49 protein-coding genes, 2 pseudogenes and 1 riboswitch (2 of these 52 running past the window's edge) are annotated in these 56702 nt (G+C 73.4%); of the genes and pseudogenes, 29 read left to right on the top strand and 22 right to left on the bottom strand.

Annotated elements, in window-relative coordinates:
- From SOY78_RS09920 to SOY78_RS09910, 3 genes and pseudogenes are all read left to right on the top strand, one after another.
- Positions 1-1095, top strand: a pseudogene (locus SOY78_RS09920) (IS3 family transposase) (it extends 132 nt beyond the left edge of the window).
- 63 nt (positions 1096-1158) lie between these two features.
- Positions 1159-2154 (top strand): dTDP-glucose 4,6-dehydratase, encoded by a 996-nt coding sequence (rfbB, locus tag SOY78_RS09915; RefSeq protein ID WP_324701506.1) that lies wholly within the window; start codon positions 1159-1161, stop codon positions 2152-2154.
- Positions 2155-2167: 13 nt separating this feature from the next.
- Positions 2168-3583: a bifunctional dTDP-4-dehydrorhamnose 3,5-epimerase family protein/NAD(P)-dependent oxidoreductase gene (locus SOY78_RS09910; RefSeq protein WP_324701505.1), complete on the top strand. Its 1416-nt coding sequence runs from the start codon at positions 2168-2170 to the stop codon at positions 3581-3583.
- Between the two features lie 60 nt (positions 3584-3643).
- On the opposite strand, the gene SOY78_RS09905 is transcribed toward SOY78_RS09910, so the two are convergent.
- The gene (locus SOY78_RS09905; protein ID WP_159227992.1) at positions 3644-5047 is read right to left on the bottom strand and encodes a polysaccharide biosynthesis tyrosine autokinase; all 1404 of its coding nucleotides are present in this window, start codon (positions 5045-5047) and stop codon (positions 3644-3646) included.
- 169 nt (positions 5048-5216) lie between these two features.
- Between SOY78_RS09905 and SOY78_RS09900 the strand changes: the two genes are divergently transcribed.
- The 3 genes from SOY78_RS09900 (at position 5217) to pth (ending at position 7919) form a co-directional block, all read left to right on the top strand.
- Entirely contained in the window at positions 5217-6527 is a 1311-nt protein-coding gene (locus tag SOY78_RS09900) for an O-antigen ligase family protein (protein WP_324701504.1), read from the top strand.
- Positions 6528-6712: 185 nt separating this feature from the next.
- Entirely contained in the window at positions 6713-7336 is a 624-nt protein-coding gene (locus SOY78_RS09895) for a 50S ribosomal protein L25/general stress protein Ctc (RefSeq protein WP_248073946.1), read from the top strand.
- A gap of 7 nt (positions 7337-7343) precedes the next feature.
- Complete coding sequence (gene pth, locus SOY78_RS09890; protein ID WP_069941663.1) at positions 7344-7919, top strand: aminoacyl-tRNA hydrolase; 576 nt, start codon at positions 7344-7346, stop codon at positions 7917-7919.
- Between the two features lie 47 nt (positions 7920-7966).
- Here the strand turns inward: pth and SOY78_RS09885 are convergent, their stop codons facing one another.
- Positions 7967-8542 carry a low molecular weight phosphatase family protein gene (locus tag SOY78_RS09885; protein ID WP_119217478.1) on the bottom strand — a complete coding sequence of 192 codons (576 nt, stop codon included), beginning with the start codon at positions 8540-8542 and terminating at the stop codon, positions 7967-7969.
- Positions 8543-8625: 83 nt separating this feature from the next.
- A complete protein-coding gene (locus SOY78_RS09880; protein ID WP_036317366.1) occupies positions 8626-9153 on the bottom strand; it encodes a DUF2505 domain-containing protein in 528 nt (175 codons plus the stop codon).
- Between the two features lie 183 nt (positions 9154-9336).
- On the opposite strand from SOY78_RS09880, the gene SOY78_RS09875 reads away from it, so the two are divergent.
- Both SOY78_RS09875 and mfd read left to right on the top strand, forming a co-directional pair.
- Positions 9337-10395 carry a MauE/DoxX family redox-associated membrane protein gene (locus SOY78_RS09875; RefSeq protein WP_324701503.1) on the top strand — a complete coding sequence of 353 codons (1059 nt, stop codon included), beginning with the start codon at positions 9337-9339 and terminating at the stop codon, positions 10393-10395.
- Positions 10392-14048 carry a transcription-repair coupling factor gene (mfd, locus tag SOY78_RS09870; protein ID WP_324701502.1) on the top strand — a complete coding sequence of 1219 codons (3657 nt, stop codon included), beginning with the start codon at positions 10392-10394 and terminating at the stop codon, positions 14046-14048. Before SOY78_RS09875 ends, mfd begins: the two co-directional genes overlap by 4 nt.
- A 6-nt stretch (positions 14049-14054) precedes the next feature.
- Here mfd and SOY78_RS09865 read toward each other — a convergent pair whose 3' ends face one another.
- Positions 14055-14387: a PqqD family protein gene (locus SOY78_RS09865; RefSeq protein ID WP_324701501.1), complete on the bottom strand. Its 333-nt coding sequence runs from the start codon at positions 14385-14387 to the stop codon at positions 14055-14057.
- Positions 14377-15264, bottom strand: a complete 888-nt coding sequence (locus tag SOY78_RS09860; RefSeq protein ID WP_127435218.1) for a nucleotidyltransferase family protein — start codon at positions 15262-15264, stop codon at positions 14377-14379. The genes SOY78_RS09865 and SOY78_RS09860 overlap by 11 nt, the downstream gene beginning before the upstream one ends.
- Positions 15265-15466: 202 nt before the next feature.
- On the opposite strand from SOY78_RS09860, the gene SOY78_RS09855 reads away from it, so the two are divergent.
- Positions 15467-16027 (top strand): hypothetical protein, encoded by a 561-nt coding sequence (locus tag SOY78_RS09855; protein WP_155933526.1) that lies wholly within the window; start codon positions 15467-15469, stop codon positions 16025-16027.
- 108 nt (positions 16028-16135) lie between these two features.
- On the opposite strand, the gene SOY78_RS09850 is transcribed toward SOY78_RS09855, so the two are convergent.
- Entirely contained in the window at positions 16136-17527 is a 1392-nt protein-coding gene (locus SOY78_RS09850) for a polysaccharide biosynthesis tyrosine autokinase (RefSeq protein WP_101965785.1), read from the bottom strand.
- Between the two features lie 126 nt (positions 17528-17653).
- On the opposite strand from SOY78_RS09850, the gene SOY78_RS09845 reads away from it, so the two are divergent.
- Positions 17654-18988 carry an O-antigen ligase family protein gene (locus SOY78_RS09845; protein ID WP_324701500.1) on the top strand — a complete coding sequence of 445 codons (1335 nt, stop codon included), beginning with the start codon at positions 17654-17656 and terminating at the stop codon, positions 18986-18988.
- Positions 18989-18998: 10 nt separating this feature from the next.
- On the opposite strand, the gene SOY78_RS09840 is transcribed toward SOY78_RS09845, so the two are convergent.
- From SOY78_RS09840 to SOY78_RS09815, 6 genes are all read right to left on the bottom strand, one after another.
- Positions 18999-19937, bottom strand: coding sequence for a low molecular weight phosphatase family protein (locus SOY78_RS09840; protein WP_324701499.1), 939 nt, complete (start codon positions 19935-19937; stop codon positions 18999-19001).
- Complete coding sequence (locus SOY78_RS09835; protein ID WP_324701498.1) at positions 19934-20965, bottom strand: acyltransferase; 1032 nt, start codon at positions 20963-20965, stop codon at positions 19934-19936. Before SOY78_RS09835 ends, SOY78_RS09840 begins: the two co-directional genes overlap by 4 nt.
- A gap of 114 nt (positions 20966-21079) precedes the next feature.
- Positions 21080-21385, bottom strand: a complete 306-nt coding sequence (locus SOY78_RS09830) for a hypothetical protein (protein ID WP_324701497.1) — start codon at positions 21383-21385, stop codon at positions 21080-21082.
- Positions 21386-21443: 58 nt separating this feature from the next.
- The gene (gene deoC, locus SOY78_RS09825) at positions 21444-22133 is read right to left on the bottom strand and encodes a deoxyribose-phosphate aldolase (RefSeq protein WP_036340586.1); all 690 of its coding nucleotides are present in this window, start codon (positions 22131-22133) and stop codon (positions 21444-21446) included.
- Between the two features lie 20 nt (positions 22134-22153).
- Positions 22154-23884, bottom strand: a complete 1731-nt coding sequence (locus SOY78_RS09820) for a phospho-sugar mutase (protein WP_324701496.1) — start codon at positions 23882-23884, stop codon at positions 22154-22156.
- Positions 23884-24729, bottom strand: coding sequence for a purine-nucleoside phosphorylase (locus tag SOY78_RS09815; protein ID WP_002854392.1), 846 nt, complete (start codon positions 24727-24729; stop codon positions 23884-23886). Before SOY78_RS09815 ends, SOY78_RS09820 begins: the two co-directional genes overlap by 1 nt.
- 73 nt (positions 24730-24802) lie before the next feature.
- Between SOY78_RS09815 and SOY78_RS09810 the strand changes: the two genes are divergently transcribed.
- Positions 24803-26233, top strand: coding sequence for an NAD(P)H-quinone dehydrogenase (locus SOY78_RS09810; protein ID WP_141843179.1), 1431 nt, complete (start codon positions 24803-24805; stop codon positions 26231-26233).
- A gap of 107 nt (positions 26234-26340) precedes the next feature.
- Here SOY78_RS09810 and SOY78_RS09805 read toward each other — a convergent pair whose 3' ends face one another.
- The 6 genes and pseudogenes from SOY78_RS09805 to SOY78_RS09780 all read right to left on the bottom strand — a co-directional run bounded on the left by SOY78_RS09805 (position 26341) and on the right by SOY78_RS09780 (position 34258).
- Positions 26341-27777 carry an MFS transporter gene (locus SOY78_RS09805; RefSeq protein ID WP_324701495.1) on the bottom strand — a complete coding sequence of 479 codons (1437 nt, stop codon included), beginning with the start codon at positions 27775-27777 and terminating at the stop codon, positions 26341-26343.
- Between the two features lie 171 nt (positions 27778-27948).
- Positions 27949-29804 (bottom strand): annotated as a pseudogene (locus SOY78_RS09800) (acetyl/propionyl/methylcrotonyl-CoA carboxylase subunit alpha).
- Positions 29805-29968: 164 nt separating this feature from the next.
- Positions 29969-30664 (bottom strand): Maf family protein, encoded by a 696-nt coding sequence (locus SOY78_RS09795; RefSeq protein WP_324701494.1) that lies wholly within the window; start codon positions 30662-30664, stop codon positions 29969-29971.
- Entirely contained in the window at positions 30661-32349 is a 1689-nt protein-coding gene (locus SOY78_RS09790) for a DUF885 domain-containing protein (protein WP_135039830.1), read from the bottom strand. Before SOY78_RS09790 ends, SOY78_RS09795 begins: the two co-directional genes overlap by 4 nt.
- 35 nt (positions 32350-32384) lie before the next feature.
- Positions 32385-32678, bottom strand: a complete 294-nt coding sequence (locus tag SOY78_RS09785) for a hypothetical protein (protein WP_235187762.1) — start codon at positions 32676-32678, stop codon at positions 32385-32387.
- Positions 32675-34258, bottom strand: a complete 1584-nt coding sequence (locus SOY78_RS09780; protein WP_041103546.1) for an acyl-CoA carboxylase subunit beta — start codon at positions 34256-34258, stop codon at positions 32675-32677. The genes SOY78_RS09785 and SOY78_RS09780 overlap by 4 nt, the downstream gene beginning before the upstream one ends.
- Positions 34259-34447: 189 nt before the next feature.
- On the opposite strand from SOY78_RS09780, the gene SOY78_RS09775 reads away from it, so the two are divergent.
- The 12 genes from SOY78_RS09775 (at position 34448) to SOY78_RS09720 (ending at position 47380) form a co-directional block, all read left to right on the top strand.
- Positions 34448-35284 (top strand): biotin--[acetyl-CoA-carboxylase] ligase, encoded by an 837-nt coding sequence (locus SOY78_RS09775; protein ID WP_216880108.1) that lies wholly within the window; start codon positions 34448-34450, stop codon positions 35282-35284.
- Positions 35285-35314: 30 nt separating this feature from the next.
- Complete coding sequence (locus tag SOY78_RS09770; protein ID WP_010079241.1) at positions 35315-35842, top strand: PH domain-containing protein; 528 nt, start codon at positions 35315-35317, stop codon at positions 35840-35842.
- Positions 35839-36978 carry an adenylate/guanylate cyclase domain-containing protein gene (locus tag SOY78_RS09765; RefSeq protein ID WP_095695457.1) on the top strand — a complete coding sequence of 380 codons (1140 nt, stop codon included), beginning with the start codon at positions 35839-35841 and terminating at the stop codon, positions 36976-36978. The genes SOY78_RS09770 and SOY78_RS09765 overlap by 4 nt, the downstream gene beginning before the upstream one ends.
- Before the next feature lie 11 nt (positions 36979-36989).
- The gene (locus SOY78_RS09760; RefSeq protein ID WP_095695458.1) at positions 36990-37748 is read left to right on the top strand and encodes a PP2C family protein-serine/threonine phosphatase; all 759 of its coding nucleotides are present in this window, start codon (positions 36990-36992) and stop codon (positions 37746-37748) included.
- A gap of 40 nt (positions 37749-37788) precedes the next feature.
- Positions 37789-40182, top strand: a complete 2394-nt coding sequence (gene ligA / locus SOY78_RS09755) for an NAD-dependent DNA ligase LigA (protein ID WP_324701493.1) — start codon at positions 37789-37791, stop codon at positions 40180-40182.
- Positions 40179-41096 (top strand): inositol monophosphatase family protein, encoded by a 918-nt coding sequence (locus SOY78_RS09750; protein ID WP_324701492.1) that lies wholly within the window; start codon positions 40179-40181, stop codon positions 41094-41096. The genes ligA and SOY78_RS09750 overlap by 4 nt, the downstream gene beginning before the upstream one ends.
- Positions 41093-41575 carry a hypothetical protein gene (locus SOY78_RS09745; RefSeq protein WP_101962508.1) on the top strand — a complete coding sequence of 161 codons (483 nt, stop codon included), beginning with the start codon at positions 41093-41095 and terminating at the stop codon, positions 41573-41575. The genes SOY78_RS09750 and SOY78_RS09745 overlap by 4 nt, the downstream gene beginning before the upstream one ends.
- Entirely contained in the window at positions 41572-42096 is a 525-nt protein-coding gene (locus tag SOY78_RS09740; protein WP_095695462.1) for a GNAT family N-acetyltransferase, read from the top strand. The genes SOY78_RS09745 and SOY78_RS09740 overlap by 4 nt, the downstream gene beginning before the upstream one ends.
- 204 nt (positions 42097-42300) lie before the next feature.
- Positions 42301-42597, top strand: coding sequence for an Asp-tRNA(Asn)/Glu-tRNA(Gln) amidotransferase subunit GatC (gene gatC / locus SOY78_RS09735; RefSeq protein WP_049146890.1), 297 nt, complete (start codon positions 42301-42303; stop codon positions 42595-42597).
- An 8-nt stretch (positions 42598-42605) separates the two neighbouring features.
- A complete protein-coding gene (gene gatA, locus SOY78_RS09730) occupies positions 42606-44222 on the top strand; it encodes an Asp-tRNA(Asn)/Glu-tRNA(Gln) amidotransferase subunit GatA (RefSeq protein ID WP_324701491.1) in 1617 nt (538 codons plus the stop codon).
- A complete protein-coding gene (gatB, locus tag SOY78_RS09725) occupies positions 44219-45724 on the top strand; it encodes an Asp-tRNA(Asn)/Glu-tRNA(Gln) amidotransferase subunit GatB (protein WP_324701490.1) in 1506 nt (501 codons plus the stop codon). The genes gatA and gatB overlap by 4 nt, the downstream gene beginning before the upstream one ends.
- 879 nt (positions 45725-46603) lie before the next feature.
- Positions 46604-47380: a hypothetical protein gene (locus SOY78_RS09720; RefSeq protein ID WP_144819143.1), complete on the top strand. Its 777-nt coding sequence runs from the start codon at positions 46604-46606 to the stop codon at positions 47378-47380.
- Between the two features lie 169 nt (positions 47381-47549).
- Here the strand turns inward: SOY78_RS09720 and SOY78_RS09715 are convergent, their stop codons facing one another.
- The gene (locus tag SOY78_RS09715; RefSeq protein ID WP_073115838.1) at positions 47550-48590 is read right to left on the bottom strand and encodes a phosphotransferase family protein; all 1041 of its coding nucleotides are present in this window, start codon (positions 48588-48590) and stop codon (positions 47550-47552) included.
- Between the two features lie 43 nt (positions 48591-48633).
- Between SOY78_RS09715 and SOY78_RS09710 the strand changes: the two genes are divergently transcribed.
- The gene (locus SOY78_RS09710) at positions 48634-49521 is read left to right on the top strand and encodes a type II CAAX prenyl endopeptidase Rce1 family protein (RefSeq protein ID WP_129042873.1); all 888 of its coding nucleotides are present in this window, start codon (positions 48634-48636) and stop codon (positions 49519-49521) included.
- A gap of 31 nt (positions 49522-49552) precedes the next feature.
- Here SOY78_RS09710 and SOY78_RS09705 read toward each other — a convergent pair whose 3' ends face one another.
- Positions 49553-50191 carry a VOC family protein gene (locus SOY78_RS09705; RefSeq protein ID WP_256598109.1) on the bottom strand — a complete coding sequence of 213 codons (639 nt, stop codon included), beginning with the start codon at positions 50189-50191 and terminating at the stop codon, positions 49553-49555.
- Between the two features lie 178 nt (positions 50192-50369).
- Positions 50370-50485: riboswitch (SAM riboswitch) on the top strand.
- 130 nt (positions 50486-50615) lie between these two features.
- Here SOY78_RS09705 and SOY78_RS09700 point away from each other — a divergent pair.
- Together SOY78_RS09700 and metX are read left to right on the top strand one after the other, a co-directional pair.
- Entirely contained in the window at positions 50616-51983 is a 1368-nt protein-coding gene (locus tag SOY78_RS09700) for a bifunctional o-acetylhomoserine/o-acetylserine sulfhydrylase (protein ID WP_324701489.1), read from the top strand.
- Positions 51980-53110 carry a homoserine O-acetyltransferase MetX gene (gene metX / locus SOY78_RS09695; protein WP_324701488.1) on the top strand — a complete coding sequence of 377 codons (1131 nt, stop codon included), beginning with the start codon at positions 51980-51982 and terminating at the stop codon, positions 53108-53110. The genes SOY78_RS09700 and metX overlap by 4 nt, the downstream gene beginning before the upstream one ends.
- 75 nt (positions 53111-53185) lie before the next feature.
- Here metX and SOY78_RS09690 read toward each other — a convergent pair whose 3' ends face one another.
- Entirely contained in the window at positions 53186-54079 is an 894-nt protein-coding gene (locus SOY78_RS09690; protein WP_324701487.1) for an SGNH/GDSL hydrolase family protein, read from the bottom strand.
- 80 nt (positions 54080-54159) lie between these two features.
- Between SOY78_RS09690 and SOY78_RS09685 the strand changes: the two genes are divergently transcribed.
- Complete coding sequence (locus SOY78_RS09685) at positions 54160-54852, top strand: alpha/beta hydrolase (RefSeq protein WP_036340883.1); 693 nt, start codon at positions 54160-54162, stop codon at positions 54850-54852.
- Between the two features lie 52 nt (positions 54853-54904).
- On the opposite strand, the gene SOY78_RS09680 is transcribed toward SOY78_RS09685, so the two are convergent.
- Positions 54905-55147 (bottom strand): RNA-binding S4 domain-containing protein, encoded by a 243-nt coding sequence (locus SOY78_RS09680; RefSeq protein ID WP_036317588.1) that lies wholly within the window; start codon positions 55145-55147, stop codon positions 54905-54907.
- Between the two features lie 141 nt (positions 55148-55288).
- On the opposite strand from SOY78_RS09680, the gene SOY78_RS09675 reads away from it, so the two are divergent.
- Together SOY78_RS09675 and SOY78_RS09670 are read left to right on the top strand one after the other, a co-directional pair.
- On the top strand, positions 55289-56668 hold the full coding sequence (locus tag SOY78_RS09675) for a glycine--tRNA ligase (RefSeq protein WP_324701486.1): 1380 nt from the start codon (positions 55289-55291) through the stop codon (positions 56666-56668).
- On the top strand, positions 56665-56702 hold the start of the coding sequence (locus SOY78_RS09670; RefSeq protein WP_324701485.1) for a GNAT family N-acetyltransferase. It continues 1099 nt past the right edge of the window; only the first 38 of its 1137 coding nucleotides appear in the window; it begins with the start codon at positions 56665-56667; its stop codon lies beyond the right edge, outside the window. The genes SOY78_RS09675 and SOY78_RS09670 overlap by 4 nt, the downstream gene beginning before the upstream one ends.

The raw sequence follows: 56702 nt of genomic DNA, 5'->3' as shown, positions 1-56702 counted from the left end.
ACCTTGCGGATGTGGTGCAACCGTCACGGTCACGAAGTAGCCCAGGCAACCGCCTTAGAGACCCCTGCGGAGGAGATCCGCTGGCTCAAACGTGAGCTTGCTGAAGCCAGGCGCGCGAATGAGATCCTCAAGGCCGCCTCAGTTTTTTCGCCAGGGAGACTCGATAAGCCCCACGACGAGATGATCGCGTTCGTCGACGAGCACCGCGATCGGTTCGGGGTCGAGGCTATCTGCCGCACGCTTGGTTCGACGGAATGTGAGTTTATCACCTCCCGCGGCTACCGCGCCGCCACGACACCGCCGCCTACTTCTCGGACCCTGAGAGACGAGACCCTCACCGAGGAACTCCGCCGGATATACGCGGAGAACTACGGGGTATACGGGGTCCGCAAGTTGCACCACGCCATGGCCCGGGCCGGCGGGCACGTCGTCTGGGACCAGATCGGGCGCGTCATGTGGGCCGTCGGCCTGCAGAGCGTCAGACGCGGCCGCAAGCCGATCACCACGTGTCCTGCCCGTCAGCCGGATCACCGCCACGATCTCGTGGAACGACGCTTCACCGCGCGGCGCCCGCATCAGCTGTGGGTCGCTGACATCACCGACGTGCGCACGATCGCCGGGTTCTGCTACGTCGCGTTCATCACCGACGTCTGCTCCCGGCGCATCGTGGGCTGGGCCGTCCCAGCCTCGCTGCACACTGCGGGGCTGCCGCTGCTGGCTCTCGAGCACGCGCTGTTGAGCACAGGAGTCAGCCGGGGCTGGCGGGGCTTGGTGCACCACAGCGACAGGGGCTTTCAGTACGTCTCTCTGACGTGCTCGGGCGCGCTCATCACGGCCGGGCTGAGCGCATCAGTGGGCACGGTGCGCGACAGCTTTGACAACGCCCTCGCCGAGACGGTGAACGGCCTCTACAAGGCCGAGCTCATCCACTCCGAGCGGATCTGAGAGTCCGTTGAGGCGGTCGAGCTGGCCACCATGGGGTGGGCGCACTGGTGGAACACCGCCCGCCTCCATGAGGCCCTCGGCTACCGCACTCCCGCAGAGGTGGAGACGGCCTACACTCACGACCAGGATGTAGCGCCCGTTGCGTTCTGACCTCTGAACGAAACCCAGGGCGCTTCAGGCCCCGCTGCTGGTATTCCTCGATACCCTGACCTCATGCACCTCCTCGTCACCGGCGGCGCCGGGTTCATCGGCTCGAACTTCGTACACCACGTCGTCCGCGAGACCGGGCACGACGTCGTCGTCCTGGACAAGCTGACCTACGCCGGCAACCGGGAGAACCTCGCCGGCCTGCCCGAGGACCGCGTCACTCTCGAGGTCGGGGACATCTGCGACGCGGCCCTGGTGGACCGCCTGGTCGCCGAGTCGGACGCCGTCGTGCACTACGCGGCGGAGTCCCACAACGACAATTCGCTGAACGATCCCTCCCCGTTCATCCAGACGAACATCGTCGGAACCTTCGTCCTCCTCGAAGCGGCCCGCAAGCACGGCAAGCGCTTCCACCACGTCTCCACGGACGAGGTCTACGGCGACCTCGAGCTCGACAACCCGGCGAAGTTCACCGAGACCACCCCGTACAACCCCTCCAGCCCCTACTCGGCCTCGAAGGCCGGCTCGGACCACCTGGTGCGCGCGTGGGTCCGCTCCTTCGGCGTGCAGGCCACGCTGAGCAACTGCTCCAACAACTACGGCCCGTACCAGCACATCGAGAAGTTCATCCCGCGCCAGATCACCAACCTGATCGACGGCGTCCGCCCCCGCCTCTACGGCCAGGGCGTCAACGTCCGGGACTGGATCCACACGGAGGACCACTCCTCGGCCGTGCTGCGCATCCTCGAACGCGGCCAGATCGGCCGCACGTACCTGATCGGCTCGGACGGGGAGAGGAACAACAGGGAGATCGTGGAGATCCTCCTCGAGCTCTTCGACCGCCCCGCAGACGGCTACGACCTCGTCGCCGACCGCCCCGGCCACGACCTGCGCTACGCGATCGACAACACCGCGCTGCGCACCGAGCTCGGCTGGGAGCCGCAGTTCACGGACATCCGCGCCGGTCTGGCGGACACCGTCCGCTGGTACCGCGAGAACGGGGCCTGGTGGCGCCCGGCCAAGGACGCCGTCGAGGCGAAGTACCGCGCCCAGGGCCAGTGAGGGGGCACCGCTGATGCGCATCACCGAGACCGCCATCCCCGGCCTGCTCGTCCTCGACCTCGACGTCCACGGGGACAACCGCGGCTGGTTCAAGGAGAACTGGCAGCGGGAGAAGATCCGCGCCCTCGCCGCCGAGCACCCCCGCCTGGCCTCGCTCGCCCCGGTGCAGAACAACATCTCCTTCAACGACGCCGTCGGCACCACCCGCGGCATCCACGCCGAACCCTGGGACAAGTACGTGGCCGTCGCCCACGGCCGGATCTTCGGCGCCTGGGTGGACCTGCGCGAAGGGCCGTCCTTCGGCGCCGTCGCCACCGTGGAGCTCGGCCCGGAGAAGGCCGTCTTCGTGCCGCGCGGGGTGGGCAACTCCTACCAGACGCTCGAGCCGGACACGGCCTACACCTACCTGGTGAACAACCACTGGTCCGCTGACGCGCAGGGCCAGTACACGTTCCTCAACCTCGCGGACCCGACGGCGGCCATCGCCTGGCCCATCCCGCTCGAGGACGCCGAGCTCTCGGCCAAGGACCGCGCCCATCCGATGCTCGCGGACGTCACCCCCATGCCGCCCGCCCCGATCCTCGTGCTCGGCGCCGGCGGCCAGCTCGGCCGTGCCCTCGTGGCTCGCGCCGAGGCCGCGGGGATCCCGGTGGAGGCCCACGGCCGGGATACGTGGGACATGACCGATCCGGCGTCCTGGCCGAGGGAGCACTTCCGCGGCCTGCGCGCCGTGGTCAACGCGTCCGCCATGACCGCGGTGGACGCCGCCGAGACGCCCGAGGGCCGGGCCCAGGCCTGGGCCGTCAACGCGACCGCCGTCGCCGAACTGGCGCGCCGCTGCACCGAGGCCGGCGTGCCCCTGGCCCATGTGTCCACCGACTACGTGTTCGACGGTGCCCTCCCCGTGGGGCAGGGGCACCCGGTGGACCACCCGCTCGCGCCGCTGGGTGTCTACGGCCAGTCGAAGGCCGCCGGCGAGGCCGCGGTGCGCACCGTGCCGCGGCACTGGATCGTGCGCACCTCCTGGGTGATCGGGGAGGGGAAGAACTTCGTGGCCACCATGGCTTCCCTCGCCGAGCGCGGGATCGACCCCGCCGTCGTCGCCGACCAGCACGGCCGCCTCACCTTCGCCGACGACCTCGCCGACGCCCTGCTGCACCTGGTCACCACGGACGCGCCCACGGGCACGTTCCACATGACCAACAGCGGCGACGTGGTCACCTGGCACGACGTCGCCCGGTGGGTCTTCGAGGACACCGGCCACGACGCCGCGCGCGTCTCCGCCACGACCACCGCCGCGTACCTGGCCGGCAAGGAGGGCGTGGCCCCGCGGCCGACGAACAGCGCCCTCGACCTCGGGCCCCTGGCCGCCGTCGGTTACACCGCCCCGGACCAGCGCGAACGCCTGCGCACGTACCTGAGGCGCTGACCCCGTCTCGCATGACGAAGCCCCCGCCGGCTTCGGCGGGGGCTTCGTGCGTGGGGGCGATCAGCTGCGCGTGCGGGCCTTGCGGCGTGAACGCCGCCCCTTCTTCGCGGACGAACCGACGCTCGAGAGGTACTTCTCGTAGGACTTGTGGTACGTGCTCTCGTACCCGTAGCCATAGGAGTAGCCGCCGCCGCGCTGGGAGCGTGCGACGCCGTTCATGACGACGCCCAGCAGATGCGCGTCCACCGCGGCGAGATTCTCCACAGCCGCCTCCAGGTGGTCCTTGCGGGTCCGCCCCTGACGCACCACGAGCACAGTCCCGTCCACGGCCGTGGCCAGGAGCGAGCCGTCCGTGACGGGCAGCAGGGGAGGGGAGTCGACGATGACGAAGAAGTCCTCCGACGCCAGCTTCAGCAGGGCCCGCATGCGCTTCGAGCCCAGCAGCTCCGACGGGTTCGGGGGCGTCCGGCCGGCGGGGAGCAGCGTGAGGTTCGGGATTCCGGTGGCCGCGAGGGCGTCGTCCGGCTGCACCTCACCGGCCAGCACCTCGGACAGGCCCACGTCGCCCGCCACCTGGAAGAGCTCGTGCTGCCGGGGGCGCCGCAGGTCGGCGTCCACCACGAGCACCCGTTCGCCTGCCAGGGCCAGGGCGCGGGCCAGATTCGAGGCGACGGTCGACTTGCCCTCGGAGGGGTCCGCGCTCGTGAACGAGACGACGCGGGGCGGCTCGTCGACGGAGACGAACTTGAGGTTGGTGCGCAGCGCCCGGATGGCCTCGCCGGCCCGGGGATCGAGGTCCACGGCCTCCTCGCCCGTGCGAGTCAGGGACGCGTTCTCTGGAACGGCGCCGATCACGCCGGCGCCGGTGATCTCCTTCACGTCGGCGCGGCTGCGCACCTTCACGTCCAGGAGACGACGGAGCACGGCGATGGCGAGTCCCGCACCCAGTCCGGCCACGACGCCCAAGAGGACGTTGCGCCGGGTGTCAGGGCTCACGGGGGCAGAGGGCACGCGGGCGTCGGACAGCGGCACGACCTCCAACGGGCTGTTCTTGTCCACGTCCGCCGCCACGTCCGCCGTCGCCTGCAGAGCACTGTTCGCGAGCTGCGCGGCGGTCTCGGGATCCGTCGAGGTGGCGGTCACCTTGATCATGCTGGACTCGGGGACGAGCACCGCGGAGAGCGAACCGTCGCCGTCCTGCCCCGTGTCCTGGGCCACGCGTTCACGCACGGCCTCGCTGTTGATCAGGGCGACGTAGGCCTGAGCCCGGCTCTCGGCGGGCAGGTTGCTGGTGATGAGGCTCTGATCTGCAGCCCGCGCGGCGAGGAACCCCTGAGATTCGGATGCGTAGATCCGGGGCTGCAGTGCGGAGTAGCCCCAACCCAACAGACCCCCCACGAGGGCTGCTGCCAGGAGCAGCAGGAGGTTGGCGCGCAGAAGGCGGAAGAAGTCGACGATCGTCACGGAGCACCTCGGGGGTCATGGACGGGGATGCGCGGGCCGTTGTGGCCAGGAAACGCACAGGTCCACGGTACCAACACCCACCGTGCGCTCTGAGGGCCCCGAGGACGACGCCCGCCACCGCGCTACGCTGAGCCGAGTATCGCCCGGCGTCCACGAAAGGTTCCGCACCATGCGCCCGAGCACGCCCCGTGACCGGACGGCTGCCCGCGCCATGGGGGCCGTCGCGCCACCCGAGGCCCGGCCTGCCAGGCGTCACGCCTCACTCGGCCTCGTCCCGGACGGTCAGGCCGCGTGGACCCGCTCCCCGTGGAACCCCTTGGTCACGCCGGCCTCACCGCGGCTGTTCGAGGCCGTGCTGGCCATCGGCCTGGTGATGGATGCGTTCACCGCTCCCGGCCTGCCGATCCCGTTCGCGGAGTTCTCCGCCATCCTTCTGCTGCTCCTCGCCTCATTCCGGCAGCCCCGCCGGGACCTCTCCCACTACGGCGTGCTGGCCCTCGTCGCACTGGCCCTGGTGGCGTATCTCGTCGCGGTGACCGTGCACAACGACCTCGACCCCACGCGTCGCGCCACGAGGATCACGCTCCTGATCCTGCTGATCTACGCCATCGCCAGCGAGAGGATCGACATCAAGGGCGTCCTCTACGGGATGACGGCCGGCGCACTGATCAACGTGCCCCTCTTCTACGCGGGCCTGGCCCCGGACACCTACGGCGGCTACCTCACCGGGTTCCTGGGGGACAAGAACGTCTCCGGCCTCTTCTACGCGCTCCTGCCCGTGCTGCTCGTGGCCACCATGCAGCGCATGGGCCCCAAGCTCCTCGTGCTGGGCGCCGGCTCCGCCCTGACGTTCCTCACCGGCTCGCGGACCTCGATGGCCGGTCTGCTCTGCGCCGTCGTGTGGATCCTCGTGAGCCCCTACCTGGGGCGGGTCCTCCGTATCGCACTCGCGGTCGTCATGGGCTGGTTCGTCAGCTGGGCCGAGGAGAACCTGGCCGACCTCGGCATCTTCGGAGACCGCACCGGCACGGACTGGTTCCGGGCCGAGATCCAGCAGGCGTCCGCGGAGAAGGTGGCCGACACCTCGTTCTTCGGCCAGGGGCTCTCCACCGCCGTCGTCGATCTGGACAACGTGACCATGTTCTTCCACAACTCCTATCTGGGGCTGCTGGTGGAGGGCGGCTGGCCGTTCCTGATCGTGGTGGTGGGCGCCTACCTGTGGCTGTGCCTGCGGCCCTTCGCCCGGACGCACCGATCGCCGTCGCGGGTGGCCGTCGAGGCCGCCGCGGTCATCATCCTGGTCACCTCCCTTCAGCTCGGTGAGGTGTTCATCACGATCTTCGGTGCCATCGTGCTCGGCTGCGGCCTGCTGCTGAGCGCCCAGGAGGACGACGAATCCCACGGCGCGTCTGCGGGTGAGCGGGCTCACCGCCGCAAGCTGGACCGCATCGTGGAGCGGTCCCGGCGCGCGGGCGTCTGAGCCGGCCCGCCGGCGCCGGTGCTATCCTGTCCAGGTTGCCCAGGCGAGGGAGCGCGCGCTCCGTGATCGACGAGGCCGCCGCCGCGCGTCAGCATGCTGACCCGCTGCGGCACTGAAGCCCCCTCCTGGCCGCATCCCGCGCCGCCCCCGGCTGCGCGGCCGAGACCCCCACAGGAGGACGCATCATGTCTGACCAGCTCAAGATCAAGGTCACCCGCCGCACCGACTTCGGCAAGGGTGCCGCCCGCCAGGCCCGCCGCGCCGGCCTGATCCCCGCCGTCGTCTACGGCCACGGCCAGGAGCCCGTGCACCTGCTGCTGCCGGCCCAGGAGACCACCCTGGCCGTCCGCAACCCCAACGCCCTGCTCACCGTCGTGAACGAGGCCGGCGAGGAGCACCTGGTCCTGCCCAAGGACATCCAGCGCCACGCCATCAAGGACACCGTGGAGCACCTGGACCTCATCGAGGTCCGCCGCGGCGAGAAGGTCATCGTCGAGGTCACCGTGCATGTCGAGGGCGAGGTCGCCCCCGGCAACGACTACGTGCTGGACTACGTCACCGTGCCGGTCGAGGCCGACGCCACCGACCTGCCCGAGGCCGTCACCATCTCCGTCGAGGGCCGCGAGGCCGGCGACCACGTGTACGCCCCGGACGTGCAGGTCCCCGCCGGCACCACCCTGCAGCTCGAGGACGACATCGTCATCGCCACCGTCTCGGAGGTCGTCGAGCAGGACCTCGGCGACGAGTCCGTGCAGGAGGAGCAGGCCGCCGAGTCCGCCGAGGGCGAGTCCGAGGGCTCCGAGGACTGATCACGCCATGACGACGGGGACCACGCTCATCGTCGGGCTCGGCAATCCCGGGCCCGAGTACGAGCGCACCCGTCACAACGTCGGCCAGATGGTGGCGGATGAGCTCGCCTCCCGCATGGGGGTCGGGTTCACCCGCCACCGGGCCGGCGCCGTGGTGGCCACGGGTCGCCTCGGCATCGGGGGACCGCGCGTCGTGCTCGCGAAGCCCACCGGCTACATGAACGTCTCCGGACGCCCCGTCTCCGCGCTGGCGTCCTTCTACGGGATCGGCCCCGAGGACCTCGTGGTGGTCCATGACGAGCTGGACATCCCGTTCGACACCCTGCGCCTCAAGCGCGGCGGGGGAGAGGGCGGCCACAACGGCCTGAAGTCCATCACCGCCTCGCTCGGCACCAAGGACTACGCCCGCGTGCGCGTCGGCATCGGCCGGCCTCCGGGCCGCATGGACGTGGCCGACTTCGTGCTGCGCCCCTTCACGAAGCCCGAGCAGGACGTCCTGCCGCTGCACGTGGACCGCGCGGCGGACGCCGTCGAGAAGCTCGTCACGGACGGGCTCGCGCCCGCCCAGCAGGCGTTCCACTGAGCCTCCCGCCCCGGGCGGACGTCCTCGACGGGGGTGCAGCCCCACGCTCAGGGGGTCGGGGTCACGGCGCGGGCCAGAGCGTCCGCGATGGTCTCCAGGGCGGGATCCATGATCTGGATCATCTCCGCGTACCCCTCCACCGGCCCGCGGAACGGGTCCACGACGTCGAGGGGCTGGGCGGTCGACCGCGCGAGGGCCCGGTGGCGGGCCGCCTCCGCCGCGAACGCACGCACCCCGCGACCGGCGGGGATCCAGTCCCGCCCGTCCCGCTGGTCCATCGCGCGGACCAGCGCCGCGAGCTCCAGCACGGTGAACACCCGCGCGACGGCCTGCGGCACTTCTTGGAGTGCGAAGCGCATGTGCTCCTGAGCCGCGGCCAACACGAGATCCGCCTCCGCCACCATGAACGGTTGCAACGCTGCGGGACGGTGGCCTTCCAGCCCGGTGACGCCGGCCTCGGCGCCGAGCCGCACGAGCGGCGGCGGCACCGTCAGTGCCTGGTTCGGCTGGGAGCCGGCGCTGCCGACCTCCACCCGGCCGGGGGCCAGGACCGCCAGCCGGCCCTGCAGGGCCCGGCTCGCATAGGCCGAGCGGCACACGTTGCCGGTGCACACGATGAGCACGGCGTCCGGCGAGGGAAGGGCCCGGCGCCCCCGCCGGGCAGGCGGAGCCGAGCTCGACAGCGCCGGGCGACGGGCGAACGAGATCAACTGCGCGCGGCTCCGCCGTCACGCTCGAGCCACGAGGACAGCGCCCGGGCCTGACGATTGACGACCTTGCCGACCATCGGCTCGGCCTTCGCCGCGAGCTTCGAGCCCACCAGCGGGATCCGGCAGACGAGGGTGCCGTCCACGGAGAACTGGGAGCCCTCACCGGCGGCGGTCAGGCGGAGGGAGCCGTCCGCCGTCGCCTTGGCGGAGGGCACGGTGATGGTGGTGGTGCCGGTGCGGGAGCCGTCCGCGGCGGGCGCGTCCCACCGCTCCACCTGCTCCACCTGGAGGGCGGAGCCGATGAGCTTGCGGGCCATGTCCGGGACACGGTCCGGGATGCGGTCCGCGGGCAGGGAGCGCACGGCGGTGACGGTCATCGGGCCCTCCGGGGAACCCTCCACGGAGAACGAGACCAGGGAGCCGCCGAAGGACTCGACCACGGAACGGTGGAAGTCCTCGGACGCCAGGGCGGCTGCCACGGCCGACGGCGGGTGCGGGATGGGCTGCTGAGCGGAAAAGGCCACGGTGTCTCCTCGGGGTCAAGTCGGGCCGCGCCCGGCGGGCCGTGAGAGGCCGGCACCGGTTCGCCGACGGCGATGGGCGTCCATCCCTCACCTTATATGCTGGCCTCCGCGACCCGGGTCCCGTGCACGGCGCCGGGACCGGCCGCGCGACCCCTCGTGAACCCCCTGGAAGGTGTGTCCGCCATGTCGGCACTCTGGGCCGTGGCCCTCATCATGCTCCTGAGCGGGACGGCGAAGCTCCGTTCCGGCGAGGACGTGCAGGCCACGTTCACCCGACTCAGGGTGCCCCGCCCGTTCGCGGCCCCCGCCCTGGCGCGCGCGTTCCCCTGGCTCGAGCTGCTGCTCGCCGTCGCCCTCCTGCAGCCCTTCACCCTGCTGCGTCCCGTCGTCGGCCTGGTGGCCGTGGCCCTCTTCGCCGCCTTCCTCGCGCTCGTGGTCCGGGCCCAGGACGACGGCGTCTCGTGCGGCTGCTTCGGCGAGGCCTCGGCCGCCCCGATCTCCCGCACCACCGTGGTCCGCAACGTCGTCTTCCTGGTGCTCGCCGTCCTGGCCCTGGCCGAGGGGATCGTCTCGCTGGCGGTGCACGGCGCGGGCCTGGCCTGGCAGCCGCTCACCGCCTTCGGCGCCGGGGCGTGGGCGTGGGCTCTGCTCGTGTCCGTGCTGCTCGCGACCGCCGCGTTCCTGGCCGGGCGCGAGTCCGTCCCGGCCGCGCCCGACGCCGCCCCGGCGACGCCCGAGGCTGAGGCCGCCGTCGACCCGGCCGACGGTGCCGAACCCGAACGCCACCCGTTCCCGGACGCCGTCGTGGTCGCGGACGGCGAGTACACCGGTCTGCACCGGCTGGTCACGGACGGGGCCGTGGTGGCTCTGCGCCTGTCCACCGGATGCGGCTCCTGCGCGCGGGTGATCGAGCGGCTGGACGAGTTCAAGGACGCGCTCGGGCCGGTCCGGCTGCGGGTCCTCATGCCCCAGCACGCCCCCGGCGCCGAGGGGGCGATCCACAGCGGCGCCGTCGACGCGTCGCTCGTGCTCGCCGACCCGGCCGGCGCCGCCTCGCAGGCCCTCGGCCTGCACTCGTTCCCCACCGCGGTGCTGCTCGGCACGGACCGGCTCACCGCCGGCGGCCCGGTGGGCGGCGCCGACGACGTCCTCGCCTTCCTCGAAGAGATCCGGGAGATCATGACCACCGAACTGCCCGCCGCCACGGACGGCTCCACCGCCACCCCGGAGGTCCGCGCATGAGCGCCCCCGAGACCACCCCCGTCCTCGCCCCGCTGCTGCCGCGCCTGCGCGCCGAACGCGCGCTCGAGGCGGCCGCCGCCTCCGCCGCCCGGCCGCTCGAGTCCCGGGGCGTCGAACTGGAGATCGGCCTGCCCGACGGAGCCCGCGCGCCCCTATTGACCGTCCTGGCCGAGGCGCTGGCCGAGGGCCACGGCGAGCGCGCCGCCGTCCTCGTGGTCACCGCGACCACCCGCGAGGCCGAGGACCTCGTGACCGACCTGGCCGCCTGGGCCCCCGCCGGTGCCGCCGCGCTGTTTCCGTCCTGGGAGACGCTGCCCCACGAGCGACTGTCCCCGCGCTCGGACACCGTGGGCGCGCGCCTGGCCGTGCTGCGCCGCCTCGCCCACCCCGAGGAGCACGCGGAGGGCCCGCTGCGCATCGTCGTCGCCCCGGTGCGCGCCGTGCTGCAGCCCCTCGTGGCCGGGCTCGGCGAGCTGAGCCCCGTGACCCTGCGGACGGGGGAGGAACGGGACTTCGACGGCGTGGTGGCCGCGCTCGTGGACGCCGCCTACTCGCGCGTGGACATGGTCAGCCGACGCGGCGAGTTCGCCGTGCGCGGCGGGCTGATCGACGTGTTCCCGCCCACCGAGGACTACCCCGTGCGCATCGAGTTCTTCGGCGACGAGGTGGAGCAGATGCGCTGGTTCTCCGTGGCGGACCAGCGCTCCCTCGAGGACACCACGGAGGACGGCTCGGGCCACCCGTCCGAGCTGTACGCGCCCCCGTGCCGCGAACTGCTGATCACGGACCACGTGCGCCGGCGCGCGAAGGAGCTGATCCCGGCCATGCCGGCCGCCGCGGACATGCTGGACCGGATCGCGGAGGGCGTGGCCGTGGAGGGCATGGAGTCCCTCTCCCCGCTGCTGGCCGAGGCCATGACGTCGCTGCCGCGCATGCTGCCCGCCGGGTCGCTGACCGTCCTCGTGGAGCCCGAGCGCCTGCGCGGCCGCGCCGACGACCTGCTGGCCACCAACGAGGAGTTCCTCCAGGCCGCGTGGGCCGGTGCCGCGCAGGGCGCGGTCGCCCCGGTGGACGTGGCCGGGGCGGACCAGTCCGCCGCGGGCGGCTTCCTCACGGTGGCCGAACTCCGCGCGGCCGCGCTCGAGCAGGACCAGGGGTTCTGGTCCGTCACCGCGCTGGTCTCGGACGATGAGCTGCTGCCCGACGCCGCCACCCTGCGCGCCACCCTCGGCGTCCCGCAGACCTTCTCCGGCGACATCGAGGCCATGGTCGCGCACACCCGCGTCCGGCTCGCGGAGGGGTGGCATGCCGTGGTCCTCACCGACGGCCCCGGCTCCGCCCGCCGTCTCGCCGAGCTCACCACGGAGGCCGGCCTCACCGCCGCCGTGGTGGACGGGCCCCTGCCCGCGGACCTCGCCCCGGGGCGGGTCTCCATCGCGACGGCGCCCGTCGGCTCCGGCTTCACGATCCCGGACGCGCAGATCGCCCTGATCACGGAGCACGACCTCTTCGGCCGGCACCGCACCGCGGGCACGCGCGCCCCCGGGGCGCGGCTGGCCCGGAAGCGGCGCAACGCCGTCGACCCGCTGACCCTGCAGCCCGGTGACCACGTGGTGCACTCCCAGCACGGCATCGCCCGCTTCGTGGAGCTGCAGCGCCGCAAGGTCACCGGCGGCCCGCGCACCGCCCCCGGCGCCGAGGAGTCCTACCGCGAGTACCTCGTGCTCGAGTACGCGCCCTCGAAGCGCGGCGCCCCGGGCGACCGGCTGTTCGTGCCCACCGACCAGCTCGACCTGATCTCCACCTACGTGGGCGGGGAGACGCCGTCGCTGTCCAAGATGGGCGGCTCGGACTGGGCGCAGACCAAGTCCAAGGCCAAGCGCGCCACCCGCGAGATCGCCGGCGAGCTCATCCGTCTGTACTCGGCCCGCATGGCCTCGCGCGGCCACGCGTTCGCCCCGGACACCCCGTGGCAGGGCGAGCTGGAGGGGGCGTTCCCGTTCATCGAGACGCCGGACCAGCTGACCACCATCGAGGACGTCAAGAAGGACATGGAGGCGGCCGTGCCCATGGACCGGCTCGTCTCCGGCGACGTCGGCTTCGGCAAGACCGAGGTGGCCGTGCGCGCCGCGTTCAAGGCGGTGCAGGACGGCAAGCAGGTGGCCGTCCTCGTCCCCACGACGCTGCTCACCCGCCAGCACCACCAGACGTTCTCCGACCGGTTCGCCGGCTTCCCCGTGAAGGTGGCCGCGCTCTCCCGGTTCCAGACCGCCAAGGAGTCCAAGGAGGTCATCGAGGGGCTCGCGCACGGCGAGGTGGACGTGGTGATCGGCACCCACCGGCTGCTCTCCGACCAGGTGCAGTTCAAGGACCTGGGCCTGGTGGTCGTGGACGAGGAGCAGCGCTTCGGCGTCGAGCACAAGGAGGCGCTGAAGAAGATGCGCACCAACGTGGACGTGCTCGCCATGTCCGCCACGCCCATCCCGCGCACCCTCGAGATGTCCCTCACCGGCATCCGTGAGACCTCCACGCTGGCCACCGCCCCGGAGGAGCGCCACCCCGTGCTCACCTCGGTGGGCCCGTACTCGGACCAGCAGGTCACCGCGGCCATCCGCCGCGAGCTGATGCGCGAGGGCCAGGTGTTCTACGTGCACAACCGCGTCACCACCATCGACAAGGTGGCCAAGCGCATCGCCGAGCTGGTGCCGGAGGCGCGGATCGCCGTCGCCCACGGCAAGATGAGCGAGGCCCGGCTCGAGCAGATCATGGTGGACTTCTGGGAGCGGAAGCTCGACGTGCTCGTGTCCACCACGATCATCGAGACCGGCCTGGACATCGCCAACGCCAACACCCTGATCGTGGAGGACGCCCACCGCTACGGCCTCTCGCAGCTGCACCAGCTGCGCGGCCGCGTGGGCCGTGGCCGCGAGCGGGCGTACGCGTACTTCCTGTACGACCCGCAGAAGCCCCTCGGCGAGGTGGCCCTCGAACGCCTCAAGGCCGTGGCCACCCACAACGAGCTCGGCGCGGGCATGCAGCTGGCCATGAAGGACCTCGAGATCCGCGGCGCCGGCAACCTGCTGGGCGGGGAGCAGTCCGGCCACATCGCCGGCGTGGGCTTCGACCTCTACCTGCGGATGGTGGGCGAGGCCGTGGCCGACTTCAAGGGCGAGGAGGACACCGCGCCCGCCGAGGTGAAGGTGGAGCTGCCGGTCAACGCCCATCTGCCGCACGACTACGTGCCGGGGGAGCGGCTGCGCCTGGAGATGTACCGCAACCTCGCCCAGGCCGCGGACGACGCCGCCGTGGACGCCGTGGTGGAGGAGCTCAAGGACCGCTACGGCCCGCTGCCGGAGCCGGTGGAGGCGCTCGTCGCCGTCGCCCGGTTCCGCAACCGGGCGCGGGCCGCGGGCGTCACCGAGGTGATGCTGCTGGGCCAGAACGTGAAGTTCGGCCCCGCCGCGGACCTGCCGGAGTCCCGTCAGATGCGCCTGACCCGCATGTACAAGGGCGCCCAGGTCAAGCCGGCCCTGAACGGCGTCCTCATCCCGCGGCCCAAGACCAAGCCGGTCATGGGTCAGGATCTCGTGGACGTCCCGCTGCTCGAGTGGGCGCAGCAGGTGGTCGACGCGATCTTCGCGCCGGAGAGCTGAGCCGGGTCAGGCCGTCCGCACGCGGACGAGGACGCCGTGCGCCTCGAGCATCTCGAGGAAGGCGTGGACGTCGGCTGCGACGTCGGCGGGGTAGAGGCCGAACGCCTTCGCCACCTGGACCGTGACCTCCGTCGTCGACAGCGGCGCCGGCGGATCCGCGACCAGGTCGTCCTCCGGCGTGCGGCCGCCCACGAGGACGTCCCAGATCACGTCGCCCGAGGCGCTCAACAGCAGCGGCTGACCGGCCTCGAGCGTCATGACGACGGCCTGGCCGCCGGCGGTGCGGGCCCACGCGATGTCGGGGGCCAGGGCCCAGCCCTCGGTGGTCTCAACGGTCACGGCGCACCGCCTTCCTCCAGGCCCAGCCGGCGAGTGCGCCGAGCCGGGCGCGCTGCTCGCGCCACAGGTCCGCGCGGGTGACAGGCCGGCCCAGGCGCATCTGCAGATGGGGGCGGTTCACCGGGATCGTGCGGGCCACGAGGACGGCCCGCTCCCGCGCCGTGGCGGCCGACTGCCACCGGGTGCGGAACAGCTCCAGACCGCTCTGGCTCTCGTGCAGCGCCGCGAAGAGGGTCAGCTGCCTGGAGTCGACGCCGTCGGCGGCCTCGCCCGTGGCGACGTGCCAGGCCGCGCCCGCGTCCAGCCGGTGGGCTTCCTCGCGCAGGGCTGCCCAGCTTTCGGCGGGCAGGGATTCCCGGATGTGCCGGACGTCGTGCGCGCCGCGATACGGATCGCGGGCCGCGTGGACGATGACGACGAGCCGCTGGTGGCACGGGCTCGGCACCGGAACGGGCCGGCCGGCGATCACGAGGTGGGTGTGCTCGCTCCACAGGGTGTCGAAGGCCGCCTCGGGGGACGGGCCGAGTCCGGGGAAGAGCCGATGCACGTCCACATACCCCAGCTGGTCATGCCAGAGCGTGGCCGCGTGCTGGAAGATCGATCCCTCCGAGAAGGTGGCGACCGGTTCCCAGCCGTGGGAGTCCAGGAGTGCGATGACGGCGGCGGCATCGGTGGGATGGACCAGCAGGTCCACGTCCGAACTGCGGCGGTGATCGGGGTAGACGCCGGGCTCGGTGGCGTAGCCCTTGAGGTGCAGGGCGCGGATGTCGGCCCGGCCCAGCAGGTGCGCGATGCGGGCGTGGGCGAGGCGGACGCGGATCTCGAGGTCCAGGGACGGCGGGGCGGCCGGTCGCTGTCCCGTCGCACGTTCCCCCATGGCCGCGAGCTTAGCCGACCGAAAGGAGGGCCCCTCATCCACACGGACGCACAGGGATGCTGGCAATGAGCTGTGCGGCCCATCTACACTCAGCTGGAGAGCTCCACAGCCGATGCTCACCGAGTATCCCGCGGTGCTCCGTCCACTCGCGTGACCCCGTTCGGGCGCGAAAGCCACACCTCGACTCGAAACGAGTGAAGCCATGCAGAAGAACACCTCCACCCTCTCCCGTCGCAAGGTGACCGCCGGCATCGCGTGGTCGGTCCCGGCCGTCGCCGCCGTCGCCGCCGCCCCGTTCGCCGCCGCCTCCCCGACCGGCTGCGCCGCCGTGACCACGGGAACCGCCGAGAAGTTCCCGGGCGGTGGCCACCCCGATGGCATCAAGCAGGCCTACGGCTTCACCATCACCATCACCAACACGTCGCCCACCCCCGTGTACGTCGACCCGGGCACGGTGACCGTGGTGTTCGGCGGTCATACCACCCGAAACGGCGAGGCGCGTCTCTACACCGCCAACCCGTGCAGGGGAGGCAAGCGACTGGCCGCCATGGACCCCGCGCTGCTCCTGCAGTCGGGCCAGTCCAAGACCTACTACTACGTGGTGAACAACACCGGCAACTCGGCCAACGAGTCCGGCTGCGTCGAGGGCAAGCTGCAGCTGGCCCTGCCGAAGGGCGCTCCCGAGGGTGCCGATCTCTGCAACGACGGCGTCGTCGAGTTCAGCAACTGCTTCGAGACCACCCCGCCCACGGCGCGCTGCTGATCGTCTGAGCACCACCGTGAAGGGCCCCGCCTCCTCAGAGGCGGGGCCCTTCTGCATCCCCGTGCCCGCGTCGTCATTGCGACGACCTGGCCCTGCGGCCGGGCGCGGTCAGCGTCGTGACGTGTCGCCCGCGGTCCCGGCCGCGGCCTCGGCGGCGTCCCGGGGCGCCTGGTAGTAGGCGTCGTAGCTGCCGCCGTCCGCGCCGTAGCCCCCGCCGTAGTAGTCCGAGCCCACGCCGGAGGCCGGGGTGCCGTTGAGCACGACGCCGAGCACCCGGGCGTTGACGCCCGCGAGCATGTCCCGGGCCACCTCGAGGTGCTCCTTGCGGGTCTTGCCGTGGCGGATCACCAGGACGGTGCCGTCCACCGCCGTGGCGAGCAGGGTGGAGTCCGTGACGGGCAGCACGGGCGGGGCGTCCACGAGCACCATGTGCGTCTCGGCGAGGGCGGTGAGCAGGTCCCTCATCCGCTCGGAGCCGAGCTGTTCGGACGGGTTCGGGGGAGTGCGGCCGGCAGGCAGGAGGAGCAACCCGTCCTCGCCCACGGGGATCAGCACGTCCTGGAGGGCGACGTCCCCGTTGAGGACCTCGGACAGGCCCACACGGCCGTCGACGCCGAACTGCAGGGCCTGACGGGGGCGCCGCAGATCGGCGTCGATGAGGATCACCGGCTGGCCGGCGGCCGCCACGGTCAGGGCCAGGTTGCCGATCACCGTCGACTTGCCCTCGCCGGGGTTGGAGCTGGTGAACGCGATGGTGCGGGGCGGATCGTCCACCGCAGCGAACCGCAGGTTGGTCCGCAGCTGACGCACCGCCTCCGACGCGCGGGGGGAGAGGGGCGCCATCGGCGCCGTGCGTTCCGCCTTCATGCTGGGGTCCAGGGGGATGGCGCCGAGCAGGCCCGCCCCGCCCGCCACCTGGGCGTCCGTCGTCGTCCGCACGTTGACGTCCAGCAGCCGCCGCAGGAGCGCGACGATCAGGCCGAGGACGAGGCCTGCGCCCAGGCCGTACAGCAGGTGGCGGACGCGGTCCGGGCTCGAGGGCGTGGCCGGCGCGAGGGCGTCCTCCATGGCCGTGACCTTGACGTTGGACGTCGGATCGAGCTCGTTCGCCACGTCGGCGGTCGCCACGAGCGCCCCGTTGGCCAGCGCGGCGGCCTGCTGCGCATCGGGGGCCACGGCGGACACCGTGATGAGGTTCGAGTTCGGCACCAGGGCGGCGCTCATGGTCGCGCCGGCGGTGTCCAAGCCCTCGGACGCGATCCGCTCGCGGACCGTGCGGCTGTTGATCAGCGGGATGTAGGACTGGGCGCGGGTCTGGGCGGTCTCCGTGCCGGAGATGCTCGCCTCCCCCTCCACCGTGACGAACGCGGACGAGGTGGCGGTGTACAGCGTGGGCTGCAGCAGCGAGTAGACAAGGCCCATCGCCAGGCCCAGCGCGGCGCATCCCAGGATCACCAGGCGGTTCGCGCGCAGCACACGGAGGAAATCGATGATGTTCATGGTGTCCCAGGATCGGAGGGCATCGGCTCAGCTCACTCTAACAAGGGGGACAGCCCATTCCTTCGCACTCGTCTACGCTGGGCGTGGGGCGGAGACGTGCCCCGGGATGACGACGGAGGAGCGGTCATGACGGTGGGGTACGACGCGCGGGGGTCGCGATCCTCCGATCCTCGCTACGTGGCCCTGCAGGCGGAGCGGGAGAAGCACGCCCGCGCCGCCGCCCGCGGCACGTCCGTGTGGTCGGCCGACCAGGACGCCGTCGTCCCCCGCGAGCCCCTGCGCATCCCCGAACTGCTGCTCGGCGCCCTGCTGGCCATGGAGGCGTTCGGCGTTCCCCTCGGCCCCGTGGCGCTCCCGCTGAACGAGGCGGGCATGCTCCTGCTGCTGGCCCTGGCGCTGTGCCGACGGTCCCGCCGCGATGTCTCCGCCCTCGGTTTGACCGCCGTGCTCGCCGCCGCCGTGCTGCTGTTCCTCGCGATCGTCTCCGTGTCCCAGGGCATCCCGGACCTGGAGTGGCTGCGCCGGTGGGTGCGGATGGCGGCCCTCGTCGGGCTCGTCGGCTGCATCGCCGGCGGCCGGCTCAGCCTGCGCTCGCTGGCCGTCGGGCTCGGCGCCGCCATGGCCCTGAACGTGCCCCTCTTCTATGCCGGCCTCGTGCCCGCGCCCTACGGCAGCTTCCTGACCGGTGTCCTCGCGGACAAGAACGTGGCGGGCCTCTACTACGCGGCCATGCCGGTCCTGGCGCTCGCCCTCGTGCGGACGCGGCGGTGGAAGCTGATCCTGCTCGTCGCGGCAGCGGTGTGCGTCGTCCTCACGGGCTCCCGCACCTCCATGGCGGGCTTCGCCTGCGCCGTCCTGTGGCTCTGGCTGACGCCGCGGATGGGGGCGGGTCTGCGCCTGGTCCTGCTGGCGGTCCTCGCCTGGGCGGTCGCGTTCGCCGAGGAGAACCTGGCCCGCATCGCCGTCTTCGCGGACCGCACCGGCACGGACTGGCTGCGCTCGAACATCCAGGCCGAGACGGCCGTGCGCGTCGCGGAGACGCCGTGGTACGGCCGGGGCCTCACCACGGCGTACGTGGACTTCGGCGGTGCCACGTGGCACTACCACAACTCCTACGCGGGCCTCTACACCGAGGGCGGTGTCGTGCTCCTCCTCGCCGTCCTCGGCGCCTACGCAGTCTTCGGGCTGCGCCTGTTCAGCGCCCGGCTGCGCACCCCCTCGCGCGCGGCGGTGGAGGCGGCGGCCGTCGTCGTGTTCGTCTCCGCGACGCAGCTGGGCGAGGTGTTCATCACGATCCCGAGCATGCTCGTCGTCGCCGCCGGCGTGACCCTCTGGCTCGACGAGCGGGACGCCCCGCTCGAGAGCGAGGTGCTCGAGCGGCGCCGTCGTCGGGTGCTGGCCGCGGCGCGCCGGGGGCAGCACGCCCCGTCCTCCGGTGGGCACGCCGTCCCCGATCTCTGACGCCGGCCGGTCAGGCGCCCGTCGGCTCCTCCTCCACGAGGTCCCCGTCGAGGGCCCGGGCGATCTCCCACGCCAGCAGCTCGACGATCGGCTGCGCGGTCTGCGCCATCGCGGCGTAGCCCTCGGCGGGGCCGCGGAACGGGTCCGGCAGATCCGCGTCCGGTCGCTCCCCCTGGGCGATCAGGCGGGAGCGCAGCTCCGCCAGCGCCGTGACGAGCGCGGTGACGCCCGCGCCCGGAGGGACCGACGCGGCGAGCTCCTCGCCGTGGTCGCGCAGGAGGGTGCCCATGCCGAGGATCGTGAAGGTCCGGCGCACTGCCGCGGGGTCCTCGCGCAGCACCTCGTCCAGGTGGTCGTCCGTCGCGGTCAGGACGAGGTCCTGGTCCGCCAGCGAACGCCCGGTCAGCTGCTGCGGTCGATGCTGCGTCAACGCGGCGCGGACGCGGCGGCTCGGCGCGAGGTCGAGCAGCGGGCCGGGGACGGTCAGCGCCTGGTTCGGTTCCGTGCCCGCGCTCGTGACCACCGCGCGGCCCCGGTCGCCGAGCAGGGCGTTGAGCTGCGCCTGCAGCGCGTACTCCACGTAGGCGGAGCGGCAGATGTTGCCCGTGCACACGACGAGGACGCGGGCGCTCGGCAGGGGGCCGGGGACACGGTCGGCCGGTGAGGCGGGCGAGGCCGGCTCAGCGGCCGCGGCGGTCGCGGGAGCCACCGCGCGCTCGGCCGGCGCCGCATGCTGCCGCGGCGCGGCGGGGTCGGCCGGGTGGGGGAGGAACGCCGGGCCGAGCCGGAACTCGGCGAGGCGATCCTCCCGCGCCGTGGAGGCCGCCGGGGCGCCGGCGTCACCGCCGTCACCCGCCGGGTGGCCGCCGTCGTGGGCCGGCACCTCGGGCTCCTCCGGCGTCGGCGGCAGGAACGGGTTGCGGATCGGGGGGCGATGATCCCTGCTCATGGGTGTGTCCTCTCCGAGGCGGTCGTGACGCGCGGCAGCGCGGACGTGACGGGGTGCGGGGGCTCCATGCGTCGCAGGCGGTGCACCGGGTGCCAGCGGCGGCGCGCCCCCGTGAACGGCTTGGACAGGGGGGTGGCGAGCAGGGCGAGGCCTGCCAGCCAGCTGAGGGCGAGCGCGAGGGCGAACTTGGCGGCGTTGTTCTCCACGCCGTGGCGCGTGACCCACATCAGCACCCAGCCGTGCAGCAGCACCACCACCGTGCCCGTCCGGACCAGGGCGGTGATGGCGAGGCGCAGGGCCTGACCGGTCCCGGTGCGTCGGGCGAAGGAGCGCAGCAGTCCCTCCACCGTGGAACCGAACACGAGCACCATCCCCGCGGACGTCAGGACGCCCACGACGGGGGTGAGCACCGGCGTGCCGAAGCCGCCGAACTTGATGTTGGGCGGCTCCAGGCCCAGCCGGACCGCGACCAGCCCGAGCAGCACCAGGCCGACGCCGATGAGCGTCCGATGGCGCCGCACGTGCGGCTGGACGCGGCGGCGGAACATCTCGCCGCTGAGGACGAACAGCAGGCACGGCAGGGCCAGCCCGACGCCCAGTGGCGTGCGGGCGATCGCGGAGTCCGGCACGAGGTGGGCCCACGCCAGCCCGGCCAGGCCCACCGCCCAGGCGACGGCGGACGGGAAGCGCTCGAGGAATCGGCGCAGCACCGTGGTGAAGAACAGGACGGAGATGAACCAGAACGCCCACCACGGGGGCTCCTGGTCCGCGCCCCCGTACCAGCCGGTGAGCATCAGGCGCCGCAGGAGGTCGGGGTCGTCGGCGAACCACGCGAACGCGGCCACGGACATGAGCGCCGCCCACACCAGGTACGGCACCATCAGGCTCCGGAAGCGGCCCCGCACGTCCGTGGCCCAGGGGCGGCCGCGCGTCCAGAAGTAGCCGGTGAGGAAGAAGAACAGCGGCATCCGCCAGATCTCCAGGTACCGGCTGAAGGTGAGGTCCGTCAGGTATGCGTGACCCAGCACCACCGCCGCGATGGAGACAAGCCGAAGGGCGTCCACCCCCGTGTTGCGGGTGGACGCCCTTCGGCGCGCGGCGGCCGGACGACCGGTGTCAGCGATCCTCGGCTCCGGGCTGGCTCAGCGGTGCGCGGCGCCGGTCTCGACGGCGTGGGCACCGGTGGCGGCGTGGTCGACGGCGGGGCGGGTGTGGATGGCGGTGGTGTCCACGGTGTCGCTGCGGCCCAGGAACGCCTTGGGGATCATGAAGGCCACGGTGGCCAGGGCCAGCGCGATCAGGCCGGGGATCCAGACCGACTCGAGCGACCAGAAGCCCATGGCGTAGAGGCAGCCGAGGAACGCGCCGAAGGCGACGATGAAGGCGATCAGGGAACCCCAGACGCCGCCCACGTTGGAGTGGTCGATGGCCTTGCCGTTGCGGATCACGTGATGCTCCTTCGGTGCGGTCCCGGCCGGGGCGGACGCCCGGCCGAAGTGATGCGAGTCAGTCGGATCCCAGGATAGCAAGCGCGGAGCTGGCCCCGATCCGGGTGGCGCCGGCCTCGATCATCGCCAGGGCGTCCGCGCGGGTGCGCACCCCGCCGGAGGCCTTCACGCCGATGCGCTCGCCCACGGTGCGGCGCATCAGCGCGACGTGCTCGACGGTGGCGCCCGCGGTGGAGAAGCCCGTGGAGGTCTTCACGAAGTCCGCCCCGGCCTCGACCGCGGCCTCGCAGGCCAGGACGATCGCGTCGTCGTCCAGCAGGGCGGTCTCCACGATCACCTTGAGCAGCGCCCCGCCGTCGCCTGCGGGGCCGTCCGCGTGCGCGGCCTCGGCCACGGCGCGGACGTCCGCGACGAGCCGGTCGCGGTCCCCGGCGCGGGCCGCGGCGACGTCGAGGACCATGTCCACCTCGTCCGCGCCGGCGTCGATCGCCTGCCGGGCCTCGAAGGCCTTGACCTCCGAGGCGTTGGCGCCGAGGGGGAAGCCGATCACGGTGCAGGTCAGCACGTCCGAGCCCGCGAGCTCGGCGGCCACCAGCGGCACCCACACGGGGTTGATGCAGACGCTCTTGACCCCGGCCTCGCGGGACTCGGCCACGAGGCGGCGCACGTCCGCCTCCGAGGTGTCGGCCTTCAGGGCGGTCGCGTCGATGTACTTCGCCAGCTCGGCGGTGGTGAGGGAGACGGTCATGTCCGCCAGCCTACCGAGGCTCAGCCGCCCACGAGGGCCGTCACCTCGGCGCGCAGCGCCTCGAGCCGCTCGGCGGCCGCGGCCGGGTCGGCGTCCCGGGTGCCGAGGTAGCACTTGAGCTTCGGCTCGGTGCCGGAGGGACGCACGAGCACGCGGGTGCCGGAGTCGGTGGCGAACAGCAGCGCGTCCGTGGGCGGCAGCCCGTCCCCGCCGGCGGCCAGGTCCCGGCGCACGGTGACCGGCTCGCCCGCGAGCGTGGCCGGCCCCTGCTGACGCAGGGCGGTCATGGTGCGGGCGATCAGGGACAGGTCCGCCACGCGGACCGAGACCTGGGCGCTGGGCATGGCGCCGGTGACCGCATCGACGTCGGCCAGGGCGTCCGTCAGGCCGCGTCCCTGCGCCGTGAGGGCGGCGGCCAGCTCCGCGGCCATGAGGGCGGCCGTGATGCCGTCCTTGTCCCGCACCATGTCCGGGTCCACGCAGTAGCCGAGGGCCTCCTCGTAGCCGAAGCCGAGGTCCGGGGCGCGGGAGATCCACTTGAAGCCGGTCAGCGTGACGTGGTGCCTCACCCCCTTCGCCTCCGCCAGGGCGGCCAGCTGCGGGGAGGAGACCACGGAGTTCGCGGCGCTGCGGCCGGCCGCGTGCAGGGCCGGCATCGCGTGCGCGCCCAGCAGCGTCCCGACGGCGTCGCCCGAGAGCATCCGCCACGTGCGGACGCCGTGCGCGTCGGTGACGGGCGCGGCCAGGGCCAGGCGGTCGGCGTCGGGGTCGTTGGCGATCACCAGGTCCGCGTCCACCTCGGCGGCCAGGGCGAGGGCGAGGTCCATCGCCCCCGGCTCCTCCGGGTTGGGGAACGCGACCGTGGGGAAGGCCGGGTCCGGGGCGGCCTGCTCGGCCACCACGTGGACGGGGCCGAAGCCGGCGTCCTCGAGCAGGCCCGGGACCACGGCGCCGCCCACGCCGTGCAGGGGCGTGTAGACCACGCGCAGGTCGCGGTGGCCGTGCCGGCCGTCGTCGAGCACGCCGAGGGCCGCCGCGCGGTAGGCCTCCAGCAGGTCCGGCCCGGCCACGGTCCAGCCGTCGTCGGCGAGCGGGATGTCCGCGGCCCACGCCGCGTGGTCGATGCGGGCGGCGATCTCCGCGTCCGCGGGGGAGACGATCTGCGCCCCCCGGCCCGCCTCGTCCGTGAGCCGCCCGCCGAGGTAGACCTTGTAGCCGTTGTCCGCGGGCGGGTTGTGGCTGGCCGTGACCATCACGCCCGCGTCCGCGCTGAGATGGCGCACCGCGAAGGCGAGCACCGGCGTCGGCAGCGGGTCCGGCAACAGGACGGTCTGCACGCCCGCGGCCGTCAGGACGGCGGCCGTGTCCGCGGCGAAGGCGGCCGAGCCGCGTCGCGCGTCGTACCCGACGACGGCCAGCGGCGGGGCCGCGTCCCGTCCGACGCCGTCCCACAGGTGGGCGGCCAGACCCGCCGCGGTGCGGCGCACCACGAGCCGGTTCATGCGGGACTCGCCCGGGCCCTCCTCGGCGCGCAGGCCGGCGGTGCCGAAGACGAGCGGCCCGGCGAAGCGGGCGGCGAGCACCGCCCGGGCGGCCGCGGCCTCCGGGCCGACGCCGGCGGCCGCGTCGAGCTCGGCGCGCAGGGTGTCCCGGTGCGCGGGATCGGGGTCCTCCGCCGCCCACCGCTCAGCCCGGGCGAGGACGTCCTCCGGGAGCGCGGCGACGTCGTCGTGCGGGGGATGCGCGGGCATCAGAGCCGCCCCACGATGTCCGCGAGCAGGCGCGCGATGCGCGGGCCGGCGGCCTGGCCGGCCTCGACGACCTCGGCGTGGGACAGTGGCGTCTCCGAGATGCCGGCGCCGAGGTTGGTCACCAGCGAGATGCCGAACACCTCCAGCCCGGCGTGACGGGCCGCGATCGCGTCCAGTGCCGTGGACATGCCGACGAGGTCGCCGCCGAGGGTGCGCGCCATCCGCACCTCGGCGGGGGTCTCGTACTGCGGGCCGGCGAACTGGACGTACACGCCCTCGCGCAGGGACGGGTCCACCTCACGGGCGATCGCGCGCAGCCGCGGGGAGTAGAGGTCGGTCAGGTCCACGAACGTGGCGCCGGCGAGCGGGGTGGCGCCGGTGAGGTTGATGTGGTCCGCGATCAGGACGGGGGTGCCCGGGGCGATCTCCGGGTCCAGGCCGCCGCAGCCGTTGGTCAGCACCACGGTGCGTGCCCCGGCGGCGGCGGCGGTGCGGACGGTGTGCGCCACGGCCTGGGCGTCGCGGGACTCGTAGAAGTGCGTGCGCGAGCCGAAGACGAGGGCGTGCGTGCCGTCCGGCAGTCGGACCGAGCGGATCACCGCGTTGTGGCCGGGCACCTTCGGGGCGTGGAAGCCGGGCACCTCGGCCAGCGGCACGGCGGCGACCTCGTCGCCGATCAGGCCGGCGGCCTCGCCCCAGCCGGAGCCGAGGACGACGGCGACGCGGTGCTCCGCCACGCCCGTCGCCCGGGCGATGGTGTCGGCGGCCGCGCGGGCCTCGGCGAAGCCCGGATGGTCGCCGGTCAGGGGGGAGTCGGGGGAGGGGATGCTGGTCTGGTCGGTCACGTCGTGGAGTCTAGGCGGTGTCCCGTGGGCGCGGGCTAGGACTTTCCCGTCCGCGGCGGACACAATGGAGCCCGTGACCGAGGAAAACAGCACCTTCATCCCGTCCCTGACCATCATCGGCGGCGGCCCCGGCGGCTACGAGGCCGCCATGGTGGCCGCGAAGCTGGGCGCCCGCGTGACCCTGGTCGAGCGCCAGGGGTTGGGCGGCGCGGCCGTCCTCACGGACGTGGTCCCCTCCAAGACGCTGATCGCCGCCGCCGACTCGATGCGCCGCGTGGGCGCCTCCGTGGACCTGGGCGTCGATCTCGGCGGGGCCGAGGTCCACGCGGACATGGGCCAGGTCGGCCGCCGCATCCTGAACCTGGCCCACGAGCAGTCCTCGGACATCCGCGCGGGCCTCGAGCGGGTCGGCGTCCGGGTGATCGACGGCGTGGGCCGCGTCGTCGGCCCCCACGAGGTGTCCGTCCGCGCCCTCGACGACGCCGACGCCGGCGCCGAGCCCGAGATCATCACCTCGGACGCGATCCTCGTGGCCGTCGGCGCGAGCCCCCGCGAGCTGCCCACCGCCGTCCCGGACGGCGAGCGGATCTTCAACTGGAAGCAGGTCTACAACCTCAAGGAGCTTCCCGAGCACCTGATCGTCGTGGGCTCCGGCGTCACCGGCGCCGAGTTCGCCTCGGCCTACAACCGCCTCGGTGCCAAGGTCACCCTCGTCTCCTCCCGCGACCGCGTGCTCCCCGGCGAGGACGCCGACGCCGCCGAGCTGCTCGAGAAGGTCTTCGAGGACAACGGCCTCAGGGTGATCGCCCGCTCCCGCGCCGAGGCCGTCGAGCGGACCGAGACCGGCGTGCGCGTGCACCTCTCCGGCGAGGGCGCCGAGGACACCCCGTCGATCGAGGGCTCCCACGCCCTCGTCGCCGTCGGCGGCGTGCCGAACACGGCGGGCCTCGGTCTCGACGACGTGGGCGTGAAGCTGGCCGACTCCGGCCACGTGATCGTGGACGGCGTCTCCCGCACGTCCGTGCCGAGCATCTACGCGGCGGGCGACTGCACGGGCAAGCTCGCCCTCGCCTCGGTGGCGGCCATGCAGGGGCGCATCGCCGTCGCCCACCTGCTCGGCGACGCCCTCAAGCCGCTGCGCCCGCACCTGCTGGCCTCGAACATCTTCACCTCGCCGGAGATCGCCACCGTGGGCGTCACGCAGGCGCAGGTGGACTCCGGCCAGTATCAGGCGGACGTGCTGCGCCTGGACTTCCACACCAACCCTCGCGCCAAGATGTCCGGCGCGGAGGAGGGGTTCGTGAAGATCTTCGCCCGTCAGGGCTCCGGCACCGTGATCGGCGGCGTGGTGGTCTCGCCGCGCGCCTCCGAGCTGATCTACGCGCTCGCGCTCGCGGTCACGCACAAGCTGCACGTGGACGACCTCGCGGACACCTTCACCGTGTACCCGTCCATGTCCGGGTCGATCGCGGAGGCGGCACGCCGCCTGCACGTGCGCATCTGACCCAGAGACAACTTTCGGTCGTGAGATAGGGCCTATCTCACGACCGAAAGCGTCCATTCCCCCGATGTCACGTTCGACAGTGCGGGCGGGGGCCCGGGCGGGCGGGGTCAGCGCGCGGCGCGACGCTCGCGGGCCGAGGTGACGGTGTCGAGGTCCGTGTGGCGGGTCTCGGGGGAGAGCGCCAGCGCGATGACGGTGATCGCCGAGGCGGCGGCCAGGTAGTAGCCGACGTAGGAGACGTCGAACTTCTGCACGAGCCAGGCGGCGATGAACGGGGTCAACGCCGCGCCGAGGATCGAGGACACGTTGTACGCGATGCCGGAGCCGGTGTAGCGCGTGTTCGTGGGGAACAGCTCAGGCAGCACCGCGGACATCGGCCCGAAGGTCAGGCCCATGAGCGTCATGCCCGTGGCCAGGAACGCCAGCATCAGCGGCACGTTCAGCTCCGCGCCCACGCCCATGTTCTCCGGCGAGAGCCACAGGCCGAACGAGAGGCCGAACAGCACCATGAGCACCGAGATCACGATCAGGGTGGGGCGGCGGCCGAAGCGGTCCGCCAGCAGGCCGGAGACCGGCACGAACGCCGCGAAGAACAGGATGCCGACCAGCTGCAGCACGAGGAATTCGGCGTAGGGGACACCCAGGAAGCCGTTGGCCGGCTTGCCGATCGCGTAGGAGAGGATCCACGTGGTCATCAGGTAGAAGAGCACGTAGGTGGCGTACATGACGAAGGTGCCCAGGATCAGCTCCCACCAGTTGCGGCGGAACACCTCGCCCAGCGGCGCCTTCACGCGCTGGTCGCGGTCGAGGGCGCGCTGGAAGACCGGGGTCTCCTCGAGCTTGACGCGGACGTAGAGGCCCACGGCCACCATCACGATCGAGAGCAGGAACGGCACGCGCCACACCCACGTGAGGAACGGGCCGTCGAGCACCGGGCTCGTGGAGTCGTGGCTGAAGCCGAGCACGAGCGCGAGGAACAGGCCGTTGGCCAGCAGGAAGCCGATCGGCGCGCCGAGCTGCGGCCACATGGCCGCCTGCGCGCGCTTGCCGTCCTTGGCGTACTCGGTGGCCAGCAGGGCGGCGCCGGACCACTCGCCGCCGAGCCCCAGGCCCTGGAAGAAGCGCAGCAGCGTCAGCATGGCCGGCGCCCACAGGCCGATCTGGAAGTACGTGGGCAACAGGCCGATGAGGAACGTCGCGATGCCCATGGTCAGCAGCGAGCCGATGAGCGTGGTCTTGCGGCCCACGCGATCGCCCAGGTGGCCGAAGACGACGGCGCCCAGCGGCCGGGCGACGAACGCCGCGCCGAAGGTGGCCATGGAGGCCAGCAGGGCCGTGTTGTCGTCGCCGCCCGCGAAGAAGATCAGCGGGAACACCGAGACGGCGGCCGTGGCGTAGATGTAGAAGTCGTAGAACTCGATCGAGGTGCCCACCAGCGAGGCGATGATGACCCGCGAGCGGGGCACCTCCTCCGCGGTGGCGGCCGCGTCCGACGTGAGATCGGTGGGGGCGCCCGGGTTCACGGGCGGGGTGGAGTGGGACATGGTGTCTCCCTGGTATGACGGGCACAGGGGGTCGCGAGCGACCACGATGTGAGACGAAGATGCGTGCCAGGTTAAGCCTCGTCGCGCCGATCTGCGAGAGTCATGTCCCCGTCGTCCACCATGTGGAACCAGCCCACGACGCCGGCGCTCCCCGCCGTCGTCGCCGGCGGCTCACTCCGCGTCGGCGATGGTGGCGATCACCGTGCCGGCCGTGACCGTCTGGCCCGGCTCGACCTCGAGCCCGCTGACCACGCCCGCGCGGTGGGCCGCGAGCGGCTGCTCCATCTTCATGGCCTCCACGACCACGATCAGGTCGCCCTCGGCCACGGTCTGGCCGTTCTCGGCGGCGACCTTCACCACGGTGCCCTGCATTGGGGCGGTCAGCGCGTCCGTGCTGACGGCCGCGGCCACCGGCGCGCCGCGCTTGCCGCGGGGCCGGCGTCGTCCCGCACCGGCCCGCTGGGCCGCGCCGGAGATCGTGTGCAGGGCCTCGCCCCACGTGGGCAGGGTGACGTCCACGCGCTTGCCGTTGACCTCCACGGTCACGGTGTGGCGTGCCTCGCGGGGGCCGGCTCGGCCGGGGTGAGGGCGCTCGGCTCGATGTGGTTCGCGAACTCCGTCTCGATCCACCGGGTGTGCACCGAGAACGGCTCCTCCGAGCCGGCGATCTCGGGGGCGAAGGCGGGGTCGCGCACCACGGCGCGGTGGAAGGGCAGCACCGAGGGCATGCCGACGATCTCGGCCTCGCGCAGGGCGCGGGCGGCGCGCTGCAGGGCCTGGCGGCGGTCCGCGCCGGTGACGATCAGCTTGGCGACCATGGAGTCGAAGGCCCCGGACACGGTCTCGCCCTCCACCACGCCGGCGTCCACACGGACGCCGGGGCCGCTGGGCATGCGGAACGTGGTGAGCCGGCCGGGGGCGGGCAGGAAGTTGCGGCCCGGGTCCTCGCCGTTGAGGCGGAACTCGATCGAGTGGCCGCGGGGCTGCGGGTCCGTGTAGCCGAGGGCCTCGCCGCGGGCCAGGCGGAACTGCTCGCGCACGAGGTCGATGCCGGTGATCTCCTCGGAGACCGGGTGCTCCACCTGCAGGCGCGTGTTCACCTCGAGGAAGGAGATGGTGCCGTCCTGACCCACGAGGAACTCGCACGTGCCCGCACCGACGTAACCGGCCTCCTGCAGGATCGCCTTGGAGGACTCCACGAGGCGGGCGTTCTGCTCGTCCGTGAGGAACGGCGCCGGGGCCTCCTCCACGAGCTTCTGGTTGCGGCGCTGCAGCGAGCAGTCGCGGGTGGAGATCACGACGACGTCGCCGTGCACGTCCGCCAGGCACTGCGTCTCCACGTGGCGCGGCTTGTCCAGGAAGCGCTCCACGAAGCACTCGCCCCGGCCGAACGCAGCCACGGCCTCACGGACCGCGGACTCGTAGAACTCGGGGATCTCCTCGCGCGTGCGGGCCACCTTGATGCCGCGGCCGCCGCCGCCGTAGGCCGCCTTGATGGCCACCGGCAGGCCGAACTCGTCCGCGAACGCGACGACCTCCTCCGTGCCGGTCACGGGGGAGGTGGTGCCCGGCGCCAGCGGGGCGCCGACCTTGGTGGCCAGCTGGCGGGCCGAGACCTTGTCGCCCAGCCGGTCGATCGCCTCGGCGGGCGGGCCGATCCACACGAGGCCGGCGTCGGCCACGGCGCGCGCGAAGTCCGCGTTCTCGGAGAGGAAGCCGTAGCCGGGGTGCACGGCGTCCGCGCCCGCGCGCTCGGCGGCGTCGAGGATCTTGCCGATCACCAGATAGGAGTCGGCGGCGGTCTCCCCGCCGAGGGCCACGGCCTCGTCCGCGAGCATCACGTGCAGGGCGTCCCGGTCCGGCTCGGCGTAGACGGCCACGGAGGTCAGCCCCTCGTCCTGGCAGGCCCGGATGATGCGCACGGCGATCTCGCCGCGGTTGGCGATCAGCACCCGGGAGAACCGGCGCTCCGCCGCGGGGTCGACGGGCGGGACGACCGAGGCCTGCGGTGCGTCGGCGATGCTCATGGGCGATGGACTCCTCGGACGATCACGACTGGGGGTGCGGGCGCCACGTCCGGGGTCGTGCCCCTCACCCGCTGGGGCGAAAGGCGCGGGACGGCGCCGACTCTGACCAGCACCCTACTCGTTGTGGCGGAACCCTCCGAGGCACGCGGCCCTGTCGCGCCGGATCAGCGCTGCGCGTTGGAGGGTTCCCACAACCGGGTGAAGTCCTGGCCCAGGGCCGCCGCGGCCCGCCGCAGCCACGCCACGGACAGCCCGATCACCGCGTTGGGGTCCCCGTCCACGCCGTCCACGAGGGCCGCGCCCGCGCCGTCCACCGTGAACGCGCCCGCGCAGTGCAGCGGCTCGCCCGTGGCCACGTAGGCCTGGATCTCGGCCTCGGTGACGGCGCCGAAGCGCACGACGGCGGACACCACGCCCGCCTCCGCCGCCATCCCCGACGCGGCCCCGGACTCCGGCAGCACCAGGCCCAGCCAGTGGCCCGAGTGCAGCACGCCCTCCCGGCCGGCCTGGGCGCGCCAGCGCTCGACGGCGACCTCGGGCTCATAGGGCTTGCCGTGGGCGCGGCCGTCGAACTCGAACACGGAGTCGCAGCCGAGCACGAGCGTGGGGGCCTCGACGCCGGCGGCCGCCACCCGGGCGGCCACGTCGCGGCCCTTGGCCTCCGCCAGCAGGCCCGCCAGCTCCGCCGGCGACGGGTCGCCCGCCGCCGCGCCCACGGCCGCCTCGTCCACCCCCGAGACGACGACGCGGAACGGCACCCGCGCCCGGGTCAGGACCTCCGCTCGGCCGGGGGAGGCCGAGCCGAGCACCAGCCGCAGGCCCGTGCCGAGGCCGGCCGCGCCGTCGTCGTGCGGGATCACGCGAGCGCCTCCCGCAGGGTGTCCAGGCCCATGCCGCCCAGGCGCAGGGCCCGGGTGTGGAAGGCCTTGAGGTCGAAGTCGGCGCCCTCGGCCTGCTCGTGCTCGGCGCGGATCTGCTCCCAGATGCGCTGGCCCACCTTGTACGCCGGCGCCTGCCCCGGCCAGCCGAGGTAGCGCGTGAACTCGAAGCGGCGCTGGCCCTCGGAGATCCTCAGGTGCTTGGTCAGGAACGCGTAGCCCTTCTCCGGGGTCCACGCGCCGCCGCCCTCGGACTCGGGGGCGTCGAAGCCGCAGTGGTAGCCGATGTCGAACACCACGCGGGCCGCGCGCATGCGCTGCATGTCCAGCATGCCGAGGTGGTCGCCCGGGTCGTCGAGGAAGCCGAGCTCCTCCATGAGCTTCTCCGCGTACAGCGCCCAGCCCTCGCCGTGGCCGGACGTCCAGCAGAAGCTGCGGCGCCACAGGTTGAGGTTCTCCCGGTTCATCATGGCGGTGGCGATCTGCAGGTGATGGCCCGGCACGCCCTCGTGGTAGACCGTGGTGGTCTCCGCCCACGTGGTGAACTCGTCCTCGCCCGGGGGCACGGACCACCACATGCGGCCGGGCCGGGAGAAGTCGTCCGAGGGGCCGGTGTAGTAGATGCCGCCCTCCTGGGTGGGGGCGATCATGCACTCGAGCCGGTCCATCGGGGCCGGGATCTCGAAGTGCTCCTTCATGGCCTCGACCGCGTCGTCGGAGAGCCGCTGCATCCACGTGCGCAGGGCCTCGGTGCCCTTCAGGGTGCGCTCCGGGTCCGCGTCCAGGATCGCGCGCGCCTCCTCGATCGTGGCGCCCGGCCGGATGCGCTCGGCGTCCGCCTGCTGCGCGGCGATGATGCGGGCCAGCTCCTCCTGGCCCCAGCGGTAGGTCTCCTCGAGGTCGATCTCGGCGCCGAGGAAGACGCGGGAGGCCAGCCGGTAGTACTCGATCCCGACGCCGTCCGCCTCCGGGGCGTGCGGGCGCAGCTCGGCCTCGAGCGTGTCCGCGAAGTCGCGGTAGGCCTGCGCTGCGGTGTCCGCGCCGGAGCGGATGCGGGCGGCCAGGGCGTCGTCCACGACGTCGGCTGCCTCGGCCCGCTCGACCAGGCCCGGGAAGAACCCGCCCGCGGCGCCGTGGGCGCGGGCCTGTTCCACCACGATGTCCACCTGGCGCACCGCGGCCACGTGGCCGGCGTCGCGGGAGGCGAGCAGGGACTCCGTGTAGCCGCGCAGGGCGGCCGGCAGGTTCTCGAGGCGGCCGGCGATGTGGCCCCACTGCTCCGCGGTGTCCGTGGGCATGAGGTCGAAGACCGCGCGGATGCTCTGGGCGGGGGAGGCGATGTTGTTCAGCTCGGTGCGGCCGGTCGCGTGGATCTCCCGCTCGAGGCCGATGCGCTCCTGCATGGCCGCCTTCGTGACGCGGTCCGTCTCATCCTGCAGCTCGAGCGCGGCCAAGTCCTCGAGCAGGCGGGCGTTGAGCTCGTCGTCGGCGCGGGCGCCGGCGGGGGAGAAGTCCGTGTACTCGGTCTCTCGGCCCGGGAAGCCGAGCTCGGTGGCGGTGTCCGGATGCAGGGCGAGGAGGTCGGTCACGTAGCGCTCGGCGAGCGCGTCGATGGCGGACGGGGTGCGGGCGCCGTCGACGGCGGCCTCGGAGGTGTGCTGGGTCATACCGGCACTCTAGGCGCTGGCGCCCGCGTCCCGGCTCACTGCGGGCCCGCGCCCTGACGCCACTGACCGCGGCCGGGCCGGGCCCACAGGCCCAGGTCGCCGCGACGGCGGAGCGTGCGGTCCAGGGGGCGGGGGTCGGCGGCCTCGGCGGCGAGCCGGGCGGCTTCGGCCCGGGCCGCGGCGGCCGCCTCGAGGACGGCGGCCAGTGCGGCCATCTCCTCCGGCTCCAACTCCGGGCCGCTGAGCTGCAGCGGGTCGGCCGACGGCGGCGTGGCCTGCGTCGACTCGTCGTTCTCGTCCGGGGCGCCCGGGCCCAGCAGGGCGCTCACAGCGGCATGTTCCCGTGCTTCTTGGCGGGGCGGGCCTCGCGCTTGTGCAGGGTGGCGCGTAGGGCGCGGATGAGCTGGCCGCGGGTGGCGTGCGGGGGCACCACGGCGTCCACGTAGCCCAGCTCGGCGGCCTGGTACGGGTTGAGCAGCTCGGCCTCGTAGTCGGCCACGATCTCGGCCCGGCGCGCGTCGACGTCGCCGCCCGCCTCCGCCGTCGCCTTCAGGTCGCGCCGGTACAGGATGTTCACGGCGCCCTGGGCGCCCATCACGCCGATCTGCGCGCTCGGCCAGGCCAGGTTCAGGTCCGCGCCGAGCTTCTTGGAGCCCATCACGATGTACGCGCCGCCGAAGGCCTTGCGCGTGATCACGGTCAGCTTCGGCACGGTGGCCTCGGCGTAGGCGTAGATCAGCTTGGCGCCGCGGCGGATGATGCCGTTGAACTCCTGGTCCGTGCCGGGCAGGAACCCGGGCACGTCCACGAGGGTGATGATCGGGATGTTGAACGCGTCGCAGAAGCGCACGAACCGCGCGGCCTTCTCCGAGGCGGCGATGTCCAGGGTGCCGGCGAACTGCATCGGCTGGTTCGCGACGACGCCCACGCTCATGCCGTCCAGGCGGGCCAGGCCGGTGATCACGTTGGGCGCGTACAGCTCCTGCAGCTGCAGCAGGTGGCCCTCGTCCACGATCGAGGCGATGACCTCGAGCATGTCGTAGGGCTGGTTGGCGGAGTCCGGGACGATCTCGTCCAGGGCGAGGTCCTCGTCCGTGGGCTCCGGGTCCGCGGCCTCGAAGGTCGGGGCCTCCGCGAGGTTGTTGGAGGGCAGCAGCTCGAGCAGCTCCTGCACGTAGGCGATCGCGTCCTCCTCCGAGGAGGCCATGTAGTGGGCGGTGCCGGAGGTGGCGTTGTGCGAGCGGGCGCCGCCGAGGGTCTCCATGTCCACGTCCTCGCCCGTGACGGTCTTGATCACGTCCGGGCCGGTGATGAACATGTGCGAGGTCTGGTCCACCATCACCACGACGTCCGTCAGCGCCGGCGAATAGGCCGCGCCGCCGGCGGAGGGGCCCATGATCAGCGAGATCTGCGGGATCATGCCCGAGGCCAGGACGTTGTTCCGGAAGATGTCCGCGAACTGGGCGAGGGAGGCCACGCCCTCCTGGATGCGCGCGCCGCCGCCGTCGAGGATGCCGATCACGGGGCAGCCGTTGCGCGCGGCGAACTCCTGGACCTTCACGATCTTCTGGCCGTTGCGCTCGGACAGCGAGCCGCCGAACACGGTGAAGTCCTGGGAGTAGACGGCCACCTGGCGCCCGTCCACGGTGCCGAAGCCGGACACCAGGCCGTCGCCGGCCGGGTGCTTGGCGTCCATGCCGAACGCGGTGGTGCGGTGCACGGCCAGCGCGTCCAGCTCCACGAAGGAGCCCTCGTCAAGGAGGAGGTCGATCCGCTCGCGCGCGGTGTGCTTGCCGCGCGCGTGCTGGCGCTCGACGGCGTCCGGGCCGCCGGGCGCGGCCGTCGCCTCGAGCCGCCGATGCAGGTCGGCCAGCCGGCCGGCCGTGGTGGTCAGATCGGGATCGGTCACACGTCCTCCTTGTGGTGGTCCGCCAGATGCGGAGGCTCAGTCGGCCAGTCTACGGGCCGCCGCGGACGCCCTCGGTTGGAGGAAGCCCACAAACGGCGAGGACGTCGGCCCGGGCCGCCCCTCCGCGCGCCCCGGCGGCGGATCGGCCCGCCCAGCCCGCCCCCGGGAACGCCGTGTATATCTAGGGGCATGCACCCCGACGACGCCCCCACACCGGATCTGACCTGGCTGGACTCCGCCGGCTCCACGCAGGATGAGCTCCTCGCGCGGCTGGACCGCGAGGGGCACCGGCACGGTGCGGCCGTGGCCACCGCGGACCAGCGGGCCGGCCGGGGTCGGCACTCCCGCGTGTGGAGCGCCGCGCCGGGGGCGGCGCTCGCCCTGTCCGTGTACCTGCGTCCCGAGTCCGGCGGGGTGCCGGTCTCTCCGGCCCACCTGAGCTGGCTCTCGCTCGTCGCCTCCGCCACGGTCGCCGAGCGCCTCGCGGCCCGGGGTGTCCCGACGCACGTGAAGTGGCCGAACGACGTGCTCGCCAGGGACGGGCGCAAGCTGTGCGGCGTGCTGGCCACGGTGGCGCTGTCCTCGGACGGCAAGGGGCCCGGCGTCGTCGTCGGGATGGGCGTGAACCTGGACCACCGCGGGGCCGCCCCGGTGGACACCGCCACGGACCTGGCGGAGTGGATCGGCGCGGACGCCGTGCCCGCGCCCCGGGACCTCGCGGTCGAGCTGCGCGACGCCGTCGTGGCGGCCGTGGACCGCTTCGCGGCGGGCGTGGCGGGGCAGACGACGGCCGTGGACGGACGCCACCCCGCCGTGGCGGCCGTGGCGGACCACCTCTCCACCTTGGGCCGTGCGGTGCGCGCCGAGCTGCCCGGCGGCGGCGTGCTGGAGGGCACCGCCGTGGGCCTCGGCCCCGGCGGCACCCTGCGCGTGAAGCACGTCACACCGGACCGTGGCACAATCGAGACCGAGGTCAGTGCGGGGGACGTGGCCCACCTGCGCGGAGACGTCCATCGCGGCGCATGACACACCCGTCCCGGTCAGGAGGTGACCGCCGTGCGACTCGAGCCCGGTGAGCAGGTGATGGTCCGCACCCGCACCCACCCGCGCGCGCTGCTGCGCCCGGCCGCGGTCCTCGTGGCCGTCGCGTTCCTGCTCGGCCTGGCCGTCGGCGTGCTCGCACGCCCCGACCTGCCCGGGATCGTCGCCGCGAACCGCGCCGTGCTCGAGGCGGCCGCGTGGGTGGTCGCGGCGCTCGTCCTGCTCCCCGGCACCGTCCGCCCGCTGTGGCGCTGGGTCTTCCGGCGCACCGTGCTCACCGACCGCCGCATCCTCCAGGGCGCCGGCGTCGGCGGCTCCGGTGCCGCCATGCCGCTCGTGTCCATCGCCGACGTGCAGCGGCGCCGCCGCGGCTCGGGTGCCGGAGACCTGCACATCCTCTTCCAGGAGCCCGCCCGCCAGGTCCACTGGCGGCTGCGCGACGTCCCCGAGGCCGCGCGCTTCGAGGAGGCCCTGGCCCACCTCACCCGCCAGGCCCGCACCGCAACCTGGCCCGCCCCCGTCCCGACAGGAGACCTCCGATGAGCCGTCCGGAGACACCGGACACCGCACCGCTGCCGATCGTCCCGTCGGCTGAGGACGAGACCGCCCGCGACGTCGAGGAGCGCTCCGCCCAGCCCGCCGGCTGGACGAGCGCGATGCGCACGCTCGACGCCGGCCTGGTGGTGGGCCCGCGCGCCTACACCTCGCGGGAGGTGGCGCGGCGCCTCGGCGTCTCGATGGGCTCCGCCCGGAAGATCTGGCGTGCGCTGGGCTATCCGACGTCGCCGGAGGGGCACAAGGCCTTCACCGAGGCGGACATCGAGGCGTTCGAGTCCGTGCTCACGCTCGTGCGCTCGGGGACCCTGAACGAGGACACCGCCATCTCGCTGGCGCGCTCGATCGGGCAGATGACGGACCGCATGGTGGTGTGGCAGATCGAGGCGCTCGTGGAGGACAAGATCGCCTCCGAGGACCTGACGGACCCGGAGGCACGGCGGGCCGCCGTCGACATGCTCCCGGACATGGTCGGACCGCTCGAGAAGGCCATGCGGATCGTCTACCGGCGCCAGCTCAACCGCGCCGTGCAGCGCCTGACCGTGCGCGTGGAGGCCGGGCTGGCGGCCAGCGCCCGGGGCCGCGACGGCTCCGAGTCGGACGCGCCGCTGCCGCTGGCCCGCGCCGTCGGCTTCGCGGACATGGTCTCCTACACGACGCTCTCCCGGACCATGGACGACCGGACGCTGGCCCGCATGGTGCTGCGCTTCGAGTCCCTCGCCGCCGAGACCATCTCCGCCGGCGGCGGCTGGCTCGTGAAGACCATCGGCGACGAGGTCATGTTCAACGCCGAGACCCCCGAGGCCGGTGCCGCGATCGCGCTCTCCCTGGCCGAGACCATCGCCGCGGACGAGGAGCTGCCCTCGGCGCGCGTCGCCCTGACGTGGGGACGGGTGCTCTCCCGCATGGGGGACATCTACGGGCCCACCGTGAACCTCGCCGCGCGGCTGACGTCCCTGGCCGATCCGGGTACCGTGCTCGTGGACGCCATGACCGCTGCGGCCCTGTCCCGGGACGAGCGCTTCGTGCTCGTCCCGCAGCCGCCCAGGATCGTCCGCGGGTTCGGAGAGGTCCGCCCCTCCCTGCTCATGGACGGGTCGGCCCAGACCCTGCTCGCCGACTGATCGAGGACCCCGTGGACCCCCGCCCCGAGACCCCGTCCGCGCCGCGGCCCCAGGCCGCCGGCGCCACCCACGTGGGCGTCGTCCGCGACCTGAACGAGGACGCGTGGACCCTCGTCGGGGAGCCGCTGGTGCTCGCCGCCGTGGCCGACGGCATGGGCGGGCACGAGGCCGGTGAGGTGGCCTCGGCCGCCGCGATCGAGACCCTGCGCCGCCGCGCCCCCGAGGTGCTCGCCCCGGGCACGGCCCACACGCCCCAGGAGCTCGGCCACCTGATCCACGAGGCGGACGCCGCCGTCGTCGAGGCCGGGCTGGGGCGCTCCGGCACCACCCTGACCGTCCTGGCCTGCCTGGACACGGAGCGCGGCCGCTGGGCCGTGGCGAACGTCGGCGACTCCCGGGTGTACCTGCGGCCCGTCGGCTCGCCGGTGCTCCAGCAGCTCACGGTGGACCACTCGGCGGTCCAGATGCTCGTCGACGCGGGGGAGCTCACCCCCGCCGAGGCCCGCGTCCACCCGCGCCGCAACGTCATCACCCGCGCGCTCGGCTCGCGCGAGGCGCTCACGGTGGACGTGGCCGAGATCCCCCTCGCCTCCGGGGACCTCGTCCTGCTGTGCAGCGACGGCCTGACCGGCGAGCTGCTGGACGAGGAGATCCGCGCGCTGATCGACGACGCCGACACCCTCGAGGACGCCCTCGAGAAGCTCATCGGCGCCGCCCTGTGGCGCGGCGGCCGGGACAACGTCACGGCGGTGCTCGTGCGCATCCCCTGACCCGGGTGCGCCGTCCGGGACGCCGACTACGCTGGGCCGGGTGAGCACCCCCAAGGAATCCGCCGCCCAGCCCGATCCGCAGGACATCCCCGCCGCGGACCTGCGGGAGGAGTACGAGGACCTCGTGGAGCGGGTCCGCGCCGCCCGGACCGCCTACTACCAGCGGGACGCCCCGGAGATCTCGGACGCCGAGTACGACGCGCTGTACCGCCGCCTCGAGGACCTCGAGGCCCTCCACCCCGAGCTCGTGTCCAACGACTCGCCCACCCAGGAGGTCGGCGGGGAGGTCTCGGAGGCGTTCGCCCCCGTCCGGCACGGGGCCCGCATGTACTCGCTCGAGGACCTGTTCTCCGTCGAGGAGCTCGAGGTCTGGTTCCGCCGCGCGGCGCAGGCCCTGACGCAGGTGCGGCCGGGCGTGGCGCCCCGCTGGCTCGTGGAGGTGAAGATCGACGGGCTCGCCGTCGCCCTGCGCTACCGGGACGGGCGGCTCGTGCAGGCCGCCACCCGCGGCGACGGTGTCACGGGCGAGGACGTCACCGCCAACGTGCGCACCATCGGGGACATCCCGCACGAGCTCTCCGGCGAGGGCTGGCCCGCCGAGTTCGAGGTGCGCGGCGAGGTGTTCATGTCCTCCGCCGCCTTCGCCGAGCTCAACGCGCGCCGTGCGGAGGAGGGCCAGACGCCGTTCGCGAACCCGCGCAACGCCGCCGCCGGCGCCCTGCGTCAGAAGGACCCCGCGGTCACCGCGCAGCGCCCGCTGGCCATGTTCGTGCACGGCATCGGCTCGGTCGAGGCGTTCGGGCTGGACTCCCAGCACGAGGTGTACGACGCGCTCGCGGGCTGGGACCTGCCCGTGAGCCCCTACACCCGCCGAGTGGAGGGCGCGGACGAGGAGGCGGTGGCCGCCGTCGTCGCGGTGATCGAGGAGTACGGCCGGCGTCGGCACGAGCTGATCCACGAGATCGACGGCATCGTGCTGAAGGCGGACGCGTTCGCGGACCAGCGCTACCTCGGCCACACCTCCCGCGTGCCCCGCTGGGCCGCGGCGTACAAGTACCCGCCGGAGGAGGTGCACACGCTGCTGCGGGACATCGCGGTCTCGGTGGGCCGCACCGGGCGGGTGACCCCGTTCGCGGTGATGGAGCCGGTCACCGTGGCCGGGTCCACCGTCTCCCTGGCCACCCTGCACAACCAGGACGTGGTCAAGGCCAAGGGCGTGCTGATCGGGGACACCGTGGTGGTGCGCAAGGCCGGGGACGTCATCCCCGAGGTCGTGGGCCCCGTGCTGCCGCTGCGTGAGAAGGCGATCGAGGCGGGCCGGGAGCTGCGCGAGTTCGTCATGCCCGCGCACTGCCCGTCATGCGGCACGCCGCTGGCCCCCGCCAAGGAGGGGGACGTGGACCTGCGCTGCCCCAACGCCCGCTCCTGCCCGGCCCAGCTGGCCGGCCGCGTCGAGCACCTGGCCAGCCGCGGCGCCTTCGACGTGGAGGCGCTCGGCGAGGAGGCCGCCCGCTGGCTCGTCCAGGGCCCCGGCGAGGACCCGGCCGAGCACGAGGGGCACGTGCGGCCCGAGGGCCCGGGCCCCATCACGGCGGAGGCGCAGATCTTCGACCTCGCCTCCGGCACGCCGGAGGAGATCACGGGCCCCCGGGGCGAGGACGGGTTGACGGACCTGCAGCGCTCCCTCGGCGCGGTGCGCGTGTGGCGCGAGGGCCGCACGAAGGTGGACGGCCGCCTGGTGCCCTCGGGCGTGTTCACGCTCAAGCCGTACTTCTTCACCGCCGGCACCGCGAAGAAGCCGTCCGCGCCCACGGCCAACACGCTGCGCCTGTTCGACGAGCTCGAGAAGGCCAAGTCCCAGCCGCTCTGGCGCACCCTCGTGGCGCTGTCCATCCGGCACGTGGGCCCGACGGCGGCCCGCTCGCTGGCCACGGCGTTCGGCTCGATGGCGGCGCTGCGCGCGGCGGCCGAGGCCGGCGACCGGGACCGGCTGGCCGAGATCGACGGCGTCGGCCCGATCATCGCGGACGCGCTCATCGAGTGGTTCGCCGAGGACTGGCACCGGGAGATCGTGGACCGGTGGGCCGCGGCGGGCGTGGTCATGGAGGACGAGCAGGACGAGTCCACCCCGCGCACGCTCGAGGGCCTGACCGTGGTGGTCACCGGCTCGCTCGAGGGCTTCTCCCGCGACTCCGCGAAGGAGGCGATCCTCGTGCGCGGCGGCAAGGCCTCCGGGTCCGTGTCCAAGAAGACCGACTTCCTGGTGGCCGGCGACGCCGCCGGCTCCAAACTGGACAAGGCGCAGTCCCTCGGTGTGCCCGTGCTGGACGAGGCCGGGTTCACGGCGCTGCTGGCCGGCGGCCCGGACGCGGTGCGCCCGGCGGACACGGACGATGCCACCGACGGCGCCGCAGACGGGGAGGCCTCGGCATGAGCGCGCGCATCACGGTCCCGGGCCTGCTCGTGGTCGCCAAGGCCGCCGCGCGCGCCGGCGCGGACGTCCTGGCCCGGCGCTGGACCGGTCACCACCCGGCCGTCCCGCTCGGCATCGAGGAGATCGGCGCGGAGACGAAGTCCTCCGGCTCCGACTGGGTCACCGACTACGACCGCCGCGCCGAACAGGCCGTCCGGCAGGTCATCGCCGGCTACCGCCCCTCGGACGAGATCACCGGCGAGGAGTACGGCGCCACCCTCCCGGCCGAGCCGTCCGGGTACCGCTGGTCCATCGACCCGCTGGACGGCACCACCAACTTCGTGCGCGGCCTGCCGCAGTTCTGCACCTCGGTGGCCGTCACCGGCCCGGCGGACGCCGAGACCGCCGACCTGCTGGGGGTGGCCGAGGGCACCGAACGCTGGCTGGCCGGCGTCGTGGCGGCGCCCGCGCTGGGACGCACCTGGTTCGCGAGCGCGGGCCGGGGCGCCTTCAGCACCGCGGACGCGACGACGGCGGGCGTGGACGTGCCCGACCGGGACGCCGCCCCCGTGCGGCTCACCGGTCCCGTGCCGGGGCGCTCCGGGCGGCTGCTCGCCACCGGCTTCGGCTACGACCCCGCTCGCCGGGCCCTGCAGGTGCGCGCGCTCGCGGCCCTGCTGCCCGCGTTCGGGGACGTGCGGCGGATCGGCTCGGCGGCGCTGGACCTGTGCATGGTCGCGGACGGCACCCTGGACGCCTACGCCGAGTTCGGCACGCAGGAGTACGACTGGGCCGCCGGCGCGCTGGTGGCGGAGGAGGCCGGCGTCGCGGTGACGCGGCCCGCCTCGGCGGACGGCACGGCACATCCCGACTGGATGGTGGCCGGCGACGTGGACGCGGCCGCCCTGGCCGCCGTGATGGGGGAGATGGCATGAGGCGGATCGTCGGAGACCCGTGGTTCTACCCGGTCCTGTTCGTGGCCGGCGGCCTGACGTTCATGATCGCGGGGACGCGCCTGCAGCAGGTCGGCATGATCGTGGCCGGGCTCGTCCTGGCCGGCTACGCGGTCACGTACCGGTGGGCGGTGCGGGTCCGCTCGCGGCCGTTCGCCGGCGCGCAGGCGCACGTCGAGGGCGGCGGCGTCGTCGTGTTCTGGCGGCCGGGCTGCGCGTTCACGAAGCGGCTGATCAAGGAACTGACGGCGCAGGAGCGGGGCCGCGCCTACTGGGTGAACATCTGGCAGGAGCCGGCCGCCGCGACGTTCCTCGAGGGGCTGCACGAGGCGCGCGACGGCCACCCCCACCAGGCCGTGCCCACCGCCTGGCTGCGTCGGCGCGACTACGTCGTGGCCACGGACGCGACCCGCGCCCGCCTGAAGGACACGCTGCGCCAGCACGCCGGAGGTGACGCATGAGCGCCCTCGTCCGCCCGCTGCGCCCCGAGGACCACGAGGCGGTCGCCGAGCTCACCCTGGCGTCCTATGTCGACGGCGGCCACATCGCCCCCGACGACGCCTACGTGAAGACCCTCATGGACGTGGCCGACCGGGCCGGCCGCGCGGAGGTGCTCGTGGCCGAGGTCGACGGCGAGGTGGCCGGGTCCGTGGTGCTCACCCCGCCCGGCTCGCCCCTGGCCGAGACCTCCGGCGACGGGGAGTACGAGTTCCGCATGCTCGCCGTGCACCCGCGGTTCCACCGCCGCGGGGTGGGCGGCGCCCTGCTGGCCGAGATCGTGGCGCGGGCCCGCGCCGAGGAGGACGTGGACGCCGTCGTGCTGACCACCATGCCCTCCATGACCGGCGCCCACCGGATGTACGAGCGCGCCGGCTTCGTGCGCGTCCCGGAGCGGGACTGGTTCCTCGCGGACGTGGTGCCGGACCTCGACCCGGCCGACGAGACCGGCCCGTTCCTCGTCTACCGGCTCGCGCTGGACTGACCCCGGGCGGGACATCGGCGCCGGGACCCCATTCGGGGCGGGAAATCCCTGTCATGCGGGCCCGGAGCGCCGCGGTGGGGTGGATCTCCCGCCTCGAAGCGGTGGCGGCGGCCGGGCAGGCCCCGGCACTAGACTCGATTCCGATGTGGCCGCCGCCGCGCCGGCGTCGTCCACCCCGCCCCGACCCGTCACACGAGGAGATCCATGCCTGAGATCACCCGGGATCAGGTGGAGCATCTGGCTCGCCTGGCCCACATCCGGATGACCGACGAGGAGCTGGACACGATGTCCGGCGACCTGGAGAAGATCCTGGAGCACGTCTCCGCGGTCCAGGCCGCCGCGGGCGACGACGTGACGCCGACGTCCCACCCCATCGCGTTGCAGAACGTGTTCCGCGAGGATGTGCCCGCCGGCATGCTCACGCAGGAGGAGGCCCTCGACCAGGCGCCGGACTCCGAGGACGGCCAGTTCAAGGTCCCCGCCATCCTGGACGGAGAGTGATCACCCCCATGACCGAGACGTTCGACGTGAACGCGACCCTCGGCGCCGACGAGCTCGTCCGGCTCACCGCGCTGCAGATGGCCGAGCGCCTGCGCGCCGGCACCACCACCTCCGTGGAGCTCGTCCAGGCCCACCTGGACCGCATCGCGGCCCACGACGGCGACGTGCGCGCCGACGCCGACGGCGACCGCGGCGTGCGCGCCTACCTCCACGTGAACACGGACGAGGCCCTCGCCGTCGCCGCCGAGGTGGACGCGATCCGCGCCGCCGGCGGCCCCGAGGCCGACGCCCTGCACCCGCTGGCCGGCGTGCCCGTGGCCGTGAAGGACAACATCGTCACGCGCGGCCAGCCGACCACGGCCGCCTCCCGCATGCTCGAGGGCTGGCTCAGCCCGTACGACGCCACGGTGGTGGCCCGCCTCCGCGAGGCCCGCCTGCCGATCCTCGGCAAGACCAACCTCGACGAGTTCGCGATGGGCGGCTCCACCGAGCACTCCGCGTTCGGCGTCACCCGCAACCCGTGGGACGGGGACCGCGTGCCCGGCGGCTCGGGCGGCGGGTCGGCGGCCGCCGTCGCCGCGTTCCTGGCCCCCTTCGCCCTCGGCTCGGACACCGGCGGCTCCGTCCGTGAGCCCGCCGCGTTCACCGGCACGGTCGGCGTGAAGCCCACCTATGGCGCCGTCTCGCGCTACGGCCTGATCGCCATGGCCTCCTCGCTGGACCAGATCGGCCCCGCCTCCCGCACCGTGGCCGACGCCGCGGCGCTGCAGCAGGTCATCGGCGGCCACGACCCGCAGGACTCCACGTCCCTGGCCGACGCGCCGGCGGACCTGACCGCCGCGGCCCGCGGCCGCGACCTGGCGGGGCTGCGCGTCGGCGTCGTGACGGACCTGCCGGCGGACGCGTTCCACCCGGGCATCCGGGCCGGCTTCGACGAGCACGTCGCCGCCCTGCGGGAGGCCGGCGCGGAGATCGTGGAGGTCTCCTGCCCGAGCTTCGACGCCGCCCTCGGCGCGTACTACCTGATCATGCCCTCGGAGGCCTCCTCCAACCTGGCCCGCTTCGACGGCGTCCGCTACGGCCACCGCGTGGTGCCCGACGGCGGCGGCACCATCGAGCAGGTCATGGGCGCCACCCGCGCCGCCGGCTTCGGCGCCGAGGTCAAGCGCCGCATCATCCTGGGCACCTACGCGCTGTCCGCCGGCTACTACGACGCCTACTACGGCTCCGCGCAGAAGGTCCGCACGCTCGTGCAGCAGGACTTCGCCCGCGCCTTCGAGCGGGTGGACGTCCTCCTCACGCCCACCGCGCCGACCCCGGCGTTCGAGCTGGGCGCCAAGACGGACGACCCGATGACCATGTACGTCAACGACCTGGCCACCATCCCGGCCAACCTCGCCGGCGTCCCGGGCATGTCCGTGCCGGGCGGCGTCGTCGACGGGCTGCCCTACGGCCTGCAGCTGATGGCGCCCGCGCGCGAGGACGCCCGCCTGTACAAGGCCGGCGCCGCGCTCGAACGCCTCGTGGCCGAGCGCCGGGGCGGGCCGGTGTGGGCCGAGGCCCCCGAGCTGGAGAAGGGCGCGCAGCGCGCCACCACCGCGACCACGGCAGGAGGCCGGGCGTGAGCCACGCAGAACAGACCATGGACTTCGCGGAGGCGATGGAGCGCTTCGACCCGGTGCTGGGCTTCGAGGTGCACGTGGAGCTGAACACCGCCACGAAGATCTTCTCCTCGGCGCCCAACGCGTTCGGCGATGAGCCGAACACCAACGTGACCCCGCTCGACCTCGGCCTGCCGGGCACCCTGCCGGTGCTCAACCGCGAGGTCGTGGAGTACGCGATCCGCCTGGGCGTGGCCCTGGACGCGCAGGTGGCCGAGACCTGCCGGTTCGCGCGGAAGAACTACTTCTACCCGGACACGCCGAAGAACTTCCAGACCTCCCAGTACGACGAGCCGATCGTCTTCGACGGCCACCTGGACGTCGAGCTGGAGGACGGCGAGGTCTTCCGCGTGGAGATCGAGCGCGCGCACCTCGAGGACGACGCCGGCAAGCTCACCCACGTGGGCGGCTCCGGACGGATCCAGGGTGCCTCCGCGTCCCTCGTCGACTACAACCGTGCGGGCGTGCCGCTCATCGAGATCGTCACCAAGCCGATCGTCGGCGCCGGCGCGCGGGCCCCCGAGCTGGCCCGCGCCTACGTCACCGCGATCCGGGACATCGTCAAGGCGATCGGCATCTCGGACGCCCGCATGGAGCACGGCAACGTGCGCTGCGACGCGAACGTGTCCCTCATGGAGAAGGGCGCCTCGGAGTTCGGCACGCGCACGGAGACCAAGAACGTGGGCTCCACGCGCGCCGTCCAGCACGCCGTCACCCACGAGATCCAGCGCCAGGCCGCGGTGCTCGCCGCGGGCGGCACCGTGACGCAGGAGACCCGCCACTGGCACGAGGACACCCGCAGCACCACCTCGGGCCGCCCGAAGTCGGACGCGGACGACTACCGGTACTTCCCGGAGCCGGACCTCGTGCCCGTGCACGTGGACGCCGGGTGGGTCGAGCGCGTGCGCGCGGCGATGCCGGAGCTGCCCGCCGTGCGCAACAAGCGGCTCAAGGCCGAGTGGGGCTACGCGGACGAGGAGTTCCGCGACGTGGTGAACGCCGGCGTGCTGGACGAGATCGTCGCCACCGTGGAGGCCGGCGCCTCCCCGGCGGCGGCCCGCAAGTGGTGGATGGGCGAGATCGCCCGCCTGGCCAACGTGGCGGAGAAGGAGGTCGCCGAGCTCGGGGTGACCCCCGCCCACGTCGTGGAGATCGAGGAGCTGATCGCGGCCAAGACGATCAACGACAAGATCGCCAAGCAGGTCCTCGGCTTCGTGGCCGAGGGTGAGGGCTCCCCGAAGGAGATCGTCGAGGCCCGCTCGCTGGCGGTGGTCTCCGACGACGGCGCCCTCACCGCGGCCGTCGACGCCGCGATCGCGGAGAACCCGGACGTCGTCGCCAAGATCCAGGGCGGCAAGCTGCAGGCGGTCGGCGCGCTGATCGGCCCGGTCATGAAGGCGACGCGCGGCCAAGCCGACGCCGGCCGGGTGCGGGAGATCGTGCTGGAGCGGGTCGGGGTGGGCTGAGCAGCCGACCGATGGGCTCACGCGCGGCGCGCGACGGGCGGTCGCCACTTGATCGCCCAGGAGGATGTGAGACCCCTGGTGTCCGGCGACCGTGTAGTAGATGATGGCCACACTTCTGACAGGTCGTCCTCTCCCGGCCCCCTGACGGCACAGGGTGGGCGGCGCGCCTCCGAAGTGTAGCTTCCATCCGAGAGAAGGGGTCCCTCCCATGACATGTCGACGCACTCTGCTGGGAGCCGGCCTCGGCGCCGTCGGCGCCGCGCTGATCGCCCCCGCCGCCTCGGCGGCCACCGGCTCCACCACGTACCGCCAGCTCGTGATCACCCGGGTCACCTACGACTACTACCGCCGCGAGTACGTGGGCACCGGCATGTACGGCGGCGAGCCCGTGCGAGTCCGTTACACCTACTCGTACCGCCTGTACCGTGGATCGCACTGGTGGAGTCCACGACCCACCAGCAGTGTGAGGACGAGCGGATCGAGTCGGCCTCCCAGTGGACCTGCCTCAACGGGTGCTGGTACCCGGTGTACATCGTGTCGTGCCTCTCGCGCGAAGAGGGTGGTAGCGGCTCCGCAGTGGGGCCGTGACCGTACCGGCATGACGGGAACAGGCAACGGGGCGGGGCGTCGAATCCGACGGTCCGCCCCGTTCTGCTGTGCGAACGCTGCGAGGGGCCGCAGTGCTCCCCCTCCCCGCCATCGGAACGTCATGTGCGGTGATTACTTGAGGTAAAGTTTGAGGTGGCAAAACTGAGATCCGGAACAAAGTGGACCCGAGGGTGCGACACACGCCTCTGCCGCCACCTCGACTCTCACCTCTGCCGTCACCTCGACTCTCACCTCTGCCGTCACCTCGACTCTCACCCCAGGAGCACCCTCATGACCCAGTTGACTCGTCGTCGCGTCGCGCAGGGGCTGGCGTGGACCGCCCCGGCCATCGCCGCCGCCGCTGCCGCCCCCGCCTTCGCCGTCAGCCCCTCGCAGACGCTGGCCTATCGATTCCGTGGGTCGATCTACACCTCCCTGGTCAACAACGGCGTCGGCTGCAGGAACACCACGTACGGTCGCTCCGGGTTGCGGCTCTCCAGCCTCTCGCTGTCCAACCAGGTGCCCATCGGGACCTCGCCCCTGGGGTTCTCCATCGTGGAGATGCCACGCACCGACGGATCCGGCCTCTCGCCGCGGACCACGGCCACACTGGCCAACCCCGTGCAGCTCGTAGTCGCGTACCCCAGTGGGATGGTCGCGAACGTTGCGCAGCCGTTCACCTTCACCAACGGCACCGGTGCCAACTGGAGCGCGCCGACCCGCCGCACGGCCACTCTGACGAGCCCCGACGGCATCACGCAGACCTACGACGTGTTCACGTTCACCTGGCTCGGCAACCGCTCTCAGTCCACGACACAGGATCGGACCGCCTCAGGAACCCGTCCCACCAGCTGGGCGGGCACCGCCCTCACCGGCAGCTGGGCGGTCAACACGAGCTACTGCGCTGTGGATACCGCCTACTACCTCTCCAACTACTACTCCGGGGGCACCGCCGCGGCCCTCGGCCGCACCGCCGGCAGCTACGGCACCTTCACCACGGCCAACGGGTACACCGGTCTGGTGGTCTCCAACTCCCCGTCCACCGGCGGATGGATCGCGATCAACTGAGCCCGGCGGCGCCCGTCGCTCCGGACTTCGTCGGATCGCCGTGTCCCCGGAGGCTGCAGGACACCCTGGTGGTCGGGCCGTCTCAGTCGCCTGCCCCCGGAGGCGCAACGACGGCATGGTCGTCGGAGAGAGGGTCCTGAGCGGGACGTGCAGACTGACGGGCGGCCTATCAGCGCCCCGCGAGGGCGCAGGACGCCCGCTCGATGCGCGGCACCACCTTGCGCAGCAGCCGCCCCCAGCGGGGGGCGCGGCCGGTGAGCTCCTGGCGGGCTGCGGCGTCGTCGAGGGAGTCCAGGCCGGCGGCGCCCAGCCACACGCGGGCCCGGCGGGCCTCCGCGGGCGTGCGGGCGATGTCCTCGATCCGCTCCTCGCCGTGCCAGATCCCCAGGTAGGCCACGTTGCGGGCTCCGTCGCCGGCGTGGGCGAGGTCCCAGTCCAGGATCCCGGAGAGCTCCCACCGCACGTCGTCCCCGTCCGGGGCGGGCACCCAGTGCATGTTGTGCCCGGCCAGGTCCCCGTGCACCAGCGCGGGCCCGTCCGGGGGCGCGGCGGCCCACGCCGTCACCGCCCCCGCGATCCTCGCGACGAGGCCGGCCCAGTCCGCCGGTAGCGCTCCGGCGTGCTCTGTCGGCAGGGACGCGCCCAGCCGCCCCACGCGCGCCACGCGCTCCGCGGTCCACGGACCCCGGAACGCGAACGCCGGGCCGAGTCCCGCCGCGACGGCCGGGTCGGTCACGTCCACGGTGTCGAGGGCGTCCACGATTCCCCGCAGGACGGTCGGGTCGCCCTCGTGGGGCGGGTGCGGCTGCCCCGGCACGAACGCCTGGAGGACGGCCGCGGCGAGGGGGCGGCCGGCGTCGTCGTCCCGGCGGAGCACCGCCGACAGCGGACGCGGCACCGCGAAGGGCAGGCCCGCGTCCGCGAGGGCCGTCACCAGCCCCACGCGGCGCGGCAGGTGGGCGGCGGGGGAGTCCTCGGGCGCCCAGGCCGCGCCGACCGGGGCGCCGGCCTCGCTGACCCGGGCCATGCGCAGCACGGCCAGGCCGTCGAGCACCAGCACGCGGTGGAACTGGCCGGACTCCACCACGTGCCCGGCCGACCACGCGGCGGCGCGCAGCCGGTCCGCGAGCGCGGCGGGCACGTCCGGGAGCAGCCGGGTCAGGGCCTCGGCCGCCAGCTCGAGCTCGGACGCGACGGGGGAGGAGGTCATGTCCCCACGCTAGCGTCCGGGCGCGCGGGGGATACTGGCCCGCATGATCGGCCGCCCCGACCTCCGTTCCGACGCCGCCCCCGCCGCCCGGCCCGCGCTGCCCGCCCCGTCCGCCCGGACGGTCCGCTGGGAGATCGCGATCGTGCTCGGGCTCTCCCTCGGCCGCTCCGCGGTCTACGCGGTGGTGCAGCTGATCGACAAGGCCACCCGTGCCCCGCTGGGGGAGCAGACCACGGTGCTGAACCCCGCGCTCAGCCCGCGGTGGGGCTTCGACCTGACCTACCAGCTGCTGGACATCGGCTTCGCCCTCGTCCCCGTGCTGCTGGTGCTGCACCTGACGTGGCTGCGCGGCCGGAACCCGTTCCGGACCCTCGGCCTCGACCTGCGCCGCCCCGGCCGGGACCTGGCCTGGGGCGCGGGCCTGTTCGCGGTGATCGGGCTCGGCACCCTCGGCGTCTACGCCGCCGGCCGGGCCCTCGGGATCACGACGGCGATCGTCGCCAACGCGATGGACGAGAGCTGGTACCAGGTCCCGGTCCTGCTGCTCTCGGCCGTGCGCCACTCCCTGCTCGAGGAGGTCATCGTGGGGGCCTGGCTGGTCGACCGGCTCGGCTACCTGCAGCGGCTGAGGGCCGCGGGCCTGCACCGCGATCCGGCGCCGGCCGTGCCGTCGTCGTGGGCGAGCGCCGAGGGCCTGTTCCTGCCGACCCGCGTGGCCGCCGTCGTGCTCGCCCTCGCGCTGCTGCGCGGGGCCTACCACCTGTACCAGGGGGTCGGGCCGGGCGTGGGCAACGCGCTGATGGGCGTGGTGTTCGTGCTCGTGTTCCTGCGGGTGCGCCGGGTGATGCCGCTGGTGGTGGCGCACTTCCTGCTCGACGCCGTCGGGTTCGTGGGCTATCCGCTGCTGGCCCGGGCGGGCCTGCTCGGCTGAGTCACCGCCCCCACGGCGGCGGCGGGGCGGGTCAGAGGGTGACGTCGCCCCGCGGGGTCTGGAAGGTCACCGAGACGATGCCGGGGGTGCCCGACGGCGCCACGTACTCCACGTTGACGTCCGCGACCGCGGACTCCTCGCCCTCCTCGCCCAGCCACTCGAGCAGGCGCTCCGGGGAGCCGGCGATGCTCAGCCGCTCGATCGAGGCCTGCGCCTCGGCCGCCTGCGAGGGGTGCATGTCCTCCTGACCGTCGGCCCAGCGCAGGATGTACGGCAGCTGCGGGTCCGCGAGGGTGCCCTTGATGCCGATCTGCCGCCAGGACAGCTCCCGGCCGTCCGGGAAGCGACGGTTGCCGGGGACGGCCTCACGGCCGAGGCGGCGCTCGAACCGGCCGATGTCCGTGGTGGCCACCGCCCAGCTCATCCAGCCGCCGCCCTGCTCGGTGCGGGCGCGCACGAGCTGGCCGAACGGCGCGCTGAGGGAGGCCGGGTGGTCCAGGGCCTCGACGACCTCCAGATACTGCCTGCCCGCCATGGGGAACAGGGCGTTCTGCGTGCCGAAGCGGGGGTGGACACCGCCCTTGATCCGCTCGATGCCCAGCGTCTCGGCGATGCGGGCGACCGTGGCGTCCAGGCCCTCGGGGCCGGCGGCGTAGGACACGTGGTCCATGCGACAGGTGTGCACTGCGCTGTTCCTCTCCGTTCCCGGGCTGCCCCGGGGGTTGACCTGGTGCGAGTCGATGGGCGTCGAGCCCTTGACGGGTCGGGCGCCCCCGTGCGGAGAGCGTATCCGCGTGTGACACGCGTGACGAAATCGTGGCGGGGCGGCGGGCTACACTCGGAGGCACGGTCACGAGAGTCAGCAACAGGCCCCGGCATGCTGACCGGCAACCCTCCTTCCGCGGTGGGGTGCCCCGGGTGACGACCAGGCCGGCCCCACAACGGACGCCGGCAAGCGCGGGCCGATCCCACGGCCCCTCTCGACGGCGCCGGGTCATCTCCGGCACCTCGACGACGCCGGTCTGCGAATCGGCACGTCGGCCGGCGGGCGGGGCGGCCGGGTCCGGCCCCTGAACCCCTCAGGAGGGTCCGCCATGACCGACCAGACCACCCCGACCCCCGACGCCTGGGGCTTCTCCACCGCGCAGGTCCACGCGGGCGTCGCCGTCGGCCAGCACGCCTTCGGTGCGACCGCCCTGCCGATCTTCCAGACCACCTCGTACAACTTCCCGTCCGCCCAGGTGGCCGCGGACCGGTTCGCGCTCAAGGACCTCGACCCGCTCTACACCCGCATCGGCAACCCGACGCAGGGCCCGGTGGAGGAGAAGATCGCCGCGCTCGAGGGCGGTGTGGGCGCGCTGCTGCTGGCCTCCGGTCAGGCGGCGACGACGTTCGCGATCCTCAACCTCGCCGGCGCCGGCGACCACGTGGTCGCCTCGGCCAGCCTCTACGGCGGCACGCAGAACCTGTTCAAGCACACCCTCGCCAAGGTCGGCGTCGAGACGACGTTCGTGACCGACCCGGACGACATCGAGTCCTGGCGCGCCGCCGTCCGGCCGAACACCAAGGCGTTCTTCGGCGAGACCCTCGGCAACCCGCGCGGCGACGTCCTGGACGTGCGCGCCGTCGCCGACACCGCCCACGAGGCCGGCGTGCCGCTGATCGTCGACAACACGCTGGCCACCCCGTACCTGCTGCGACCGATCGAGCACGGCGCCGACGTCGTCACCCACTCCGCCACGAAGTACCTCGGCGGGCACGCCGCGGCCATCGCGGGCGTGATCGTCGACGCCGGCACGTTCGACTACGCGCAGCACGCCGAGCGGTACCCCGGCTTCAACGAGCCGGACGAGTCGTACCACGGCCTCGTCTACGCGCGGGACCTCGGGGTGGGCTCGCCGCTCGGCGCCAACCTGGCCTTCATCCTCAAGGCGCGCGTGCAACTGCTGCGCGACTACGGCTCGGCCATCTCCCCGTTCAACGCGTTCCTGGTGAACCTCGGCCTGGAGACCCTGTCCCTGCGCATGGAGCGGCAGGTGGCCAACGCGGCCGCCGTCGCGCGCTGGCTCGAGGGCCGCGACGACGTCGAGCACGTGGTCTACGCCGGCCTGGAGTCCAGCCCGTGGCACGAGCGCGCCCAGCGCTACCTGCCGAAGGGCGCGGGCGCGTTCGTCTCCTTCGAGATCGCGGGCGGCCGCGAGGCCGGGGCCGCGTTCGTGGACGGGCTCACCCTGCACCACCACGTGGCCAACATCGGCGACGTCCGCTCGCTCGTGGTGCACCCGGCCTCGACCACCCACTCCCAGCTCACCGACGACGAGCAGCGCGCCGCCGGCGTCACCCCCGGCCTGGTGCGGCTCTCGCTCGGCGTGGAGGACATCGAGGACATCCTCGCCGACCTCGAGCGCGGCTTCGCGGCCGCCGCTCGCCGCGGCGACGACGACGCGGGGGAGCGGGCATGACCGCCGTCGCCACGCGTCCGTCGCGCACCGCGCTGCCCCGCGGCGGCCGCCACCGTCTGCGGGTCGGCGAGCTGCGCACCGAGACCGGCGGGCTGCTGCCCGACGTCGAGCTGACCTACGAGACCTGGGGCACCCTCGCCGCCGACGGCTCCAACGCCGTGCTCGTGCTGCACGCCCTCACCGGCGACGCGCACGTGGCCGCGCACGAGGAGGACCCGACGCCGGGCTGGTGGGACGCCCTCGTCGGCTCGGGCCGCGCCGTGGACACGGACCGGTGGTTCGTGGTCGCCCCCGCCATGATCGGCGGCTGCCACGGCTCCACCGGGCCCTCGACGCCCGCGCCCGACGGGCGGCCCTGGGGCTCCCGGTTCCCGTTCCTCACGCTGCGGGACGCGGTCGAGGCCGAGCGGCGCCTGGCCGACCACCTCGGGATCGGCGCCTGGCGTGCCGTGATCGGCGGATCGATGGGCGGGGCCCGCGCCCTCGAGTGGGCCGCGACCCACCCCGCGCGCGTCGCCGGGGTGGGCGTGCTGGCCGCCACCGCGGCCTCCTCCGCCGACCAGATCGCGTGGGGCCAGGCGCAGACCGCGGCCATCCGCCTCGACCCGGACTTCCAGGGCGGCGACTACTACCCCGGCCCCGGCCCCGTGGCCGGCCTGGGCATCGCCCGGCGCATCGCCCACACCACCTACCGCACGGCGGGCGAGCTCGGCCAGCGGTTCGGCCGGGAACCGCAGGGCGTCGAGGACCCGTTCGGCGCCGTCGTCGGGGTGCCGGGCGGGCGCGGGCGCTACGCCGTGGAGTCCTACCTGGACCACCAGGCGGCCAAGCTCACCGACCGGTTCGACGCGAACTCCTACCTCGTGGTCACCGAGGCCCTCATGGGCCACGACGTCGGGCGCGGGCGCGGCGGCGTGGCGGCGGCGCTCGCGGACTACCGGGGCCGGGCGTTCGTGGCCGCCGTCGACTCGGACCGGCTCTACCTGCCGGCCGAGTCCGAGGCGCTCGCGGCGGCGCTGCCCGCGCGGCCGCCGGTGCACACGATCGCCTCGCCCATCGGCCACGACGGGTTCCTCACCGAATACGGCCAGGTGGCCGACACGCTGAAGCGCACCCTCGCCCTCTGAACTTTCGTTCGGGAAACGGCGGCGTGTCGCGGCACTGTCGTTCGAGAAACGGCCACCGGCCCCCGCCGGCCGGGGTCAGGGCTCGACGACGTCCAGCGGCTCGGTATGGTCTGAGCCCTGCGGCATCGGCGCACCGAAGAGCGGCTCGGGGACGGGGCGCTTGGCCGTGACGCCGTCGCCGGAGGAGACGCCGCGGAGGCGGCGGACCACCCACGGCGCCAGGTGCGTGCGCACCCACGCGGCGTCCGACGCGCGGGCCGCGCGCCACGTACGCGGCGTCGGCGGGGCCAGGCGCAGGTGCTCGAGGCCGTGCTCCACGCCGAGGGTGTCCAGCACCATCGCGGCGATCGTGTGGTGGCCGAGCGCGGAGAAGTGCAGGCGGTCCTCGGCCCACATCTCCCGCCGGGCGAGGTCCTTGAGTGACCACATGTCCGGCACCAGCGCGTCGTGCCGCAGGGCGATGGTGCGCACGTTCTCGTTGTAGATCGCCACGGTGCCGCGGATGCGGCCGATGACGGGCGTGCCCTTCACGTCGGTCGCGTTGAACAGCAGCACGGTGGCGCCGTCGGAGGCCAGACGCTCGACGACGGCGTCCAACCGGACCGCGATCTCGTCCGGGTCCGCGCCGCGCAGGATGTCGTTGCCGCCCGCACACACGCTGATGAGGTCCGGCCGCAGGGCGAGCGCCGGCTCCACCTGGTCCTCGGCGATCTGGTCCAGCAGCTTCCCGCGGACCGCCAGGTTGGCGTAGGCCAGGTCCTCGCCGGGCGGCGTCAGGCGGGAGAGCTCCTCGGCCAGGCGGTCGGCCCAGCCGCGGTGGTAGCCGGGACGGTCCGGGTCCGGGTCGCCGATGCCCTCGGAGAACGAGTCCCCGATGGCGACGTAGCGGCGCCACGGATGGGCGGCGGGGTTGTCGACCGGGGTCGCGTCGGAGGCGTGCGGAGGCTGGGAGGAGGATGGGTTACCCACGGGTAGGATTCTGCCCACGTCGCGCGGGAGGGGTCAACCTCCGGGAGGGGCCGACCGTGCCGCTCGCTAGGCTGGCGGACGTGAACGCGAACCCCACCCCCGCCGTCGAGCCCGTCGTCCGCTGGTCCCGCCCCGAGGGCGAGCGCACCGAGGACCTGCTGATCGTCCTGCACGGCTACGGCGCGAACGAGGACGACCTGTTCGGCCTCGTCCCGCACCTGCCCGAGCACGTCACGGTGGCCGCCGTCCGCGCGCCCCTGCCCCTGCAGCCGGGCTCCCACGCCTGGTTCCCGCTCTCCCAGGACCCCGTCACGGGCGAGCTGGGCTCCACCGCCGAGCCGGTCCGCGAGGCCGTCGAGGCCCTGCACGCCTGGGTGCAGGCGGTGCGCGGGGACTTCCGCACCGTCTCCCTGCTCGGCTTCTCGCAGGGCATGGCGATGGCCACGTCGCTGCTGCGCCTGGACCCGGAGGCCTACGCATGCACCGTGGCGCTGTCCGGCTTCGTGGTGGACCCGGAGCTCACCGAGCCGCGGCTGCGCGAGCTGTTCACCCGCGACGACGACGTCGCCCGCGTCCGACCGAAGGTCTTCTGGGGCCGCGGCCAGGAGGACCCGATCATCTCCGAGCCCCGGGTCGAGGAGACCCATGCCTGGCTGAACGCCCACGTGGACCTCATGAAGATCGTCTACGCCGGGCTCGGCCACGCGATCAACGAGCAGGAGCTGGGCCACGTGAAGGAGTACCTCGCCCACATGGTGCCGCCCCGCGGCTGACGCACCGGACACGCTCGACGACGGCGCCGCGGCCGCCCGACGGGGCGTCGGCTCAGGCCTGCCCGGCCTGGACGACGAACGCCTCGCCGGCGAACTCGACGACGTCCCCGTCGTGCAGCTGGGCGCCGCGGCGCGTCTCCACCGCGCCGTTGACGGTGACGAGCCCGTCGGTGACGACGTCGCGGGCCATGGCCCCGTCCTCCACGAGGGAGGCGAGCTTGAGCGCCTGGCCGAGGCGGATGGACTCGTCACGGATGGGCAGGGGCTGGGCGTCGGGTGCGTTCGTCTCGGTCATGGTGTCCATCATGGCCGGTAGGCTGGACGGGATCGACCGGCGCGCCGCGCCGGAACGGGCCCGCCGCCTCGAAGGCGGCCGGGCGCCGTCGTCGTCGTGATCCCCTCCCGCCCCGCCGATGAGTACGGAAGTGATGCCCCCATGGCTGCCAAGTCCCCGCTGGACAACGTCATCAACCTCGCCAAGCGCCGAGGCTTCGTGTTCCAGGCCGGTGAGATCTACGGCGGTTCGCGCTCCGCGTGGGACTACGGGCCCCTGGGTGTGGAGCTGAAGGAGAACATCAAGGCGGAATGGTGGAAGACCTTCGTGCGCTCCCGTGAGGACATGGTGGGCCTGGACTCCTCCATCATCCTGCCGCGCGCGGTGTGGGAGGCATCCGGCCACGTCGAGACCTTCACCGACCCGCTCGTGGAGTGCACCCAGTGCCACAGGCGCCACCGCCAGGACCACCTGCTCGAGGCGTTCGAGGCCAAGAAGGGCCTGGCCGAGGGCATGGCCGAGATCGTGTGCCCGGACTGCGGAACCCAGGGCGCCTGGACCGAGCCGCAGCTGTTCTCGGGCCTGGTCAAGACCTACCTCGGCCCCGTGGACAACGAGGAGGGGCTGCACTACCTGCGCCCGGAGACGGCGCAGGGCATCTTCGTGAACTTCCTCAACGTGCTGGGCGCGGCCCGGAAGAAGCCGCCGTTCGGCATCGGCCAGATCGGCAAGGCGTTCCGCAACGAGATCACCCCGGGCAACTTCATCTTCCGCACCCGCGAGTTCGAGCAGATGGAGATCGAGTACTTCGTGCCGCCGGCCGAGGCGGGCCAGCACTTCGACCGCTGGGTGGAGGACTGCTGGGACTGGTTCATCGACCTCGGCATCGACCCCGCGCACCTGCGCCGCCTCGACGTGCCCGCGGAGGATCGCGCGCACTACTCGGACGGCACCATCGACCTCGAGTACGACTTCGGCTTCACCGGCGGGGACGGCTGGGGCGAGCTGATGGGCATCGCGAACCGCACCGACTACGACCTGGGCCAGCACACGACGCACTCCGGCACGAAGATGCAGTACTTCGACCAGGCCAACAACGAGCACTACACCCCGTACGTGATCGAGCCGTCCTTCGGCCTGACCCGCGCCATGATGGCGTTCCTCGTGGACGCCTACGCCGAGGACGAGGCCCCGAACGCCAAGGGCGGCGTGGACGTGCGCACCGTGCTCAAGCTGGACCCGCGCCTGGCCCCGGTCAAGGCCGCCGTGCTCCCGCTGTCGAAGAAGCCCGAGCTGCAGCCGGCCACCCAGTCCCTCGCGGCGGAGCTGCGCACCCTCTGGAACATCGAGACGGACGACTCCGGCGCGATCGGCCGTCGCTACCGCCGCCAGGACGAGATCGGCACCCCGTTCTGCATCACCGTGGACTTCGACACCCTCGAGGACCAGGCCGTGACCATCCGCGAGCGGGACACCATGGCCCAGGAGCGCGTGGCGCTGTCCCAGGTGAAGTCCTACCTGCTGGAGCGCCTGGTCAAGTGAGCGGGGACGTGACGGGAGCGGCCGGGGCCGCGGG

It is taken from the genome of Micrococcus sp. HOU01, assembly GCF_035609305.1.
In the GTDB taxonomy this organism is placed as follows: Bacteria; Actinomycetota; Actinomycetes; order Actinomycetales; family Micrococcaceae; genus Micrococcus; species Micrococcus luteus.
The sequence above is the reverse complement of the archived record's forward strand: the minus strand, read 5'-3'. Positions and strand labels throughout refer to the sequence as shown.

Bases quoted from the DNA above. Each gene is read 5' to 3' on its own strand.
- SOY78_RS09805 (WP_324701495.1), bottom strand. From the start codon at position 27,777: ATGTCCCACTCCACCCCGCCCGTGAACCCGGGCGCCCCCACCGATCTC.
- gatC (WP_049146890.1), top strand. From the start codon at position 42,301: ATGCCTGAGATCACCCGGGATCAGGTGGAGCATCTGGCTCGCCTGGCC.
- SOY78_RS09875 (WP_324701503.1), top strand. From the start codon at position 9,337: ATGTCGGCACTCTGGGCCGTGGCCCTCATCATGCTCCTGAGCGGGACG.
- SOY78_RS09680 (WP_036317588.1), bottom strand. From the start codon at position 55,147: ATGACCGAGACGAACGCACCCGACGCCCAGCCCCTGCCCATCCGTGAC.
- SOY78_RS09700 (WP_324701489.1), top strand. From the start codon at position 50,616: ATGACCGACCAGACCACCCCGACCCCCGACGCCTGGGGCTTCTCCACC.
- SOY78_RS09715 (WP_073115838.1), bottom strand. From the start codon at position 48,590: ATGACCTCCTCCCCCGTCGCGTCCGAGCTCGAGCTGGCGGCCGAGGCC.
- gatA (WP_324701491.1), top strand. From the start codon at position 42,606: ATGACCGAGACGTTCGACGTGAACGCGACCCTCGGCGCCGACGAGCTC.
- SOY78_RS09745 (WP_101962508.1), top strand. From the start codon at position 41,093: ATGAGGCGGATCGTCGGAGACCCGTGGTTCTACCCGGTCCTGTTCGTG.
- deoC (WP_036340586.1), bottom strand. From the start codon at position 22,133: ATGACCGTCTCCCTCACCACCGCCGAGCTGGCGAAGTACATCGACGCG.
- SOY78_RS09845 (WP_324701500.1), top strand. From the start codon at position 17,654: ATGACGGTGGGGTACGACGCGCGGGGGTCGCGATCCTCCGATCCTCGC.
- SOY78_RS09720 (WP_144819143.1), top strand. From the start codon at position 46,604: ATGACCCAGTTGACTCGTCGTCGCGTCGCGCAGGGGCTGGCGTGGACC.
- SOY78_RS09750 (WP_324701492.1), top strand. From the start codon at position 40,179: ATGAGCGCGCGCATCACGGTCCCGGGCCTGCTCGTGGTCGCCAAGGCC.
- SOY78_RS09860 (WP_127435218.1), bottom strand. From the start codon at position 15,264: ATGGGGGAACGTGCGACGGGACAGCGACCGGCCGCCCCGCCGTCCCTG.
- SOY78_RS09840 (WP_324701499.1), bottom strand. From the start codon at position 19,937: ATGAGCAGGGATCATCGCCCCCCGATCCGCAACCCGTTCCTGCCGCCG.
- SOY78_RS09910 (WP_324701505.1), top strand. From the start codon at position 2,168: ATGCGCATCACCGAGACCGCCATCCCCGGCCTGCTCGTCCTCGACCTC.
- SOY78_RS09820 (WP_324701496.1), bottom strand. From the start codon at position 23,884: ATGCCCGCGCATCCCCCGCACGACGACGTCGCCGCGCTCCCGGAGGAC.
- SOY78_RS09710 (WP_129042873.1), top strand. From the start codon at position 48,634: ATGATCGGCCGCCCCGACCTCCGTTCCGACGCCGCCCCCGCCGCCCGG.
- mfd (WP_324701502.1), top strand. From the start codon at position 10,392: ATGAGCGCCCCCGAGACCACCCCCGTCCTCGCCCCGCTGCTGCCGCGC.
- pth (WP_069941663.1), top strand. From the start codon at position 7,344: ATGACGACGGGGACCACGCTCATCGTCGGGCTCGGCAATCCCGGGCCC.
- SOY78_RS09895 (WP_248073946.1), top strand. From the start codon at position 6,713: ATGTCTGACCAGCTCAAGATCAAGGTCACCCGCCGCACCGACTTCGGC.
- SOY78_RS09765 (WP_095695457.1), top strand. From the start codon at position 35,839: ATGAGCCGTCCGGAGACACCGGACACCGCACCGCTGCCGATCGTCCCG.
- SOY78_RS09740 (WP_095695462.1), top strand. From the start codon at position 41,572: ATGAGCGCCCTCGTCCGCCCGCTGCGCCCCGAGGACCACGAGGCGGTC.
- SOY78_RS09775 (WP_216880108.1), top strand. From the start codon at position 34,448: ATGCACCCCGACGACGCCCCCACACCGGATCTGACCTGGCTGGACTCC.
- SOY78_RS09850 (WP_101965785.1), bottom strand. From the start codon at position 17,527: ATGAACATCATCGATTTCCTCCGTGTGCTGCGCGCGAACCGCCTGGTG.
- SOY78_RS09900 (WP_324701504.1), top strand. From the start codon at position 5,217: ATGCGCCCGAGCACGCCCCGTGACCGGACGGCTGCCCGCGCCATGGGG.
- SOY78_RS09705 (WP_256598109.1), bottom strand. From the start codon at position 50,191: ATGGACCACGTGTCCTACGCCGCCGGCCCCGAGGGCCTGGACGCCACG.
- SOY78_RS09855 (WP_155933526.1), top strand. From the start codon at position 15,467: ATGCAGAAGAACACCTCCACCCTCTCCCGTCGCAAGGTGACCGCCGGC.
- metX (WP_324701488.1), top strand. From the start codon at position 51,980: ATGACCGCCGTCGCCACGCGTCCGTCGCGCACCGCGCTGCCCCGCGGC.
- SOY78_RS09790 (WP_135039830.1), bottom strand. From the start codon at position 32,349: ATGACCCAGCACACCTCCGAGGCCGCCGTCGACGGCGCCCGCACCCCG.
- rfbB (WP_324701506.1), top strand. From the start codon at position 1,159: ATGCACCTCCTCGTCACCGGCGGCGCCGGGTTCATCGGCTCGAACTTC.
- SOY78_RS09675 (WP_324701486.1), top strand. From the start codon at position 55,289: ATGGCTGCCAAGTCCCCGCTGGACAACGTCATCAACCTCGCCAAGCGC.